General features: G+C 58.5%; 65 protein-coding genes (1 of these 65 running past the window's edge). 37 read left to right on the top strand and 28 right to left on the bottom strand.

Going from position 1 to position 53,738, the window contains the following annotated elements:
• A protein-coding gene (locus tag GOV79_RS21145) for a glycosyltransferase family 2 protein (protein ID WP_170791633.1) crosses the window boundary here: on the top strand, positions 1-230 show its final stretch. The gene continues 622 nt to the left of window position 1, outside the view; only the last 230 of its 852 coding nucleotides appear in the window; its start codon lies beyond the left edge, outside the window; its stop codon occupies positions 228-230.
• 35 nt (positions 231-265) lie between these two features.
• Here GOV79_RS21145 and GOV79_RS21140 read toward each other — a convergent pair whose 3' ends face one another.
• Entirely contained in the window at positions 266-1,030 is a 765-nt protein-coding gene (locus GOV79_RS21140; protein WP_170787321.1) for an FCD domain-containing protein, read from the bottom strand.
• Positions 1,031-1,182: 152 nt separating this feature from the next.
• On the opposite strand from GOV79_RS21140, the gene GOV79_RS21135 reads away from it, so the two are divergent.
• The 4 genes from GOV79_RS21135 to GOV79_RS21120 all read left to right on the top strand — a co-directional run bounded on the left by GOV79_RS21135 (position 1,183) and on the right by GOV79_RS21120 (position 6,835).
• Positions 1,183-2,391, top strand: a complete 1,209-nt coding sequence (locus GOV79_RS21135; protein WP_170791632.1) for an aminotransferase-like domain-containing protein — start codon at positions 1,183-1,185, stop codon at positions 2,389-2,391.
• A 35-nt stretch (positions 2,392-2,426) separates the two neighbouring features.
• The gene (locus GOV79_RS21130; protein WP_170791631.1) at positions 2,427-2,834 is read left to right on the top strand and encodes a hypothetical protein; all 408 of its coding nucleotides are present in this window, start codon (positions 2,427-2,429) and stop codon (positions 2,832-2,834) included.
• A gap of 140 nt (positions 2,835-2,974) precedes the next feature.
• Complete coding sequence (locus tag GOV79_RS21125; RefSeq protein WP_170791630.1) at positions 2,975-6,430, top strand: chromosome segregation SMC family protein; 3,456 nt, start codon at positions 2,975-2,977, stop codon at positions 6,428-6,430.
• A gap of 54 nt (positions 6,431-6,484) precedes the next feature.
• Positions 6,485-6,835, top strand: a complete 351-nt coding sequence (locus GOV79_RS21120) for a hypothetical protein (RefSeq protein ID WP_170775278.1) — start codon at positions 6,485-6,487, stop codon at positions 6,833-6,835.
• An 8-nt stretch (positions 6,836-6,843) separates the two neighbouring features.
• On the opposite strand, the gene GOV79_RS21115 is transcribed toward GOV79_RS21120, so the two are convergent.
• The 5 genes from GOV79_RS21115 to cobD all read right to left on the bottom strand — a co-directional run bounded on the left by GOV79_RS21115 (position 6,844) and on the right by cobD (position 10,805).
• The gene (locus tag GOV79_RS21115; RefSeq protein ID WP_237218084.1) at positions 6,844-7,359 is read right to left on the bottom strand and encodes a GFA family protein; all 516 of its coding nucleotides are present in this window, start codon (positions 7,357-7,359) and stop codon (positions 6,844-6,846) included.
• Between the two features lie 16 nt (positions 7,360-7,375).
• Complete coding sequence (locus tag GOV79_RS21110; RefSeq protein ID WP_170791629.1) at positions 7,376-7,636, bottom strand: hypothetical protein; 261 nt, start codon at positions 7,634-7,636, stop codon at positions 7,376-7,378.
• 110 nt (positions 7,637-7,746) lie between these two features.
• The gene (locus GOV79_RS21105; RefSeq protein ID WP_170791628.1) at positions 7,747-8,910 is read right to left on the bottom strand and encodes a lytic murein transglycosylase; all 1,164 of its coding nucleotides are present in this window, start codon (positions 8,908-8,910) and stop codon (positions 7,747-7,749) included.
• A 12-nt stretch (positions 8,911-8,922) separates the two neighbouring features.
• A complete protein-coding gene (gene cbiB, locus GOV79_RS21100) occupies positions 8,923-9,843 on the bottom strand; it encodes an adenosylcobinamide-phosphate synthase CbiB (protein WP_170791627.1) in 921 nt (306 codons plus the stop codon).
• The gene (cobD, locus tag GOV79_RS21095) at positions 9,840-10,805 is read right to left on the bottom strand and encodes a threonine-phosphate decarboxylase CobD (RefSeq protein ID WP_237218083.1); all 966 of its coding nucleotides are present in this window, start codon (positions 10,803-10,805) and stop codon (positions 9,840-9,842) included. The genes cbiB and cobD overlap by 4 nt, the downstream gene beginning before the upstream one ends.
• Positions 10,806-10,986: 181 nt before the next feature.
• Between cobD and GOV79_RS21090 the strand changes: the two genes are divergently transcribed.
• The gene (locus GOV79_RS21090; RefSeq protein ID WP_170775286.1) at positions 10,987-11,349 is read left to right on the top strand and encodes a response regulator transcription factor; all 363 of its coding nucleotides are present in this window, start codon (positions 10,987-10,989) and stop codon (positions 11,347-11,349) included.
• Here GOV79_RS21090 and GOV79_RS21085 read toward each other — a convergent pair.
• Positions 11,331-12,320: a glutathione S-transferase family protein gene (locus GOV79_RS21085; RefSeq protein ID WP_170791625.1), complete on the bottom strand. Its 990-nt coding sequence runs from the start codon at positions 12,318-12,320 to the stop codon at positions 11,331-11,333. The genes GOV79_RS21090 and GOV79_RS21085 overlap by 19 nt on opposite strands.
• Positions 12,321-12,531: 211 nt before the next feature.
• Between GOV79_RS21085 and GOV79_RS21080 the strand changes: the two genes are divergently transcribed.
• Positions 12,532-12,885, top strand: coding sequence for a hypothetical protein (locus GOV79_RS21080; protein ID WP_170775290.1), 354 nt, complete (start codon positions 12,532-12,534; stop codon positions 12,883-12,885).
• 36 nt (positions 12,886-12,921) lie between these two features.
• On the opposite strand, the gene GOV79_RS21075 is transcribed toward GOV79_RS21080, so the two are convergent.
• Entirely contained in the window at positions 12,922-14,094 is a 1,173-nt protein-coding gene (locus GOV79_RS21075) for a MalY/PatB family protein (RefSeq protein ID WP_170775292.1), read from the bottom strand.
• 94 nt (positions 14,095-14,188) lie between these two features.
• Between GOV79_RS21075 and def (GOV79_RS21070) the strand changes: the two genes are divergently transcribed.
• From def (GOV79_RS21070) to speB, 6 genes are all read left to right on the top strand, one after another.
• Positions 14,189-14,707 (top strand): peptide deformylase, encoded by a 519-nt coding sequence (gene def, locus GOV79_RS21070; protein WP_170791624.1) that lies wholly within the window; start codon positions 14,189-14,191, stop codon positions 14,705-14,707.
• Complete coding sequence (gene def / locus GOV79_RS21065; protein ID WP_170791623.1) at positions 14,704-15,198, top strand: peptide deformylase; 495 nt, start codon at positions 14,704-14,706, stop codon at positions 15,196-15,198. Before def (GOV79_RS21070) ends, def (GOV79_RS21065) begins: the two co-directional genes overlap by 4 nt.
• A 41-nt stretch (positions 15,199-15,239) precedes the next feature.
• Positions 15,240-16,154, top strand: coding sequence for a methionyl-tRNA formyltransferase (gene fmt / locus GOV79_RS21060; RefSeq protein WP_170791622.1), 915 nt, complete (start codon positions 15,240-15,242; stop codon positions 16,152-16,154).
• Positions 16,155-16,159: 5 nt separating this feature from the next.
• Positions 16,160-16,396 (top strand): hypothetical protein, encoded by a 237-nt coding sequence (locus GOV79_RS21055; protein WP_170791621.1) that lies wholly within the window; start codon positions 16,160-16,162, stop codon positions 16,394-16,396.
• A 1-nt stretch (position 16,397) separates the two neighbouring features.
• Positions 16,398-16,634 carry a GlsB/YeaQ/YmgE family stress response membrane protein gene (locus GOV79_RS21050; RefSeq protein WP_170791620.1) on the top strand — a complete coding sequence of 79 codons (237 nt, stop codon included), beginning with the start codon at positions 16,398-16,400 and terminating at the stop codon, positions 16,632-16,634.
• A gap of 62 nt (positions 16,635-16,696) precedes the next feature.
• Positions 16,697-17,518 carry an agmatinase gene (gene speB / locus GOV79_RS21045; RefSeq protein ID WP_170791619.1) on the top strand — a complete coding sequence of 274 codons (822 nt, stop codon included), beginning with the start codon at positions 16,697-16,699 and terminating at the stop codon, positions 17,516-17,518.
• Between the two features lie 2 nt (positions 17,519-17,520).
• On the opposite strand, the gene GOV79_RS21040 is transcribed toward speB, so the two are convergent.
• From GOV79_RS21040 to GOV79_RS21015, 6 genes are all read right to left on the bottom strand, one after another.
• The gene (locus GOV79_RS21040) at positions 17,521-18,120 is read right to left on the bottom strand and encodes a COG3904 family protein (protein WP_170791618.1); all 600 of its coding nucleotides are present in this window, start codon (positions 18,118-18,120) and stop codon (positions 17,521-17,523) included.
• 28 nt (positions 18,121-18,148) lie between these two features.
• A complete protein-coding gene (gene rnhA, locus GOV79_RS21035; protein WP_170791617.1) occupies positions 18,149-18,616 on the bottom strand; it encodes a ribonuclease HI in 468 nt (155 codons plus the stop codon).
• Positions 18,609-19,196: a class I SAM-dependent methyltransferase gene (locus tag GOV79_RS21030; RefSeq protein WP_331252145.1), complete on the bottom strand. Its 588-nt coding sequence runs from the start codon at positions 19,194-19,196 to the stop codon at positions 18,609-18,611. Before GOV79_RS21030 ends, rnhA begins: the two co-directional genes overlap by 8 nt.
• Positions 19,193-19,645 (bottom strand): DUF3429 domain-containing protein, encoded by a 453-nt coding sequence (locus GOV79_RS21025; protein ID WP_170787294.1) that lies wholly within the window; start codon positions 19,643-19,645, stop codon positions 19,193-19,195. The genes GOV79_RS21030 and GOV79_RS21025 overlap by 4 nt, the downstream gene beginning before the upstream one ends.
• Positions 19,642-20,592, bottom strand: coding sequence for a 4-hydroxy-3-methylbut-2-enyl diphosphate reductase (gene ispH, locus GOV79_RS21020; protein ID WP_170791616.1), 951 nt, complete (start codon positions 20,590-20,592; stop codon positions 19,642-19,644). The genes GOV79_RS21025 and ispH overlap by 4 nt, the downstream gene beginning before the upstream one ends.
• A gap of 188 nt (positions 20,593-20,780) precedes the next feature.
• The gene (locus GOV79_RS21015; RefSeq protein ID WP_170775314.1) at positions 20,781-21,353 is read right to left on the bottom strand and encodes a LabA-like NYN domain-containing protein; all 573 of its coding nucleotides are present in this window, start codon (positions 21,351-21,353) and stop codon (positions 20,781-20,783) included.
• Positions 21,354-21,493: 140 nt separating this feature from the next.
• Here GOV79_RS21015 and folK point away from each other — a divergent pair, with 140 nt between their 5' ends.
• The 13 genes from folK (at position 21,494) to recO (ending at position 31,801) form a co-directional block, all read left to right on the top strand.
• Entirely contained in the window at positions 21,494-22,063 is a 570-nt protein-coding gene (gene folK, locus GOV79_RS21010) for a 2-amino-4-hydroxy-6-hydroxymethyldihydropteridine diphosphokinase (protein WP_170791615.1), read from the top strand.
• 94 nt (positions 22,064-22,157) lie between these two features.
• Entirely contained in the window at positions 22,158-22,511 is a 354-nt protein-coding gene (rpoZ, locus tag GOV79_RS21005) for a DNA-directed RNA polymerase subunit omega (protein ID WP_170356736.1), read from the top strand.
• 26 nt (positions 22,512-22,537) lie between these two features.
• Complete coding sequence (locus GOV79_RS21000; protein WP_170775318.1) at positions 22,538-24,670, top strand: RelA/SpoT family protein; 2,133 nt, start codon at positions 22,538-22,540, stop codon at positions 24,668-24,670.
• Positions 24,671-24,686: 16 nt separating this feature from the next.
• On the top strand, positions 24,687-25,385 hold the full coding sequence (locus GOV79_RS20995; protein ID WP_170775320.1) for a DUF2062 domain-containing protein: 699 nt from the start codon (positions 24,687-24,689) through the stop codon (positions 25,383-25,385).
• Positions 25,378-26,130 carry a pyridoxine 5'-phosphate synthase gene (locus tag GOV79_RS20990; RefSeq protein ID WP_170791614.1) on the top strand — a complete coding sequence of 251 codons (753 nt, stop codon included), beginning with the start codon at positions 25,378-25,380 and terminating at the stop codon, positions 26,128-26,130. The genes GOV79_RS20995 and GOV79_RS20990 overlap by 8 nt, the downstream gene beginning before the upstream one ends.
• Before the next feature lie 73 nt (positions 26,131-26,203).
• The gene (locus tag GOV79_RS20985; RefSeq protein ID WP_170791613.1) at positions 26,204-26,608 is read left to right on the top strand and encodes a hypothetical protein; all 405 of its coding nucleotides are present in this window, start codon (positions 26,204-26,206) and stop codon (positions 26,606-26,608) included.
• The gene (gene acpS / locus GOV79_RS20980) at positions 26,605-27,027 is read left to right on the top strand and encodes a holo-ACP synthase (RefSeq protein ID WP_170356731.1); all 423 of its coding nucleotides are present in this window, start codon (positions 26,605-26,607) and stop codon (positions 27,025-27,027) included. Before GOV79_RS20985 ends, acpS begins: the two co-directional genes overlap by 4 nt.
• Before the next feature lie 53 nt (positions 27,028-27,080).
• Positions 27,081-27,920: a signal peptidase I gene (gene lepB, locus GOV79_RS20975; RefSeq protein WP_170791612.1), complete on the top strand. Its 840-nt coding sequence runs from the start codon at positions 27,081-27,083 to the stop codon at positions 27,918-27,920.
• Positions 27,917-28,597, top strand: coding sequence for a ribonuclease III (gene rnc / locus GOV79_RS20970; RefSeq protein ID WP_170775328.1), 681 nt, complete (start codon positions 27,917-27,919; stop codon positions 28,595-28,597). Before lepB ends, rnc begins: the two co-directional genes overlap by 4 nt.
• Positions 28,598-28,824: 227 nt before the next feature.
• Positions 28,825-29,733 carry a GTPase Era gene (gene era / locus GOV79_RS20965; protein WP_170775330.1) on the top strand — a complete coding sequence of 303 codons (909 nt, stop codon included), beginning with the start codon at positions 28,825-28,827 and terminating at the stop codon, positions 29,731-29,733.
• Positions 29,734-29,788: 55 nt separating this feature from the next.
• Positions 29,789-30,118, top strand: coding sequence for a DUF1491 family protein (locus GOV79_RS20960; RefSeq protein WP_170775332.1), 330 nt, complete (start codon positions 29,789-29,791; stop codon positions 30,116-30,118).
• Positions 30,119-30,305: 187 nt separating this feature from the next.
• The gene (locus tag GOV79_RS20955; RefSeq protein WP_170791611.1) at positions 30,306-30,971 is read left to right on the top strand and encodes a hypothetical protein; all 666 of its coding nucleotides are present in this window, start codon (positions 30,306-30,308) and stop codon (positions 30,969-30,971) included.
• A 104-nt stretch (positions 30,972-31,075) separates the two neighbouring features.
• Positions 31,076-31,801 (top strand): DNA repair protein RecO, encoded by a 726-nt coding sequence (gene recO / locus GOV79_RS20950; RefSeq protein WP_170791610.1) that lies wholly within the window; start codon positions 31,076-31,078, stop codon positions 31,799-31,801.
• Here recO and GOV79_RS20945 read toward each other — a convergent pair.
• From GOV79_RS20945 to GOV79_RS20935, 3 genes are all read right to left on the bottom strand, one after another.
• Entirely contained in the window at positions 31,785-32,177 is a 393-nt protein-coding gene (locus GOV79_RS20945) for an META domain-containing protein (protein WP_170791609.1), read from the bottom strand. The two genes, recO and GOV79_RS20945, sit on opposite strands and share 17 nt — an antisense overlap.
• A gap of 42 nt (positions 32,178-32,219) precedes the next feature.
• Complete coding sequence (locus GOV79_RS20940) at positions 32,220-32,774, bottom strand: hypothetical protein (RefSeq protein ID WP_170791608.1); 555 nt, start codon at positions 32,772-32,774, stop codon at positions 32,220-32,222.
• A gap of 151 nt (positions 32,775-32,925) precedes the next feature.
• Positions 32,926-34,617, bottom strand: a complete 1,692-nt coding sequence (locus tag GOV79_RS20935; protein ID WP_170791607.1) for an acyl-CoA dehydrogenase family protein — start codon at positions 34,615-34,617, stop codon at positions 32,926-32,928.
• A 144-nt stretch (positions 34,618-34,761) separates the two neighbouring features.
• Here GOV79_RS20935 and GOV79_RS20930 point away from each other — a divergent pair, with 144 nt between their 5' ends.
• Entirely contained in the window at positions 34,762-35,526 is a 765-nt protein-coding gene (locus GOV79_RS20930) for a sulfite exporter TauE/SafE family protein (protein ID WP_170791606.1), read from the top strand.
• Here the strand turns inward: GOV79_RS20930 and GOV79_RS20925 are convergent.
• The 3 genes from GOV79_RS20925 to GOV79_RS20915 form a co-directional block, all read right to left on the bottom strand.
• Positions 35,523-36,065: a hypothetical protein gene (locus tag GOV79_RS20925; protein WP_331252778.1), complete on the bottom strand. Its 543-nt coding sequence runs from the start codon at positions 36,063-36,065 to the stop codon at positions 35,523-35,525. The two genes, GOV79_RS20930 and GOV79_RS20925, sit on opposite strands and share 4 nt — an antisense overlap.
• A gap of 33 nt (positions 36,066-36,098) precedes the next feature.
• Positions 36,099-36,389 carry a hypothetical protein gene (locus GOV79_RS20920; protein ID WP_170775348.1) on the bottom strand — a complete coding sequence of 97 codons (291 nt, stop codon included), beginning with the start codon at positions 36,387-36,389 and terminating at the stop codon, positions 36,099-36,101.
• A gap of 352 nt (positions 36,390-36,741) precedes the next feature.
• Entirely contained in the window at positions 36,742-38,340 is a 1,599-nt protein-coding gene (locus GOV79_RS20915; RefSeq protein WP_170791605.1) for a phosphoenolpyruvate carboxykinase, read from the bottom strand.
• 346 nt (positions 38,341-38,686) lie between these two features.
• On the opposite strand from GOV79_RS20915, the gene GOV79_RS20910 reads away from it, so the two are divergent.
• From GOV79_RS20910 to GOV79_RS20880, 7 genes are read left to right on the top strand one after another with little or no spacing between them, the layout of a single operon-like run.
• Positions 38,687-39,391, top strand: coding sequence for a response regulator transcription factor (locus GOV79_RS20910; RefSeq protein ID WP_170775352.1), 705 nt, complete (start codon positions 38,687-38,689; stop codon positions 39,389-39,391).
• Between the two features lie 33 nt (positions 39,392-39,424).
• Positions 39,425-41,137: an ATP-binding protein gene (locus GOV79_RS20905; RefSeq protein ID WP_170775353.1), complete on the top strand. Its 1,713-nt coding sequence runs from the start codon at positions 39,425-39,427 to the stop codon at positions 41,135-41,137.
• 3 nt (positions 41,138-41,140) lie between these two features.
• On the top strand, positions 41,141-41,611 hold the full coding sequence (locus GOV79_RS20900; RefSeq protein WP_170791604.1) for an HPr kinase/phosphorylase: 471 nt from the start codon (positions 41,141-41,143) through the stop codon (positions 41,609-41,611).
• Positions 41,596-42,489: an RNase adapter RapZ gene (rapZ, locus tag GOV79_RS20895; protein ID WP_170775357.1), complete on the top strand. Its 894-nt coding sequence runs from the start codon at positions 41,596-41,598 to the stop codon at positions 42,487-42,489. The genes GOV79_RS20900 and rapZ overlap by 16 nt, the downstream gene beginning before the upstream one ends.
• Positions 42,486-42,899 (top strand): PTS sugar transporter subunit IIA, encoded by a 414-nt coding sequence (locus GOV79_RS20890; protein WP_170775360.1) that lies wholly within the window; start codon positions 42,486-42,488, stop codon positions 42,897-42,899. The genes rapZ and GOV79_RS20890 overlap by 4 nt, the downstream gene beginning before the upstream one ends.
• Positions 42,896-43,165 (top strand): HPr family phosphocarrier protein, encoded by a 270-nt coding sequence (locus GOV79_RS20885; RefSeq protein ID WP_170356715.1) that lies wholly within the window; start codon positions 42,896-42,898, stop codon positions 43,163-43,165. The genes GOV79_RS20890 and GOV79_RS20885 overlap by 4 nt, the downstream gene beginning before the upstream one ends.
• Before the next feature lie 39 nt (positions 43,166-43,204).
• The gene (locus GOV79_RS20880; RefSeq protein WP_170775368.1) at positions 43,205-44,104 is read left to right on the top strand and encodes a lysophospholipid acyltransferase family protein; all 900 of its coding nucleotides are present in this window, start codon (positions 43,205-43,207) and stop codon (positions 44,102-44,104) included.
• Between the two features lie 73 nt (positions 44,105-44,177).
• Here the strand turns inward: GOV79_RS20880 and GOV79_RS20875 are convergent, their stop codons facing one another.
• On the bottom strand, positions 44,178-45,053 hold the full coding sequence (locus GOV79_RS20875) for a 3-hydroxybutyryl-CoA dehydrogenase (protein ID WP_170775370.1): 876 nt from the start codon (positions 45,051-45,053) through the stop codon (positions 44,178-44,180).
• 162 nt (positions 45,054-45,215) lie between these two features.
• Here GOV79_RS20875 and GOV79_RS20870 point away from each other — a divergent pair, with 162 nt between their 5' ends.
• The gene (locus tag GOV79_RS20870; protein WP_237218081.1) at positions 45,216-46,037 is read left to right on the top strand and encodes a DUF6473 family protein; all 822 of its coding nucleotides are present in this window, start codon (positions 45,216-45,218) and stop codon (positions 46,035-46,037) included.
• Between the two features lie 63 nt (positions 46,038-46,100).
• On the opposite strand, the gene GOV79_RS20865 is transcribed toward GOV79_RS20870, so the two are convergent.
• From GOV79_RS20865 to GOV79_RS20840, 6 genes are all read right to left on the bottom strand, one after another.
• Positions 46,101-47,030: an electron transfer flavoprotein subunit alpha/FixB family protein gene (locus GOV79_RS20865; RefSeq protein ID WP_170775372.1), complete on the bottom strand. Its 930-nt coding sequence runs from the start codon at positions 47,028-47,030 to the stop codon at positions 46,101-46,103.
• Complete coding sequence (locus GOV79_RS20860) at positions 47,030-47,788, bottom strand: electron transfer flavoprotein subunit beta/FixA family protein (RefSeq protein WP_170775374.1); 759 nt, start codon at positions 47,786-47,788, stop codon at positions 47,030-47,032. The genes GOV79_RS20865 and GOV79_RS20860 overlap by 1 nt, the downstream gene beginning before the upstream one ends.
• Positions 47,789-47,973: 185 nt before the next feature.
• Positions 47,974-48,546, bottom strand: a complete 573-nt coding sequence (locus tag GOV79_RS20855) for a cob(I)yrinic acid a,c-diamide adenosyltransferase (RefSeq protein ID WP_170775376.1) — start codon at positions 48,544-48,546, stop codon at positions 47,974-47,976.
• Complete coding sequence (locus GOV79_RS20850; RefSeq protein ID WP_170356709.1) at positions 48,547-48,750, bottom strand: twin transmembrane helix small protein; 204 nt, start codon at positions 48,748-48,750, stop codon at positions 48,547-48,549. It abuts the gene before it with no gap.
• 77 nt (positions 48,751-48,827) lie between these two features.
• Positions 48,828-49,655, bottom strand: a complete 828-nt coding sequence (locus tag GOV79_RS20845; RefSeq protein WP_170791651.1) for an SDR family NAD(P)-dependent oxidoreductase — start codon at positions 49,653-49,655, stop codon at positions 48,828-48,830.
• A gap of 68 nt (positions 49,656-49,723) precedes the next feature.
• Positions 49,724-50,329, bottom strand: a complete 606-nt coding sequence (locus GOV79_RS20840; RefSeq protein ID WP_237217585.1) for an SH3 domain-containing protein — start codon at positions 50,327-50,329, stop codon at positions 49,724-49,726.
• A 201-nt stretch (positions 50,330-50,530) separates the two neighbouring features.
• On the opposite strand from GOV79_RS20840, the gene parC reads away from it, so the two are divergent.
• Both parC and GOV79_RS20830 read left to right on the top strand, forming a co-directional pair.
• Positions 50,531-52,879: a DNA topoisomerase IV subunit A gene (gene parC / locus GOV79_RS20835; protein WP_170791603.1), complete on the top strand. Its 2,349-nt coding sequence runs from the start codon at positions 50,531-50,533 to the stop codon at positions 52,877-52,879.
• Between the two features lie 97 nt (positions 52,880-52,976).
• Positions 52,977-53,570, top strand: a complete 594-nt coding sequence (locus GOV79_RS20830; protein WP_170775380.1) for a hypothetical protein — start codon at positions 52,977-52,979, stop codon at positions 53,568-53,570.
• Here GOV79_RS20830 and GOV79_RS22285 read toward each other — a convergent pair.
• Positions 53,548-53,738, bottom strand: a 191-nt coding sequence (locus tag GOV79_RS22285; protein ID WP_214646858.1) for a hypothetical protein, incomplete at its 5' end; no start/stop codon positions are given. The genes GOV79_RS20830 and GOV79_RS22285 overlap by 23 nt on opposite strands.

The following is a 53,738-nucleotide window of genomic DNA, read 5'->3' as shown; positions in this document are numbered from 1 at the left end:
AGGCCATGGACGCCTATCATGCAGAAATGCTAGCTGTGATAGCCGCTGAAAAGCAGAAGGCAGACAGCGCGGACGCAGTTACGAAATCCATTGTGGCCGCGCCCACCATACTGCGGAGCCGGTCGGAAGCTGACAGCACCTTTCCCGGACTGATCGACTACGATCCTAAACCGTTGAAGCACTTGAGCCTTTGGAGACACCGGTGTGAACGAGCTATTCGGAAGCTTTGAACCTCGCTGACATTCAGGCGGTCCATCATGTCAGATCAACGCGTTTCATGATCCAGTCGCTGCCGCGCGATTTCTTCGTTCCGTAAAGCCTTTTGGTGATCTTGTGTGCATTGTTGAACGAAGTTCAGGTGTTTCTGAACAGCCTCGCGGGCGCCTTCCGGGTCGCGCGCCTGTAGCGCGGTATTGATTGCACGGTGCTGATCCAAGATGGCTTCTCGGGTTGTGCGTTGATTGAACATCATTTGACGGTTGTAAAAGACGCCTTGGCGCAACAGGTCGAACATCGACCGCATCATATGCAGCATTACGACGTTATGGCTCGCCTCGATAATGGCCATGTGGAATTGCGCGTCCAGATTGGCCTCATCTTTCGGAGCGTTGCGGGCATGGGCGGCCTCCATCTTTTCAAAGATCGTTTGGACCACTTTCAGGTCGCTTTCTGATCCCATTCTCGCTGCGCGCTCAGCCGCCAAGCCCTCCATGTCCCGACGGAATGAGAGATAATCGAAAACTGCTTCTGGATGACTGCCAAAAAGGCGGATCAGGGCGGGTGAAAAGGCAGAGCCCAACACCTCGGCCACATAGATCCCGGATCCGGCCTTGGCGGCCAAAAGACCTTGCTCCTGAAGCTCCGAAATCGCCTCGCGCAAGGACGGGCGCGACACGCCCAACCGCTCGGCGAGTTCACGTTCAGCAGGCAAGCGTTCGCCGGGGCGTAGAATGCCGCGCAGGATCAGCAGCTCGATCTGCCGTACCACTGCGATTGAGAGCTTCTCGGTCTGAACTTTTTGGAAGGGCATAGGGATGTCGTCGCTGAAATTGGTCAATTCATATGACCATGGAATGCAGGCGGGTACAAGAATGTCGCGGCCTTGAGGTGAGAATAGGTCAGAATTATTGACTTTAAAAAATTCCTCGATACGCTGCCCATGTCCGAACAGGGAGGGGGCACATGTCGACACAAGCGCTGTTCGCTACGCGTGCATCGCGAATGAAAGCGTCCGAGATCCGCGAGTTGTTGAAACTTCTCGATCAGCCCGGAATCATTTCCTTCGCTGGCGGTATTCCCGACCCGGCCTTGTTCCCGAAAGAAGAATTTGCGCAGGCGTTCCAGACCGCAATGACCGCAGATCACAGTGACCGCGCGCTGCAATATTCGGTCAGTGAGGGCTATGGTCCTCTGCGTGAATGGCTAGTCGATCATATGCGGGGCAACGGCATTGATTGTGGGGCTGAGAACATCCTGATCACCTCGGGGTCACAACAGGCGTTGGACTATCTTGGCAAGCTCTACCTATCGCCCGGGGATACCGCCTTGGTCGGTTGGCCAACCTATCTGGGGGCGATCAACGCGTTTGACGCCTATGAGCCGCGCTTCGACAGGCTGCACCTGAACGGCAACCAAGGAGCGGCGGAGTACGCCGCGGCAGCGGGCGAAGGGCGGGTGAAATTTGCCTATTTGTCACCGGACTTCGCCAACCCGACAGGTGAGACCGTTGATTTGCGCGCACGAGAGGGCCTGTTGGATCTGGCTGATGCGCTGGATATCGCGGTGATCGAGGATGGGGCCTATCAGGCGTTGCGTTACGAGGGCGATGCGATCCCGCCCATTCTGGCACTGGAGCAAAAGCGTAAGGGCTCGATCGAGGCGTGCCGGACGATCTATTGCGGCAGCTTCTCGAAAACCCTTTCGCCGGGCTTGCGTGTGGGTTGGATCGTGGCCGCGCAGCCAGTGATCCAGCAGCTTGTTCTGATCAAGCAGGCGGCTGATCTGCATTCGCCAACACTCAACCAGATGGCGACCGAGCAGGTGGCGCGCACCTGTTTCGATAGCCACATCCCGATGTTGCGCCGAACCTATGGCGCGCGCCGAAACGCGATGTTGCAGGCGTTGGAGGACCATATGCCCGACGGGGTAGAATGGACCCGGCCCGAAGGCGGGATGTTCATCTGGCTGACCTTGCCCGAAGGGGCCGACGGCGCCGCGTTGTTGGCGCGGTCGCTGGAGACAGTCAAGCTGGCCTTTGTACCCGGTCGGGCGTTTTTCCCCGATGGTAGTGGGGCGAATACCGTGCGACTTAGCTTCTCGAACTCTGATGAGGCGACGATCCGCGAAGGGATCGCACGATTGGGGCAGGTCCTGAAAACCCAGATCGGGTAAGGTTTCATTAACGGTTTGCCCGCAACACTGGGCGTATGATCCGGTATCTGTCTCTCCTGGTGCTGGCCGCATGTTCGGCCGGCACGCCCCATTTTCGCGATGTGCCAGCCACGCGCGTGGCGGTGAATGGCAGTGTCTTTGACGTGCGCGTGCGTGGTGAACTGGCCGAGGCGGTGCGGATCAACATGCAATTCGCGCCGCGGCTTGGTCCAATCCGCGACCGCGCAGCATTGGCAATGGCACAGGTGTCGGGGTGTCCGATTCTGGATGTGCTGGGGGATGCCGCAGTCACCGTTGGTGTACTGGGCTGTGATCGAGAAATGGCCGAGCGCCTTTTGCTGACTGCAATTTCGCGCCCGAACTATGAATGCGTAGATACGGGCGTCTTCGACGATATCGGCGGCGATTACGGCTATCAGGTGTTTGAATGCACGCCCTACTGACCTGCGCGTAATCTTGCGTATTTGAGCAAGATGTTGTGGATAACTCGGGTCGAATTCCCATATCCTGCGCAACTGCGTTGACAGGTCCCCAATCCCTTGCGCAGACTTCAAGCATATAGGAATCACGGGACTCATTGCCTTTGCGCTTTAGCAAACTCAAACTCACCGGCTTCAAAAGCTTTGTCGATCCGACCGATTTGATCATCGCGGATGGGCTGACCGGTGTGGTGGGGCCAAATGGTTGCGGCAAGTCCAACCTGCTTGAAGCGTTGCGCTGGGTGATGGGCGAAAACCGCCCCAAATCCATGCGCGGCGGGGCGATGGAAGATGTGATATTCGCAGGGGCGGCCACGCGTCCCGCGCGCAACTTTGCCGAAGTGGTCCTGACTATGGACAATTCGGAACGGTTAGCGCCTTCGGGGTTCAACGACACGGACCAGTTGGAAATCATCCGCCGCATCACCCGCGACGTCGGCAGCGCCTACAAGACCAACGGCAAGGACGTACGCGCGCGCGATGTGCAGATGCTGTTCGCGGATGCCTCAACCGGGGCGCATTCGCCAGCGCTGGTGGGGCAGAACCGTATTGCCGAGCTGATCAACGCCAAACCCCGTGCCCGGCGGCGTATTCTGGAAGAGGCGGCTGGAATATCGGGCCTCTATCAGCGGCGGCATGAGGCCGAGCTGAAACTCAAGGGCACCGAATCCAACCTGACCCGCGTTGATGACGTGTTGGAACAGTTGGGCACGCAGCTGGCGCAACTTGCGCGTCAGGCCCGTCAGGCCGCGCGCTATCGCGAGATCGGTGAACAATTGCGGCAGGCCGAGGGAATGCTGCTCTACCGTCGTTGGAAAGAGGCCGATATGGCCCGCCAACAGGCCGAGGAGAAGCTGCGCGATCGGATCACAGAAGCCTCGCGTGCTGAGGCAGAGGCCCGTGCCGCCGCCGCAAAGCGCGCCGAGATCGAAGAAACCCTGCCGCCGCTGCGTGAGGAAGAGGCCATCGCCGCCGCCGTGTTGCAGCGCCAGCAGGTGCAGCGTGACCAGCTTTCTGATCAGGAAACCCGCGCCCGTCAGACCATCGAAACGCTCACCAACCGTATTCAGCAGTTGAGCAATGATATCGAGCGTGAAACCGGCCTGAACCGCGATGCGGGCCAGATGATCGAACGGCTGGAATGGGAAGCCCGCGAGCTGACAAAGGCCGCGGAAGGTCATGATGACAAGGTGGCCGAGGCGGCCGAAATCGCGCGCGAGGCGGCGTCGGTCTTGCAGGATCGTGAAGATCACCTGTCACAACAGACCGAGGATATGGCTCGTCTGGTCGCCCGTCACCAATCGGCGCAACGTTTGGTCGAAGACAGCCGCAAAACGCTGGCCCGGTCCGAGAGCGAAGAGGAAAAAGCGCGCGGTGCTGTGAATGAGGCGCACGAGGCACTGACTCGCGCCGCCGAAGCATTCGAAGCCGCGCAAGAAGGCGAGGAAGAAGCACGCGAGGCCGCCGAGGCCGCCGAAGAGGCACTGGCCGCCGCCGATGAGTTGCGCAGCGAAACGCAAGCGCGCGAGGCTGAAGCCCGTGCGCAACGGTCTGAGGCCGAAGGAGAGTTGGGAGCCATAAGGGCCGAGACCTCCGCGCTGGCCAAGCTTGTTGAACGCGACACCGCAGAGGGCGGACAGGTGCTGGATCTGCTGCGTGTTGCTCCGGGCTATGAAAAGGCGCTGGGTGCCGCGCTGGCGGATGATCTGCGCGCGCCTTTGGTCGACGGTGACGGGCCGTCGGGCTGGGTGCAGGTTGCGGGCTATGACGCTGATCAACCCTTGCCTGAGGGTGCTGAACCTTTGGCGTTGCATGTATCGGGGCCGGATCGCCTCAGCCGCCGGATCGCGCAGATCGGGTTGGTTGATGCAGATCAGGGCGCGCGGCTGCAGGCAGCGTTGAAACCCGGTCAGCGGCTGGTGTCGCGCTCGGGCGATCTGTGGCGCTGGGACGGGTTCCGTGCTTGGGCCGAGGACGCGCCCAGTGCAGCGGCGCTGCGGTTGGAACAGCTGAACAAGCTGGAAGCGTTGAAGCAGGAACTGGCCCGAACCGAGGCGCAAGCCGATGGCGCGCGGGCGGCGCATGAGGCGCTGTCACAGCAACTGGCCGACGTGACTGAGGCTGACCGCCGTGCGCGCGACGCCCGACGGGCCGCCGATCAACGTATGGCCGAAACTGCACGCGCGCTCAGTCGGGCCGAGGCGGATCGCAATCTGGCGCAGGGCAAGTTGGAAACCCTGACGCTGGCCGTCGACCGCCATAAGGAGGACGCCATGTCCGCCCGCGCCCAACTGCGCGAGGCCGAGGGCGCACTGACCGGGCTGGGGGACCTCGACAGCGCCCGCGCGCGGGTTGAGGACATCAAACAAACGGTCGAAGCTGCGCGGATCACCATGCTGACCCACCGCTCGACCCATGACGAATTGCGCCGCGAGGGCGAGGCGCGGACCCGCCGCAGCCAAGAAGTGACAAAAGACCTCAGTGGCTGGAAGCACCGATTGGAGACGGCGGAAAAGCGCATCTCGGAATTGGTCGAACGCAAGGAAAGCTCGGAGGAGGAGCTTGCCGATGCCATGGCCGCCCCCGGTGAAATCGCCGAGGCGCGCGAAGAACTGAACGAATTGATTGAAGCCGCCGACGCGCGTCGTGCCGAGGCTGCGGACAAGCTGGCCCAAGCCGAGGCTCAGCAGCGCGAATGGGTGATGGCCGAACGTGATGCGGAACGTCTGGCCTCGGAAGCGCGCGAAAGCCGGGCCGCCGCCGAAGCGCGCTCTGACGCCGCCAAAGAAAGCGTAACCGCCGCTGCGGAACGCATCGCCGAGGATCAGCAGCTGACGCCGAACCAGTTGCTGAACCAGCTGGACGTGAACCCAGACCAGATGCCCGCCGCCGACGCGCTGGAGGCCGAGGTCAACCGCCACAAGCGTCAGCGCGACGCGATGGGTGCGGTGAACCTGCGGGCCGAAGAGGACAGCAAAGAGGTTCAGGAAGAATTCGACACGCTGAATGGTGAAAAGGCCGATCTGGAAGAGGCGATCAAGGCCCTGCGCAGCGGTATTGCCAGCCTCAACCGCGAAGGGCGCGAGCGGTTGCTGACGGCGTTTGAGCAGGTGAATTCGAACTTCGCCATGCTGTTCAAGCATCTGTTTGGTGGTGGAGAGGCCAATCTGGTCATGGTTGAAAGCGACGATCCGTTGGACGCGGGTCTCGAGATCATGTGTCAACCGCCGGGCAAGAAACTCTCGACGCTCAGCCTGCTCTCGGGCGGCGAACAGACCCTGACTGCAACCGCGCTGATCTTTGGTGTGTTCCTTGCCAACCCCGCGCCGATTTGTGTGCTGGATGAGGTCGACGCGCCTCTGGACGACGCCAACGTGACGCGGTTCTGCGACCTGCTCGACGAGATGTGCCGCCAGACCGACACGCGGTTCCTGATCATCACCCACCATGCGGTGACGATGGCGCGGATGGACCGGCTGTTCGGCGTGACCATGCAAGAACAGGGCGTCAGCCAGTTGGTTTCAGTCGACCTGAAGAAAGCCGAACAGATGGTCGCCTAACCTTTCACTGCAACGTTATGCCTGTTGCAGAGCAGTTCGGTTTAGACTGTTCCCATGACGCGACTATTGATCCTCGCCTTGCTGACCGCTGGCCCCGCCCTTGCCGCCGAATGGCCCACGAAACCCGGAGACGTCCCCCTGTCGCCCGAAGAACTGGACGCTTTGGCCGGACGCACGCTGACATTTTTTGACGACGGTCAGGCAAAATTCTCGGCCGGAGGGGCCTATTCCTACACCTACGCCAGCGGAGACGCCGCCTTTGGCACCTATTCCATCGCCGAGGACGGCAGCGTCTGCATCGCCTATCGTAATGGGTTCAGCAGGTGCGATCTGTATGTGCGCAGTGGTGAGCGGTTGGTGCTGATTGACGAAAAAGGGGATCGTTATCCGGTGAGGCCAGAGTAACTGATCCATCAGGAAAGCGCGGTCTCCAAACGTTTTAGCGAACTCGGGGGCCACACTTCATCGAATTTGTAAAACTCCTCAAAAGCGGGAATGTCTTCGCTAAGTGGTACCCAAGCTTGTTTGCTGTTCGTGAAAATCTGCGCATCCGGAGGACACTGATCCGGGTTGTCCAATGTTCCAACACGCACGTACCTTAACTTGCCAAGACGGATCATGTAGCTGCTGAACACGGCGACGCCGCAATTCTTGCAACGCGTGATAATCTGACCTTTGCCGCTTGGGGTGGAAAGTTCATGTTCAGTGGTCGGCCCCTCAAGCTCTACGCGGTCAGCCTCAATAATGGCGTTCAAGACATAAGCCGCTCCGGTTTGTCGCTGGCATTCGCTACAGTGACAGCAATGGACGAACATAGGTGGTGTCGTCATCTGATACGTTACGGCTCCGCAGCCGCATTTCCCCTTGATCATTGCTTCCCCCAAGTTGTCGTTTGAATTCACGCCATCGTCTCTAATCGACCAGCTCATAGTGTTTGATCGAACGCTACTCGACCAATTCGGCCTCCGCGGGGTCGATGTGAGGACTCTGGTAGTCTTCGCCGACAAACGCCTTAAGTGACTCTAATTTTTCCCACACCATGACAAAGCTGAAGTCTCGGGGTGTGTCGGTGCGCGCGGCCCCAGGAAATATTTGAACGATGCCCTTGGTACCTCTCATCAAGGGGATCGCTGTTTCATGGAAGAACTTGCTGAACTCTTCCTCTTTCCCCGGCCGAGTCACGACCTGAAAAATGCGCATGATCATTCTTCCGTCCTCCGTAAAGTTCGGTTCCTGCATGCACAATCGCCTCTGCTCCTAAGAGCATATCATTTTGCAATGACTTTGTCCGCTTTGGACTCAAACCAGACGCTGCTTCACAACCGCCCCAATAACTCCACCGTCGGCCACGCATCCGCAGGCAGCCCCAGCCGCTGCTGCTCAGCCTGAACGGCAGCCCGCGTCCCGGCCCCCAGAATGCCGTCGATCTTGCCCACATCATGGCCGCGTGCCTGAAGTTTGCTCTGTAGCTGCTTCATCTGCGCGCCCGACAAGCCCTGCGCCGGGTTGCCCGCGTCATAGATCTGTGCGCCCTCAAGTCGGGTGCCGAAATAGGCGGCGGTCAGGACGTAGGTAAAGCTCTGATTCCATTCGAAATAGACGTCGAAATTCGGATATGCCAGAAAGGCGGGCCCTTTATGCCCCTGCGGCAGGATCAGCGAGGCGGGCAGGTTGGACAGCGACCCGCTGCGGGCCTGAACGCCCATCGCTTGCCACTCGGACACCGGGCGCGATTTGCCTGGGCCGGACAGGGACCAATCCATTTCGCTGGGCACAGTGACCTCTTGCAGCCAAGGCTGACCCGGTTGCCAGCCCAGACTCGACAGCATCTTGGCCCCCGACATCAGCGCATCCGGAGCCGAGGTTTTCAGCGAGACCTTACCGTCCCCATCCCCGTCCACGCCGTTCTCAAGAATATCGCGGGGCAGCATCTGGACCATGCCGATTTCTCCGGCCCAAGCCCCGGTGGTGCGGACGGGGTCGAAATTGCCCTGCTCGTACAACTCGATAGCAGCGAAGATTTGCGGACGGAACAGCTCGGGCCGACGGCAGTCATGGGCCAGCGTCACGAGCGCATTGCGGGTGTTGAAATCACCTTGAAAGGCACCGTAGTCGGTTTCGAACGCCCAGAAGGCCAGAAGTACGCCGCGTGAGATGCCGTAGTCGCGCGCGATCCGGTCAAACACGGCGTCATATTTGCGCGACATAGCCTGCCCGCGATCAATGCGGTTTTGCGAGATCAGGCGGCGCGAAAACTCGATGAAAGGCTTTTGGAACACGCCCTGCGCACGGTCGGCTTTAAGCACCGCGCCGTCTTGTTGCACGCCTTTGAAGAACGCGTTGACGGTCTCTGTATCGAACCCTTGCTGGACGGCCTCGGATTTCAGTCCTTTGACAAAGGCGTTGAACCCGCCTCCGCATTGGGCAAAGGCGGGTGACACGAAAAGAGCGGCGGCTATAAGGCCAGAGAGCAAACGCATGAAACGGGTCCGTCAGAAAATGAAGCTGACCCCAACCGACACCGACACGAGGCCAAGCGCAAGCCCCCAGACCCGCCAGAGCATGTCGCATGCGCGGAAAACCTCTGACGCGCCAATCTCGCGCGGGGCAACGCCGTTGACCCAAGCCAGATCGCGCAGCTGCCCGTCATAGCTGCGCGGTCCAGCCAGGGCGACGTTCAGGGCGCGGGCCATGGCGGCCTCAGGCCAGCCGGCATTGGGCGAGATATGGCGGCGGGCATCCGCGACCATCTGAGGCCAGCGCGCCCATTGGCCTGACAGAGCCACGATCATCACGCCGGTCAGGCGGGCGGGGATTAGGTTCAGTACATCGTCCAACCGGGCCGAGGCCCAACCGAAGTCGCGGTATTTTTCGCTGCGGTAGCCGATCATGCTGTCGGCGGTGTTTACTGCCTTGTAAATCAGCAGACCGGGCAGGCCACCGACCAGAAACCAGAAAGCGGGCGCGATGACCCCGTCGCTGAGGTTTTCAGCCGCGCTTTCGATCGCTGACCGCGCGACCTGCGCCTGCGTCATGTCGCGTGTATCGCGCGAGACGATCATCGCCACTTTCCCCCGCCCGTCTTCCAGCGAGACGGCCAAACCGGTACCAACATCGCGCACATGGCTGACCAATGACTTCTGAGCCAGCAGAATGGCGCAGGCGATTATTTCGACTACTGGTCCCAGAAGGGTCAGCGCGCGCCCAATAATCAATGCGCCGCACACCAACAAGGCGACAACCGCGACACCTTTCAGACGCCGTTGCGCACCGTGGTTGAGGCGTTTGTCAAGCCAGCCAATAAGGTTGCCGATCACGACGGCGGGGTGTTTCACCCGCGACCACAGCCAGTCGGGCTCGCCCAGGGCCGCATCCAGACAGAGGGCGCAGACCAGAAGGAAGGCGGTGCTCACAATGCCGCCTCAAGCCGGGCCCAACCGTCTGCTGGTGGTAAGCCCAGACGCAAGTAAGTTGTCGAATAGGGGAAGATACGGCTCCAGATAAGGGCGCGGGCCAGACGGTCCTGCCACTCGGCGGCGTCTTCGACGGAGTAAAGGCGAAAGAGCGGTGTTCCCCCGACCAAACTGGCACCCTGACCCGTCACGAGGTGATCCAGCCGGTCCGCGCCTTGCTGAAGATACCGTCGGGTGGCTGCGGCCCAATCGGTGTCTTGCAAAGCCCGCGCGCCAATTCGCAAAGCAGGACCCGAGACCGCCCATGGGCCAGTCAGATCGTTCAGCCGTGCTATCAGCTTTGGGTCGCCGATGGCAAAGCCAAGGCGCAGCCCGGCCAACCCCCAGAACTTGCCAAAGCTTTTCAGCACGATCACGCCGGGCCGCTCGGCCAGATGGATCAGCGAGGCTTCGGGGGCGACATCGCAGAAACTCTCGTCAATGATGGTCAGCGGCGCGTTGGCGTCGGCATCGGTCCAATAGCGACCATCGGGATTGTTGGGGTGAACGATCACACGCGCGTCGGCTGGACCTTCGGGCTGAACGCTCCAGCCTTGCGCGGAAAAGGCGGCGGCGTGCTCGTTATAGGTGGGGGTTGTGATCTGAACCCGCCCCTGCGGCGCCAAGGCCGGAATGCGGGCGATCAAAGCCGAGGCGCCGGGCGCAGGCAAAATCGCGGCGTTATCAGGCACGGACCAGAATTGGCGGGCCGCGTTGGTCAGTTGCTCGAACGCGCCGTGGTCGGGCAGGGCGGTCCAATCCTCGGCACTCAGGTCAGACACCGGGTAGGGCTGCGGGTTGATTCCGGTCGACAGGTCCAGCCAGTCTTGCCGCGATCCGCCATAAGCTTGGATAGCATCATCCAGTCCTCCGCCATGGTCGCGACGGGCGCGCGGGTTCAAGTTTTTGTCAGAGCTTGTCATTAGGTTCTCGCCGGAATCGCGCATTGCGGCCCGTTTCAAGCGGATTTTCGCCATTTGCACAAGCGAATCCGTGCCTCGGCGGCAACCGGAAAACAGCGTTAACCCTTTGTTAAGGAATTGGCGTGATCACAAACTCAGGGGTCGGCACCGTTCACCACTTCATGTGCCGAGGTTGTTACTTATGAATGTTTTGATTGTTGAGAGTAATCCCGACCTAGGTCGGGTCTGGAAGCGGCACCTTGAACGTCAAGGCGCTGAGGTCACGCTTGTCGCCGGGCAAGAGGCAGCGATCCTCGCGCTTTATGGGGTCGCGTTTGACATTATCGTGCTGGATTTGGTGCTGGAGGCAGGCAGCGCGCTGGCCGTGGCTGATTTCGCCAGCTATCGCCGCCCTGAGGCGCGGGTGATCTTCGTCACGAACACCACCTTTTTCTCGGACGGGTCCATCTTTGCCCACAGCCCCAATGCGTGCGCCTATGTGCAAAGCGGAACGCCGCCAGAGGATCTGGCGGCGATGGTCGAACACTACGCGGCGGGTCGCTGACCGCGCCCATGCGGTTCTGCGTAATCCAGCACTGGATTGGTCGGGATGATGCGGTGCGGATTGATGCTTTCATGGCTGTAGTGGTAGTGGCGCACGATGTGCTCCATGTTCACAGTAGGCGCGACGCCCGGCCATTGATACAGCTCGCGCGTATAGGCCCACAGGTTCGGATAGTCGATCAGCCGCCGCCGGTTGCATTTGAAATGCAGGTGATAAACCGGATCGAACCGGATCAGGGTCGTGAACAAGCGCCAATCGGCCTCGGTGATGCGATCCCCCATCAGGTAGCGGTTTTGGGACAGGCGATCTTCGAGCCAATCCAGCGTATCGAATAGCGGCCCAACAGCGCTGTCATAGGCGGCCTGGCTGGTGGCGAAGCCGGATTTGTAGACGCCATTGTTCACGTCGGAATAGATCCGGGCGTTGACCGCTTCGATGTCATCGCGCATCGTCTCGGGCCAGTAATCGTCGTTATTGCCCGTGATGCCATCAAAGGCCGAATTGAACATACGGATGATCTCTGAACTTTCGTTCGAGACGATCGTTTCCTGTTCCTTGTCCCAAAGGATCGGCACTGTGACACGGCCGGAATAGGACGGGTCCGCCTTGGTATAGATTTGATGGGCATAGTCCAGCCCGTACAGATCATCCCCGGTTGCGCCTTTGTCGTCTGGCTGAAAGTTCCAGCCCTTGTCCAGCATATCCGGATGCACGACCGAGACAGAGATCAGATTGCTTAGCCCCTTGAGTTCCCGGAAGATCAGGGTGCGATGTGCCCAGGGGCAGGCGTGGCTGACATAGAGGTGATAGCGTCCAGCTTCCGCCTTAAACCCGCCCTTGCCCGAGGGGCCCGCGCTGCCATCGGCGGTCAGCCAGTTGCGGAACTGCGCAGCGCTGCGTTTGAACGCGCCGCCGGTGGATTTGGTGTCATACCAAGTGTCGTGCCATTTGCCATCGACCAACAGGCCCATCTTTGTCCCTCCGAAATCCGATTTCGGCAAACATAGGGTGTCGCTCGGGTCGGTTCCATGCGAGGGCGCGCGCATCTTGCCTGCGTCATTGCACAGGTCGATCCGGGATTTCCGCGCAACAGATTGAAATCGGTTTGTTTCAGGTTCTCAGCTTCATTGGATTTTTACAAAGAGTTGCTCACAATAGTATGTACTGCGGGGGAAAATTGTTATGACGACCTATGTTTCTAAGGAAATAAGCGCCGAATTGGATGCGGCGCGAATCGCGGGGTTGAAAAAGACCAGCCGCCTTCGTGTCGAAATCGGCGACAATACATATAAAATTCTGAGATTGTGGAAGGACGGCTTCACGGTTGAGGCCGCAACGACGCCGAAATTGCGCGGGTTGGTCGATATCTATGACGGTGCGAACCATCTGTACCAATGCCTGATCATCGCTGACGAAGATGAGGCGGGTGAGATGCGGTATGAGTTCAAGCGTAGCACTGCCGCCTCGGATAAGGCTCCTTTGGATTTCTACCGTGCGCCGGATGCGCCCATCGCGCTGCTAGGCCATAAGGACTAACGGGATGCCCGACGGACAGACCGCCGGGCCTTCCGATCACTGCAAATCTGCAAAAGCACGCTTCAGCCGGGCGCATGCGTCCTCGACACGGCTGCGCTGAGTAGCAAGGTTGAAACGCTCGAAGGTTTCTCCGCCTGCTCCGAAGCCGGGGCCGGGTGAGGTGGCGATTTTGGCATCTTCTCGCAGACGTCGGGTGAACTCGGCATGGTCCATGCCTGTGCCCGAAAAATCGACCCAGGCCAGATAAGTGGATTGCAACGGCATTGACCAAAGGCCGGGGATTTCAGCAATCGTCGCGTCGAACAGTTTGCGGTTTCCGTCCAGATGCGCGACCTGCTGGTCGACCCATGCGGCGCCCTCGGGCGTGTAGGCGGCGGTGATCATCGCCACACCTAGCGCGCTGGGGTCATAGTCCAGCGCCTGAATGCGGTGGCGCATGTCCGCGCGCAGCTTAGTATCGGGAATGATCATATTCCCGGTGCGTTGACCGGCGATGTTGAAGGTCTTGGAAGCCGCCGTCAGGGTCACCGTCCAAGGGCGCGCATCAGGTGCTGCAACATCCATCGGCACAAAGGTGCTGCCGGGATAGACCAGATCATGATGGATCTCATCCGACACCAGGATCAGCCCGTTCCGTTCGGCAAACGCCGCGACCGCGCGCAGCTCGTCCGGTGTCCAGACCCGGCCCGAGGGGTTCTGCGGTGAGCACCACAGCAGCATCTTTTCCGACCCGTCCAGTCGCGATTGCGCATCCTCGAGGTCAACGGCATAGCTTTCACCATCACGCACCAATGGGCATTCGACCACGCGGCGGCCGGATTTGTTCACTTTGTGCGCGAACTCATGGTAAACAGGGGAGAAGATCACAATCCCGTCGCCCGGCTGAGACCAGACATCCAGACACAGGGCGATCGCGTTGCCCAACCCCTGCGACGTCAGGACCCAATCTGTGTCAATCTCCCACCCGTGGCGATTTACCATCCACCACTGGACCGAAGCCAGATAGTCCGGATGCATCCAGGAATAGCCGAACACACCGTGATCGACGGCCTGTTGCACGGCATCAATCACGCAAGGCGCTGTGCGATAATCAGAATCCGCAGTCCACATGGCCAGCCCGTCATCTGGCGAAATGCCATAGAGGCGCTCCATCTTGTCCCATTTTGAACTGTTGGTGCCCCGGCGGTCGGTGAGGTCGTTGAACGTCATGTCATCTCCATCTGTCGCGACGAAAGCTAGTTACAATCGCGGCAGGTGCAAGGGGGGCGTTGCGGCGGATCGCACGATGGCCTAAATCAACTTCATGAAACGCACTATTCTGATCCATCCCGACCCCCGCCTGAAAAAGGTCTGTGCCCCCGTGGCCGATCTGACGGATGAGCTGCGCAAGCTGGCCGACGACATGCTGGAGACGATGTATGACGCGCCCGGCGTCGGGTTGGCCGCGCCGCAGATCGGAGTGCTGGATCGGTTGATCGTGCTGGATTGCGTCAAGGAAGAGGGCGAGGCCCCGCGCCCCTTGATCATGTTCAACCCCGAGATCATCGCGTCGTCCGACGAAACGAATGTGTACGAGGAAGGTTGCCTGTCGATCCCCGAGCAATATGCCGAGGTCACCCGTCCCAAAGTCGTGGATGTGGCCTGGATCGACCGCGACGGCAACGCGCAGCAGGAAACCTTCGACGGCCTTTGGGCCACCTGTGTGCAACATGAGCTCGACCATCTGAACGGTAAGTTGTTCATCGACTATCTCAAACCGCTGAAACGCCAGATGATCACGCGCAAAATGCAAAAGTTGAAACGTGAAATGGCCCGCGCATGACGGTCCGCGCTTGTCTGCCGTGGCCTGACAAACGTCTGCGCACCAAGGCGGAAGACGTGGCAGAGGTCACCGATGAAATTCGCGCCATCTGGAATGACATGATCGACACGATGGAGGCGATGCCCGGCGTCGGCCTCGCCGCGCCTCAGATCGGGGTGATGTTGCGGCTGGCCGTGGTGGATGGCTCGACCGAGCGGGGCAGGGCCGTTCGTCTGGCGAACCCCGAAATCCTGCACAGTTCGATTGAGCTACGTGAACATGATGAGGCCAGCCCGAACCTGCCCGGCGTCTCGGCCAAGGTGAAACGTCCGCGTGCGGTAACGGTGAAGTTCTTGAACGAACAGGGCATGATTGATCGTCGTGACTTTGTGGGGATCGAAGCCACCAGCGTACAACATCAGATCGACCACCTGAACGGTCGGATGTATTTCGACCGGCTCAGTAAAGTCAAACGTGACATGCTGCTGCGCAAAGCCAAGAAACTCGTGTAATCGGGCTTCAGCCCAGCATCCCCAACCTCCGGAGGCCCCTCATGCGTATCATCTTCATGGGAACGCCCGACTTCTCGGTACCGGTGTTGGATGCTCTGGTTGCCGCCGGACATGAGATCGCCGCCGTCTATTGCCAGCCGCCCCGCCCAGCAGGGCGTGGCAAAAAGGACCGTCCCACCCCGGTTCACGCACGGGCCAAGGTATTGGGGTTCGACGTTCGTCATCCGGTCTCGCTGAAATCGCCCGACGAACAAGCGGCGTTTGCGGCTTTGAACGCAGACGTCGCAGTCGTTGTCGCCTATGGCCTGCTGTTGCCGCAGCCCATTTTGGACGCGCCTAAACATGGCTGTTTGAACATTCACGCCAGCCTGTTACCGCGCTGGCGCGGGGCTGCTCCGCTTCAGCGTGCGATCATGGCGGGCGACGCTCAGACGGGTATCTGCATCATGCAGATGGAGGCCGGGCTGGATACCGGCCCGGTCCTGTTGCGTCGGGCTACGGATATTGGGCCGCTGGAAACCACAGCGCAGCTTCATGATCGAATGTCAGAAATGGGCGCTGCTATGGTGGTTGAAGCGTTGGAGGAGCTGCCGAACCTGGCCCCTGAGGTTCAGCCTGAAGATGGCGTGACCTATGCTGCGAAGATCGACAAATCCGAGGCGCGCGTCGACTGGGCGCGTCCTGCCGCCGAGGTTGATCGGCAAATCCGGGGCCTGTCCCCGTTCCCCGGCGCCTGGACCGAGATCGAAGGCGAGCGGGTCAAGCTTTTGTCCTCTCGGCTGGCCGCTGGGCAGGGCGCTCCGGGAGAGGTACTGAATGACACACTCCGCGTGGCCTGTGGCGACGGCGCGGTTGACCTTTTGCGGCTGCAACGGGCAGGGAAAGGGGCGCAGGATGTTAAAACCTTTTTGCGGGGGTGGCCTGTTTCGACCGGAACGCGGCTCAGTTCGGAGTAAACCAGATGTTCATGATATTGATGGGCACCGTCGTGATTGCCGGGATCGTGGGGTATCTGGCTGAAAAAACCGGATTTTCCCACAATGGATACCTGCCCTCGATCATCATTTGCGTGGGCGGCGCGTTCCTGTTCTACTTTGTGCGCATCATGTTTGGCATCAGCTTCGGCCCGCCCGGACTGGACGCGGTCCTGTCATCCATCGGGGCGCTGATCATCGTGCCCACTCATTGGAGGAAATAACGTGCCCGTCATCGCCCTTGTCATCATCGGAGCCGCCGCCGGGTTTCTGGCGACACGACTGATGCGGATCGAGGCCGATATTCCCACAACCATGTTGATCGGCATCGTTGGCGCGCTGGTCGGCGGGTTCCTTCTACGTGCATTGATCGCCGTAGCGGGCTGGCTGTCGGGCTTTGTCGGTGCGGTTTTGGGTGCGTTGTTGGTGATCTGGATCTGGCAGACATACCTGCGCCGTTGACCTCTTGACCTTTCGGAATCAATTCGGCCAGATCGCCGCAGAATTTATCTGAAAGGTGTTCCATGCCACAGGATCTGAACCCAGGTGACGTCGCACTTATGGGGGTGCCTCTGGATCTTCATTCCTCGTTTCTGCAAGGGCCCGCCTTTGCCCCTGGTCGTATTCGCGAGGCTCTGCATTCCGGAGCCGCTAACCTGACCGCAGAGGATGGCACAGATCTCGGCGCGACCGACCGCTTCAAGGATACAGGCGACCTGGATGTGTTCGAGATGATCGGACAGGAACCTATCGACCGGATCGAAGCCGGTGCTGCTGCGCGGATTTCAAGCGGTGCGCGACTGTTATCTCTGGGAGGGGACCATTCGGTTGCCTATCCGCTGATCAAGGCGCATTCGGAACGGTATGAGGGGTTGAACATCCTTCATATCGACTCGCATCCAGACTTGTATGACAGTCAGCAGGTCGGTCCGCTGGGCCATGGCTGCCCTTTCGCGCGGGTAATGGAAACCTGCGCAATCAACCGTCTGGTGCAGGTTGGCATCCGTACCATGAACAAGCACCAGCAGGAACAGGCCGACAAGTTCGGAGTCGAAGTGATCGACATGCAAAGCTGGCGCCCCGATCTTGAAATCAGCTTTGATGGCCCTGTTTACCTCTCGCTGGATCTGGATGCGTTGGACCCTGCCTTTGCGCCTGGCGTGTCGCATCATGAACCCGGTGGGTTAAGCACCCGCGAGGTGATCAACCTGATCCACCGTTTCAAGGGGCAGTTGGTCGGCGCTGACATCGTCGAATTGAATCCTCATCGTGACCCGTATGGGATGACGGCCATGGTGGCTGCGAAATTCGTCAAAGAGATCGGAGCCAGGTTGCTGTCACGCTGAGGTCATCGCGCGTTGCAGGTTGCGGATGATCCAAGTTGCGGCACATTACGGGTCGTGAGGGTGAACCGTTCAACTTCGGTCGCGCTCATCCAGTGCATGTCCTCGGCCGAGGCCGCGTTAAGCGTGTACCAGTAGAAGGCCGGGTCAACACCGATATCGGCATAGTAGTCCAGGTACCGGTCATGCTCTGGGTCGTCTTTGGGGATTTCGGTGGCCACGATGTTCCAGCCGCCCCAACTGTGCACGCCAACGCAGGCGTCAGGTTCCAGAACGCGGCGGTTGCCTGCCAGAAACAGGTCCGTGCCGCCCGACGCCACCATGCCGTCCGACGGAACAATCGTGTCAAACCCCAGTTCCCGCACGACACGCGAGAAGACGACATTTGCGTCATCGTCCACGGAGCCTTCAATATATTGCAGGACAAGGGTTTTAGCCTGCGGATTGCTGCGGATGACCTCCTGAAAGGCATGCAAGGACGTGTGGTCGATAGTGCCCGAGGCGACAATCCGGTCGCTCTGTGCCTCAAACCGCAGGGCGTCGTAGGATGGGGTACACCCGGCCATAAGGGCGAAACTGACTGCAAAGCAGAACTGTGGTTTCATGGCAGGTGTATTCCTTTTGGCGCGCGGTCTAGGCCCTTGCTTTCTTGGGCTTGAACGGGGCCATGCCCGTCCGTGCCAACTCGTCGGCTTTTTCGTTTTCAGGATGGCCCGCGTGACCTTTGACCCATTCCCAGGTCACGTCATGGCGGGTTTGTGCCTCATCCAGCCGCTGCCACAAATCTACATTCTTAACAGGCTTCTTGTTCGAGGTCTTCCAACCGTTCCGCTTCCACCCGAAAATCCACCCCGTGACGCCGTTTTTCACGTAGGCGCTGTCAGTCACAACGGTGATCTTCGAGGCCCGCTCCAATGTTTCTAGCGCGCTGATCGCAGCCAGCAGTTCCATCCGGTTGTTTGTGGTTTCGGCCTCGCCGCCGCTGAGTTCCCTTTCTTTCAGGACATTGTCGCCATCCATCGCGCGCAGCAGAACCCCCCAGCCGCCGGGGCCCGGATTGCCGGAACATGCGCCGTCCGTATAGGCGAACAGCTTAGGCATGGGCCAGCACCAGAATGAAACCGTCATATGAACCCGCAAGGCCGGCACCCACGCCCGTCGTGATCCGGTCGATGGTGAACCCGGACTTTGTCATAGCCTCCTCGATTTCAGTTTGTGAAAAATAGGTGTAGTAGCGATCCAGATCGTCGCGATGTTCACCCGTGCCCAGTTTCAGGCCCAGAAAAAAAACACCCTCGGGTTTCAGCGCTTTGTGGATGGCGGACAGATGCCGCGCAAAATCCGCGCGCGGGGCGTGCAGCAGGGAAAAGCTGGCATAGATGCCGTCATATTCAGCCTCTTCCGTCACGTCGTCAAACGTGCCCAGACGCGCGTCAATCCCGTTCTGCTGCGCATGTTCGACAAAGGCGGGCGTGGCATCAAGGGCACGGACACGCAGCCCTTCGCGTTGTAGAAAGGCGCTGTCCGATCCGGGGCCGGAACCGAGATCCAGCACATAACCGCCTTCCGCAACCGCTTCGGCAAAGGCCATGCGGGCTTCGATCTGTTCGGGGGGCAGGGGGATGCTCAGATATTCGGCCACGCGGGCAGTGTAGGCGTCAATCGTTCTCTTGTCGGTCACAGGTACACTCCAACGGCTAAGCAGGCCAGAACAACGGCCGTCAGCATCATGCGCAGACGCATCCACCAGACCGGCGTCAATCGCCAGTATGAGAACACAGCGTCCAGCAAAAGCAACCCGGCAAAACCCCACATCAGGTTGGTGCCTGCAGCGACCGGCCCGCCGCCCGTTTTCGCAAAGGCCCAAAGTGCGGGCAGAACCGAGAGCAGATAGCAGGTCGCCGCCTTGCTACCAGATGTCTTGGTCGAAAAACCCCACAGCACGCCGGACATAAAGCTGAGGATGACAGAGCCGTAGAACAACTGCACATAAGGCCCCACAAAACGAGCCCCAAGCGCCTGAGTACCCCAAGCGTGCAGATCGTCATTCAGGTAGGTCAGTGCGCCCCAGACAAAGGGGATCAGCCCGGCCAGCCCCAGAAATAACGGGGCTCTTGGTATGCCGCTCATGCTGGTTCGCGCAGCACGCGCGGGACTTTGAATTCAACGTTCTCAACAGCGGTTTCGACCATCTCGACCGTCACGTCGTAATGGTCGCGGAATGCGTCGATCACCTCGTTGACCAGCACTTCTGGGGCCGAAGCCCCGGCGGTGATGGCAACCGAGGAAATCCCTTTCAGCGCCCGCCAGTCGATATCAGTGGACCGTTGCACCAGTTGGGCATAATCGCACCCAGCACGCGCGGCGACCTCAACCAGACGGCGTGAGTTTGACGAGTTCGGCGCGCCTACAACCAACAGGGCGTCGGATCTGGGGGCGACGGCTTTGACGGCCTCTTGTCGGTTGGTGGTGGCGTAGCAAATATCTTCTTTATGCGGGCCGACGATGGCGGGAAACCGTGCCTCAAGCGCGGCGATGATATCCTTGGTGTCATCGACTGACAGGGTGGTCTGAGTGACAAAGGCCAACTTTTTGGGGTTGCGCACCTGAACGGTGGCCACATCCTCGACCGTTTCGACCAGCAGAACTTCGCCCTCGGGCAGTTGCCCCATGGTGCCGACGGTTTCGGGATGGCCCTTGTGGCCGATCATGATCATCTGCAACCCGGCCTCAGCATGGCGCTGCGCCTCGACATGGACCTTGGATACCAGCGGGCAGGTGGCGTCGACATAGATCATTTCGCGCTGTGCGGCTGTGGCCGGGACGGATTTTGGCACGCCATGGGCCGAGAAAATCACCGGGCGATCATCGGGGCATTCGTCCAGTTCCTCGACAAACACCGCGCCTTTTTCGCGTAAACCGTCGACCACGAACTTGTTGTGCACGATCTCGTGGCGCACATAAACCGGCGCGCCCCATTTTTGCAGCGCCATCTCAACGATTTTGATCGCCCGGTCCACGCCGGCGCAAAACCCGCGCGGCGCGGCAAGGTACAAGGTCAGAGGGGGCTTGTTCATGTCACATACTCCTTACGGCCACAGGTAGGTCTTTTCCTCGCCATGGTCCAGACAGGACTGTGTCATTCAACTGACATGAATCAGTGTTAGCAATCAGATGTTTCAGCACCTGTTCCTAGTTTAAGCAACGCGGTCAGGGCATTTGCCCCGACCGCGTCGATTTTTAAGCCGAACTGACGGGGGCGGTGTTACTGCCCACTTGCCGCGACGCTGCGCGGCTCCATCGGGACGTCACGCGGAGGGCGGCCGATTACGTCGCGCAAATCCTCCAGCTCGATGAAGTTGTCGGCTTGGCGGCGGAGCTCGTCCGAGATCATCGGCGGCTGGCTGCGGATGGTCGAGACGACCGAAACGCGCACGCCCTGACGTTGCAGGCTGGCAATCAGCGGGCGGAAATCCCCATCGCCCGAAAACAGCACGATATGATCAACGCGCGGTGCCAGTTCCATGGCATCGACGGTCAGTTCGATATCCATGTTCCCTTTGACTTTCCGACGCCCCATGCTGTCGGTGTATTCCTTGGCGGGTTTCGTCACCATGGTGAAGCCGTTGTAATGCAGCCAGTCCACCAGGGGTCGGATCGGGGAATACTCGTCATTTTCCAGTAGCGCTGTGTAGTAGAAAGCACGAAGCATCTTGCCGCGACGCATGAATTCTTGGCGCAGCAATTTGTAGTCGATGTCAAACCCCAGTGCTTTTGCGGCCGCATAAAGATTCGAGCCGTCGATGAACAGCGCTAGCCGTTCGTCTTTATAAAACATAAATAGGTCCTTCCGGTATCTACCAGAACGCCGGGTGTTACGTGAGTGAGCTTAGGAAATAGGCGGCGCGCTGATACGCCCATAATTAGTGTTTTTAATGTGTATCGCAAGTATGCAATTCACCGAATATAGGGAGTAGAATGCGCAAGATTACGTCAGAATCGGTGATCGCACTGGGCGCAAATCTCAATTTGAGAGGAGATGGGCCCAAGGTGACACTTGAGAAGGCTCTTGACGCACTAAAGCGTCAGGGGGTGGTGATTCGCGCAGTCAGCCGCTTTTTTGAGACACCGTGTTTCCCAGCCGGCGCGGGGCCAGACTATGTTAATGCCGCAGCTTTGATTGAGACAGAAAAGACGCCGTCCGAATTGCTGCATCTGCTGCATGAGGTGGAGAAGGAATTCGGGCGCGAGCGGATTCAGCGCTGGGGGATGCGGACGCTGGATTTGGATCTGGTGTGTTTTGGTGACGGCGTATTGCCCGACCGGACGGAGTACGAACGCTGGAGGACACTGCCGCAAGATGACCAGATGCAACGCGCACCGGACCAGTTGATTCTGCCGCATCCGCGGCTTCAGGATCGCGCATTTGTGCTGGTTCCGATGGCCGATATCGCCCCGGATTGGGAGCATCCAGTCTTGGGTCAGAGCGTTCGGGAAATGCTGGCGCAGCTACCTGCCAATGAAATTGCCTCTGTCACCCCTTTGTGAAGGGTGCATTTGCAGCATTTCTTGCTTGTCAAGGCGGGGATTCGCCCTTAGATAAACCTCTTCCTGACATGGATTCAGAAACGGAGAGCGCCCCATGGCCCGCGTGACGGTAGAAGATTGCGTAGACAAGGTACAAAACCGGTTTGAGCTGGTGATGCTTGCCGCCCATCGTGCGCGTGAGATTTCAGCCGGTGCCGCGATCACCGTGGACCGCGACAACGACAAGAACCCGGTCGTGTCGCTGCGCGAAATCGCCGATGAAACCCAAAGCGCTGATGAGCTGCGCGAGCGCCTGATCGAGGCCAACCAGACCCAGATCGAGGTTGACGAGCCTGAAGAGGATCAGATGGCTCTGCTGATGGGTGCGGAATCCGACAAGCCCGCCGATGACGACATGTCCGAAGAGAAGCTGCTGCGCGCTCTGATGGAGGCTCAAGGCCAGGGGTAATCCCCAAAGACGAAGGTGCGGACCGGATGATTTCTGCTGAAGACCTGATTGCGCTGGTCCGCAACTACAACCCCAAGACAAATGCTGACCGCATAACCCGAGCTTATGAGTTTGGGAAACAGATGCACGAAGGTCAGTTTCGCCATTCGGGCGAGCCCTATTTCACTCATCCCGTTGCCGTTGCCGCCATCCTGACCGAACAGCGTCTGGATGATGCCACGATCATTACCGCGCTGCTGCATGACACGATCGAGGACACAAAAGCCAATTACAGCAAGGTGTCCGAGCTGTTTGGCGATGAAGTGGCCAAGCTGGTCGATGGGGTCACCAAGCTGACCAACCTGCAGCTGTCCAGCCGCGAAACCAAACAGGCCGAGAATTTCCGTAAACTGTTCATGGCCATGTCCAAGGATTTGCGGGTCATTCTGGTCAAGCTGGCCGACCGTCTGCACAATATGCGCACGATCAAGGCGATGCGCCCGGAAAAGCAGATCGTCAAGGCGCGCGAGACAATGGATATCTACGCGCCGCTTGCCGGCCGGATGGGGATGCAATGGATGCGCGAAGAGCTGGAGGACCTGGCCTTCCGCGTGCTGAATCCCGAAGGCCGCCAGTCGATCATCCGGCGGTTCATCACTCTGCAACGTGAAACCGGCGATGTGATCCACCGGATCACGGGCGACATGCGGTTCGAGCTGGAAAAAGCCGGGATCGAAGCCGAGGTCTTTGGCCGCGCAAAGAAACCCTATTCGATCTGGCGCAAGATGCAGGAAAAGGATCAGGGGTTCTCGCGCCTGTCCGACATATACGGGTTCCGCATCATCACCCAGACGGAAGAAGATTGTTACCGGACGTTGGGCGCAATCCACCAACGCTGGCGTGCGGTGCCGGGGCGGTTCAAGGACTATATCAGCCAGCCAAAATCCAACGGCTACCGCTCGATTCACACCACAGTGTCGGGGCGCGACGGTAAGCGCGTCGAGGTGCAAATCCGTACCCGTCAGATGCACGACGTGGCTGAGACGGGTGTGGCGGCGCATTGGTCTTATCGGGATGGGGTGCGGTCGGAAAACCCGTTTGCAGTCGATCCAGCCAAGTGGATCGCGAACCTGACCGAGCAGTTTGATAGTGAGGATGACCACGAGGATTTCCTCGAAGCAGTTAAGCTTGAGATGTATTCGGACCAGGTGTTCTGCTTCACACCCAAGGGCGATGTGGTGAAACTGCCGCGTGGGGCGACACCAATAGATTTCGCTTATGCGATCCACACACGGATCGGTCATGCCTGCGTTGGCGCCAAGGTAGATGGTATCAGGGTTCCGCTATGGACCCGGATCAAGAACGGCCAATCGGTTGATGTCATCACCGCGGACGGTCAGACCCCGCAGGTCACTTGGCTTGAGATTGCTGTCACCGGCAAGGCCCGCACCGCCATCCGGCGCGCTCTGCGAGAGGTGGATCGCGAGCGCTTTATCAAACTGGGCAAAGAACTGGCGCGCTCGGGCTTCGAACATGTGGGGCGCAAGGCCACAGACAAGGCGCTGGAGACGGCCGCTAAACACTTGCGCCTGAAGGATCGAGACGAACTGTTGGCCCGGCTAGGCAGTGCCGAACTGACCGCCCATGATGTGGTCAGCGCCGTTTACCCGGAACTGACGCAGGATGAAGGCGACGCCATCCCGTTGCGCCGTGCCGTAATCGGGCTTGAGCCGGGGCAGAAATTTGACCGCGCGCCGTGCTGTCAGCCTCTACCTGGTGAACGCATCGTCGGCATTACCTATCGCGGCAAAGGCGTGGTGGTTCACGCCATCGACTGTAATCGTCTGACCGAGTTCGAGGGCGAGCCCGAGCGGTGGGTTGACCTGCATTGGCATACCGGAACCCATCCGGCGGTCTACGGTGCAACGCTGGAGTTGACGATCGGGAATGATGCGGGCGTACTGGGGCGTATTTGCACATTGATTGGCGAGAAAAAGGCCAATATCTCAAACTTGGAATTCGTTGATCGCAAACCGGATTTTTACCGATTGTTGATCAGTGTCGAACTGCGTGATCTCGAACAGCTGCATTCGCTGATGCTGATGCTTGAAGCCGAAAGCGACGTAGCGGCGGTGGAACGGTTCAGGGACAGGTCCAAGACCGCCGTGGCGGCTGGCTGAGAAGGGGTGATCAGGAGTGGTATTCAAGCGCCGAGATCGTCGCTCGCCTGTCCAGATCGCATCTGAATTCGTCTACCCCCGTGGCGGATGGACCCGAGCCTTTCACTATGTCAAACACCGTGTACGCCGGTTGCCCGATTCCCCGGAACGTATCGCACGTGGGATCGGGGCAGGGGTGTTTGCTGCCTTCACGCCCTTTTATAGCCTGCACTTTGTGGTTGCTGCGCTTCTGGCGCGGTTGATCAACGGCAATATTCTGGCTGCGCTGAGTGGGACATTCTTTGGTAATCCGTTGACATATGTCCCGATCGGCGTTGTCAGCCTGCAAACCGGCCACTTCATTCTGGGTACCAAATTCGAAGAAGGCGACACCCACGGTCTGATGGGCAAATTCGCTGGTGCGCTCGGCGATCTGAAGAACAATTTTCTGGCGATCTTCACCGACCGCATGGCCGACTGGTACGGGCTAAGGATCTTTTATGATGAGGTGTTTTTTCCCTATCTGGTTGGGGGGATTCTGCCCGGTCTCGTCGCCGGGGCTGTGTGTCACTACCTGAGCCTGCCGTTGATCCGAACCTATCAGCAGCGCCGCCGGGCCAAGATCAAAGCCAAGTTCGACGAAATCCGGCGGTTGGCTGAATCCAAGCCTGCCGTTTCGGTTCCAAAACCACTAGGCTCGGGCCAGAATTCGGCAAAGGAATCAAACGATGTCTGACAATATCCTGCGTCTGGGCGTGAATATCGACCACGTAGCAACCGTGCGCAACGCGCGCGGTGGGGCGTACCCTGACCCTCTGCGCGCCGCCAAGCTGGCGGAAGAGGCCGGGGCTGATGGCATCACGGCCCATCTGCGCGAAGATCGCCGCCATATCTCGGACGCCGATATCGACGGGCTGATGGAGGTTCTGTCGGTGCCCCTGAACTTTGAAATGGCTGCGACGCCCGAGATGCAGCAGATCGCCCTGCGGCACAAACCGCATGCGGTGTGCATCGTTCCCGAAAAGCGCGAGGAACGGACGACCGAGGGCGGTTTGGAAGTCGCGCGCGAGGAAAACAAGCTGGCCCATTTCATCGCTCCCCTGCGCGACGTGGGCTGCCGTGTGTCCATTTTCATCGCCGCCGACCAGCGCCAGATCGAAGCCGCGCACCGTATCGGTGCTGAGGTGATCGAGCTGCACACCGGTGCTTATTGCGACGCCGTCTCCGAGGGCCACACAGACATAGCCACCCGCGAGCTGGACAGCCTGCGCCAAATGTCCACCTTTGCGCATTCCCTGGGCCTAGAGGTCCATGCGGGCCACGGCCTGACCTATGACACGGTGCAGCCTGTCGCGGCTTTCCCCGAGGTGCGCGAGTTGAACATCGGCCACTTCTTGATCGGCGAGGCTATCTTTCGCGGCCTGACCCCGGCGATTGCCGAGATGCGACGGCTGATGGATGAGGCGCGGGCAGTCGTCTGATCGCAAAGGTAACGCTATGGGTTCGAACAATTTGTGGCGCTACAGCGTCTTGCTTGTCCAAGTCCGGTTTTTAATGCCGATCGCTATTGTCGTTCTGTGGCATGTGACCGGGCTCAATTCAGAAAATGTGGGGATACCCTTTCTGTCCGCGATTGCCGCAGCGATGATAACGGGCTGCGGCGCAGCGCGGTCGTTGGGCCGAATGCCGCACTTGCGCGAGGTGCTGGGTTTTGCGGTTGCGGGGACCGTGATATTCATGATCGTGAACGCTGCGGCCTATCTGATTTTGGCGATCAGCAGTATCGGACCAGTCGATATGTCGCTTCTGATGTATTGGCACAGAGGTGGCTATATGGGCAGCCTTATGCTGTATCTGGCGATTTTTGCTTTCTTCGCCAACAGCGTTCTATTCTATCTGTCGACCAAAATGGAACTCAAGGCGATTGCCAGACGGCGTGGCAAAGAAAGCGCGAAATGATCCTAGGAATCGGTACAGACCTCGCGAATATCGAGCGTATTCAGGGCACGCTCGACCGGTTCGGCGACCGGTTCCGCAACCGCGTTTTCACCGACACCGAGCAGCGCAAGGCCGAACGTCGCCATGACACGGCTGGGACTTATGCCAAGCGCTGGGCGGCGAAAGAGGCATGCTCCAAGGCGCTGGGCACCGGTCTGCGCATGGGCATCGCGTGGAAGGACATGGCCGTCACCAACCTGAACACTGGCCAGCCGGTCATGCATGTCACCGGCTGGGCCGCCGAGCGCCTGCGCGAGATGACCCCCGAAGGCCATGAGGCGATCATCCATGTCACCCTGACCGACGACCATCCTTGGGCGCAGGCTTTCGTAGTGATTGAAGCGCGCGCCATCACGAACGCAGCGGCCAGCCTTGACTAACCTCTCTGCGCCCCGCATGTAGCAACCCAACAAACCAAGGACCGGAGAGCAGTATGGCCGAGGACGTCAAAACCGGAAATCCCGTATGGGAGACGATCAAAACCATCGTCTACGCTTTGCTGATCGCAGGCGTATTCCGCACACTGTTCTTTCAACCTTTCTGGATCCCATCGGGGTCGATGAAACAGACCCTGCTGATCGGGGATTTTCTGTTCGTCAACAAGATGGCGTATGGCTATTCCTACGCCTCCTGTCCCAGCCTGATCATTCCCCGCTTTGGCCTCAACATCGATGCCGAGGATATCTGCGGCTGGCTACCGGGCGATGAAGACACGCGTATCTGGGGCGGTGAACCCGAGCGCGGCGATGTGATTGTGTTCCGTCACCCGGTCAATGGTCGCGACTACATCAAACGTCTGATCGGCTTGCCGGGTGACCGAATTCAGATCCGCGGGGGTCAGATCATTCTAAACGGAACGCCGGTTCCGCAACAACCCGATGGTGTGTTCACCGAACTGGCCGAGCCTCAGGGTTCGCAAGGGTTGCGCCCGCGCTGTGAAAATGGCCCGGTCGGGTTTGGCGGTCGCTGCGAAAAATCGCGGATGATCGAAACTCTGCCCAATGGAGTCTCGTATGACGTGCTGAATATCGGCAACCAAGGGTCGGACAATACCGGAATCTACACTGTGCCTGAAGGCCACTATTTCTTCATGGGCGACAACCGTGACAACTCCAGCGACAGCCGCCTGCCGCAATCCGCGGGCGGAGTGGGATTTGTCCCTTATCAGGACTTGATCGGTCGGGCCGACCGGATCATGTTCTCGTCCGCTGGCCGGTCGATGCTCTTCTTCTGGACCTGGCGCGGGGATCGGTTCTTCAAGGCGGTGAATTGAAACTTTCGGCCGAGATAAAAGCGTTTCAGCAACGTTTGGGGTACCAATTTTCCGACCCTGAATTGCTGCTGCGCGCTTTGACCCATGGCTCGGTGTCCTCGCCGACGCGCCCCGATAACCAGAGGCTCGAATTTCTGGGCGACCGCGTGTTGGGTTTGGTTATGGCAACAGCCCTGCTGGAAGCCGACAAGAAGGCGTCAGAGGGGCAATTAGCCCCCCGTTTCAACGCGCTTGTGCGAAAAGAGGCCTGCGCCGATGTCGCTCGCCAGATCGATTTGGGTGCGGTGCTGAAACTGGGTCGGTCAGAAATGCTGTCTGGTGGCCGCCGCAAACAAGCCCTATTGGGCGACGCGATGGAGGCGGTGATCGCCGCCATATACCGCGATGCCGGGTTCGAGGCCGCCCGCGACGTGATCCTGCGCCTCTGGGGCGACCGGATCCACAAGGTCGAGGCCGACGCGCGCGACGCAAAAACATCACTTCAGGAATGGGCGCAAGCACGCGGCCAAAAGCCGCCCTCTTACGTTGAAATCAAACGCAGCGGCCCCGATCACGCCCCGATCTTCACCATCGCGGCCCGTCTGCAAGACGGCGCCGAAGCGCAGGCAACCGCAGGTTCCAAACGCCAAGCGGAACAAGCAGCGGCCAAGGCCTTGCTGGACAGCCTACCTAAATAGTCCCACTCGTTTCTGCCCGGATCCCCTTCATCTGGCCAAAAATATCCCGGGGGTGAGCCCGGATAAAATCCGGGCGAGGGGGCTGGCCCCCTCCCGGTCGAATTGGCGCAGCCAATTCGAAGCACACAGGCGCGATGATCCACACACGCTCACCCTGACAAAACCCTCTGGCCCGCCGGTGCTTTCTGCTATAGGGGTGCGCACTTGCAAACAGGATCGCAATACACATGACCACACGTGCCGGATTTATCGCCCTGATCGGAGAGCCCAACGCGGGCAAATCCACCCTTCTGAACCGCATGGTCGGGGCCAAGGTCTCGATCGTGACGCATAAGGTACAAACAACCCGCGCCCGCATCCGGGGCGTGGCGATGGAAGGCGACGCACAGTTGGTTTTTGTCGATACGCCTGGCCTGTTCAAACCCCGCCGCCGTCTTGACCGCGCCATGGTCGCCGCAGCCTGGGGCGGGGCAGCTGATGCGGATGTCGTCGTTCTGATGATCGAGGCCCATCGCGGTATCACAGAAGGCGTTGAACGTATCCTCGAAGGGCTCGAGGAAATTGGTCAAAGCCGTACTGTCGCGCTTGCGATCAACAAGATAGACAAAGTGCCTTCGGAAAAACTGCTGGCGCTGACGAGCGACCTGAACGCACGCTATTCTTTTTCCGAGACTTTTATGATTTCCGCAGAAAAAGGTCACGGTGTCGACGACCTGCGCCAATGGCTGGCACGCGAACTGCCCGAAGGCCCATGGCTCTACCCCGAAGACCAGATTGCTGATCTGCCGCTGCGCATGATCGCAGCCGAGATGACGCGTGAAAAGCTAACCCTGCGCCTGCATCAGGAACTGCCATACCAACTGACCGTCGAGACTGAGAATTGGGAAGAGCGCAAAGACGGCTCGGCCAAGATTGATCAGGTCATCTACGTCATGCGCGACGGTCACAAGGGCATAGTGCTGGGCAAGCGGGGCGAGACGATTAAAGCCGTCAGTCAGGCTGCCCGCGCTGAACTGGAAGAGTTTCTCGACCGCAAAATCCATCTGTTTCTGCAAGTGAAAGTCCGGCCTAACTGGCTGGAGGAATCCGAGCGGTATTCGGAAATGGGTCTGGATTTCAAAGACGGCAACGCATGACACGGGCTAAGAATGTTCGACGAAAATTCTCGGCGCTTGTCGATGGATGGCGCACATGGCCCGTCTGACCGCAGAGTTTTGGGTTCACGCCTATCTGGCCCGATTGCGGTTTCAGGAAATACCCGCTTTTGTCGTCGCACATGGCGATGATACCGCAGGGGCCGTCCTGATCAAGCTGAACACGCTGGACGGGCAGGCCACAGCTTTTCACCGCAGCTTCGATCTGTTGAGCGGTGAGCGGAAATGGGTCGAGCTAACCTCGGGGTCCGAAAGGGATGTCGATGCTGCCATCGCGAAACAACGTAGTTTTGATCCTGACCTTTGGGTAATCGAGGTCGAGGATCGGCAAGGGCGTCATCTGCTGGGGGAAGAGGGGTTGCTATAGGCCCACGGAGCCAAGCCGTTTTTGTGTTTGGAAAGCAACAATTTCTTGGTTGATTGGTGCTGACCCCGAATGAGTGATTTCTTCTTCACTCAGGCTCGGCATCCTATTTTCTTAGGTGTGTGCGATGCCGCTGCGATAAAAAAATCTATTGGTATTGACGCAGTTTCTCTAAAAAAAGGAGATCGATTTGAACTTCCTGAAGACCTGCTTTTTGGGTTTAGGCCTTTATTTGATTGTCGCATTGCAATTACCTTCGATAGCGATTGCTCAACAACCCTTGGGGGGCGCAAGTGACAGTAGGCCTCAGAAGCAGTTGAGCGCAAACGACGTGCATCTGATGATATTGCACTTCGGAACGGGTCAAATGCCATTTGCCGGTGGCGTGTTTTGTCCTGTTAAGAAGGGGACTACAAAAAAGTGCAGGGGGGATAACGGCGGTTACGTCATGGGCCCATTTGGCTTCAACATAAATGCAGAGTGGATATCGCGGAAAAAGAAAAGCGGTGTTCCTGGCGCTATGTTGGATAGTGTTCCTGTTCATTCTGGTGGTCAATTCGCGTTGTTTGAAGGTCAAAGAGGAGGTAACTCCAAAGTGCTGCCGAACGGGGGGACATACGCGTTTGTGGCGAAGCGGGGGGTGGTGTATGTCATTCCCGCCAGAACGCAGACAATGGAACAGGCTGTAGATTCAGCCCGAGCTATTTTAGCTTCTCGATACGGTAAGCAGTCAGACAGACTGCGAGTCGAGCCGATTGCAGCGGTGGAGTACAATTGCTCTAGCAAGCGGCGGAACCGTGTCTGTACCGTGGGAAAACAGCTTGATCCAAGATCGTTGGTGGCGCGTCGAAACTAGAATAATGGTGAGTATCTTTAACAAACGTTTTGGATAATAAATGTACGACGGGCTCAGCCTTTTTCGATTTTTCTCAATCTGCGTTGCTGCCCGGTAGCAAAACAGTGGACTGGCGCGATCACGGCATACTCTTGACCACTCGCCGACATGGTGAGACGGCGGCGATCATTGAGGTATTTACCCAAGCCCATGGTCGGCATGCGGGCGTTGTGCGAGGTGGGACCAGTCGCAAGATCGCGCCAATCCTGCAACCAGGCGCGCAATTGGATGTGTTGTGGCGGGCGCGGCTTGAAGAACATATCGGGACGTTTCAGGTCGAGCCGCTCCGATCTCGCGCGGCCGCGGCGTTTTCAGGGCGTCTGGCGCTGGCCGGGTTGAATTCGGTGGTCGCCTTGCTGTCCTTTTGCCTGCCTGAACGTGAGCCGCATCCGGCGATTTACAAACATTCGGAACAGTTGATGGATTTGCTGGGGCAGGATGAGGTCTGGCCTTTGGCTTATCTGCTCTGGGAATTGGCGTTGCTAGAAGAGCTTGGATTTGGGCTGGATTTGTCTAGTTGCGCTGTGACCGGATCGACCGAGGGGCTGGTCTATGTCTCGCCCAAAACCGGGCGCGCGGTCAGTGCCCAAGGTGCAGGCGAATGGGCGGATCGGCTATTGCCGCTTCCACCTTGTTTACGGGGCGAGGGATCCGCGCCGGATGAGGAGATCGCGCAGGGGCTGCTCACGACAGGCTATTTCCTTGAGAACCATTTGGCCCCGGCGCTAGGGCATAAGCCAGTGCCCGAAGCGCGAACCCGGTTTGTCGAGCGCTTCACTCGGCGGCTGTGAACACCATCTCATGCCCGTCTTCGTTGCGCAGGATCAGCACATTGCCGGAGACCTCAGATTGGGTCATCGCCAGCAGAGCGGCAAAATACATCCCTTCAGCTTCCAGTCCCGCGCAAGCCGCACGTGTTGCGCTCAGGTCCTGGATTTCGAACCACGGGTAGGGGGCGTTCAAGGTGCCGCTATAGCTGTTGCAGGGCGCGTGACCGCTGATATTGCCATCCCCATGGAACTGCAACTGCGCGCTCGCGACAAAGGGTTGGCTGTCGATTTCCTTTAAGGTCCAGATTTGATCCGCTGCACCATAGCTGGCGACAGTTTCATCCGTGCCGCATTGAAACAGAGCCAGCAGAGGAAATGTCAGGATCAATCGTACCATGAGAGGTTTCTACCTCGCTGTTGCCGCCGTGGGAAGCTGGGTTCAATAGGGGTTCTCGCCACTGATCAACTCGGCCCTGACCTCGCTGCGGGGGCGCCAGTTGTACCGGGTATCCTCGCGCGTGGGGGCCCAGGTTAGCGCACCGCTATTGCGCCATGGATCAAGGATCAGCCCCTCGTACATGGACGCCCCCTTGGCGCTGATCAGGGCAGAATGGTGGATGATGCGAAACGCAGTTGGAGGAGACGTCGCCCAGTGCAAGTCCAACGTTTCGAAGTTTTCCTGCCGCAGACGAGCTGTCATGGCTTCTGCCCAATCGTTACACAACCCCTTTTCTCGCAGGCCGTTTATGACTTTGGCGTTATGGATGATCGCCGAGTCAGTGACATTCCATTCGCGCGCCAGGTATTGAGAATACGTATAGGAGATGGTTGCAGCTGTTTGAGCTTCGGTTGGGTCCACGGTGGGGCTCAGGCTGCGGATCGCGCTGGCTAGCTCGTCTATTTCGTTCTGGCTGGCGGTCGGAGGCTGCGTTGCGCACGCTGCCAGTGCCACCGCCGCGAAGGTCAGGAAAAGGGCCAGAAAATGTCGGATCATAACGATGAAAACCCTGCTGAGTGTCGTCGTTGATTAACGGCATTCCGGGGGCAGGTACAGGGGGCTATTTTCGGTCGGCGGCCGAGGACCGATGGCAGAAAAAAGACCCGGCGCGTGCGCCGGGTCAAGTTGGGGAAACAGGAATGCCGTTTCAGCTCAGCAGACGTCTTGCAATAACCTGCGCCTGAATTTCGGCAGCTCCTTCAAAAATGTTTAGAATCCGCGCGTCACATAGGACGCGGCTGATCTTGTATTCCAGCGCAAAGCCGTTGCCGCCGTGGATTTGCAGCCCGTTATCCGCAGCAGCCCAAGCGACTCGCGCGCCCAGCAGCTTGGCCATGCCCGCCTCAAGATCACAGCGCTGGCCGTGGTCTTTCTCCCACGCGCTGAAATAGGTCAGCTGGCGCGCGATCATGATCTCAACCGCCATCATCGCAAGCTTGCCAGAGACGCGCGGGAAGTTGATCAGGGATTTGCCGAACTGCTTACGATCTTGTGCGTATTGCATGGCGATATCCAGCGCTGACTGAGCCACGCCAATGGCACGGGCGGCGGTCTGGATACGGGCGGATTCGAAGGTCTCCATCAGCTGTTTAAAGCCTTTGCCTTCTTCGCCACCCAGCAGGTTTTCGCCCTTGACCTTGAAGCCGTCAAAGCCCAGTTCGTATTCCTTCATGCCGCGATAGCCCAGAACCTCGATCTCGCCGCCGGTCATGCCGGGGGTTGGGAAAGGGTCTTCATCTGTTCCGGGCGTTTTCTCGGCCAGGAACATCGACAGACCACGGTGGTCGGTGCTGTCGGGGTTGGTGCGGGCCAGCAGGGTCATAACATGGGTCCGGGCCGCATGGGTGATCCAGGTTTTGTTGCCGGTGATTTCATAATCGCCATCGGCGTTCTTGACCGCGCGGGTGCGCAGGCTGCCAAGGTCGGACCCGGTGTTGGGCTCGGTGAAGACGGCGGTAGGTAGGATTTCAGCGCTGGCCAGTTTCGGCAGCCAGTTGGCTTTCTGCTCATCCGTGCCGCCAGCGATGATCAGCTCGGCCGCGATCTCGGACCGCGTGCCTAGAGAACCCACGCCGATATATCCACGAGACAGTTCCTCGGACACCACGCACATCGAGGCTTTGGACAGGCCGAACCCGCCGAATTCCTCGGGGATGGTCAGCCCAAAGACGCCCATCTCGGCCAATTCCTCGATGATTTCCATCGGGATCAGTTCGTCTTTCAAGTGCCATTCATGGGCGTGCGGCTCGACCTTTTCGACGGCGTAGCGTCGAAACTGGTCGCGGATCATTTCCAGTTCTTCATCCAGGCCTGAGGCGCCAAACATTGTGGCACCAGCCTGATCCTCCATCAATTCGACAAGGCGACTACGAGCGGCTTGCGAGTTTGCCTGCGCCATCAGGCTCTGGACTTCAGGAATTTGGAAACCAGACAGCGCGTCCCATCCCAGACCCATGTCTTGCAGGCGGATAACTTCGCCCTGATTCATGGGGATGCCGCCAGCGACCTGATGTAGGTATTCGCCAAAGGCGATCTGGTGCACCAACTGTTCGATCTCGCCGAACTTGCCGTCGGCCTCCAGCGCTTCGGCCCAGCGTTGCATCTGTTGCAGAGACTGGTTGTAGGTGGCCAGCCATGCAAGGCCATGGGCGGCGGTCTGGTTGGCTTCGATCAACGCTCCGGATACCCGGCCCTCGGCGCTTACCATTTCGCGCACTGATTTGCGCGCGCGGTCAAACACCGCCTCTACAGCCGGAACGGCGGCGCGTGTCAGTGTCAGTAGGTCGGGCAAAATCGCGGATGCTGTCATCTGGGTCATATCCTGTCCGTCATGGGCCATGAATCACGTCCTTTTCTGGGTCGATTGGTCATACCATGCTGCACATGCAGCGCAACAAAAATACGTTCAAAGGCAAAAAAAAGTTCAATAATTACTCAAGAGATTTTGCGATGCAGAAACCGACTGGAGTGATATCACGGGTGGATGACACTGTTTTCGCTTTTATCTCCACAGGATTTTCTGTTCGCGCTGCTCGTGGCTTTTGCAGCGGGATGGATCAAGGGTATGGTCGGTTTTGCCATGCCGATGGTTCTGATGTCGGGGATGAGCATTTTTTTACCACCGCAACTGGCGTTGGCCGGATTGATCCTGCCTGCATTGGTAACAAACGTCGTTCAGGCTCTTCGCGGCGGGCTTTCGGCTGCTGTCGATGCAGTGCGCCAGTTTCGCGTTTTCTTGCTAACCGGACTTCTGTTTCTCCTGGCTGGTGCGATGCTGGTCAGTCTTGTCCCCGAGACCACGTTTCTGTTTTTGATCGGCATTCCGGTGACATTTTTTGCGCTGATTCAGGTTGCTGGGCTGAAGTTGACGCTTTCGGAGCCGTCTCGATGGATTGAAGCCACGATTGGTGCCGTTGCTGGGTTTGTCGGAGGGATTTCGGGGATTTGGGGGCCGCCGACGGTGCTTTACCTGACGGCGATGAACACGCCAAAAGACATTCAAATGCGGGTGCAAGGCGTTATTTATGGGTTGGGCGCCGTGGCGCTGGTCGTGGCGCATCTGGGTTCAGGAATTCTGCGCGCCGAGACGGTGCCTTTTTCAGCGATCTTGGTTGTCCCTGCGCTTGCCGGAATGTGGATTGGGCTGCGGTTGCAAGCCCGTATTGATCAGGCGCGTTTTCGCAAGATTACATTGCTGGTGTTGCTGTTTGGGGGGCTAAATCTGTTGCGGCGTGCCGTCTTTGGCTAGGCACGCCTATCTGCAAACCGAAACGCAAAGTAGAGCCCGAGCATAAGGAAGAACAAACCCGAGATATCGCCGATCAAATAGGCGACGTATTCAACGCGGGCGCTGCCAAAAGCCATATTGGTCAGGCCTGAGACAAGGAAGGACGTGATGACTCCTACACCCATGATACAAGCCCAGCAGGGTTTGCGGTCGCTGCGTGGGAATAGGTCCCAACCGGCCCACTTCAGCAAATAGAACACTGCTGGAACCGTCGTAACGGCAATAGTTATTGCAGCAAGTCGGCTGGGTAAAAATACGTCGGCTCCGCCGATGACGGCGAATACAATGAAAACACCTGGCAGCAGCGCGAAGATGGCTCGCCATCCCAACAACCATGCAGAAAGAACCCGCACGCCATGCGGAAGAAACAGAAGACTGGCCCGGCTTGGATATTCTGGGAAGAACAGGTTTTGCAGCGGCATCAAAACCTCGAACGTGAGGAATGATGCCACGATATAAGCCAACGAGGCGAAGAAGGTTTCAGAGGCCCATTTGCGCACGATGGTCAGCCATCGCCGCGCGCATTGGGGGCATCATCTTGGGGCATGAACGATATATCGGCCCCGATTTGAGTTGCCGCTTTGCGACAGGTATCCCTTTTGTACCAGCGATTTCAGCGCCCGGAAAAACGTTGGGCGAGAGACGCTTTGTACCAGCGTGTGTTCGATCAGACCGAATGTGCGGACTTCTTGATCATTCTTCGACAGTTCTTCCGCTGCGTAGTAGATGTCGCGCTCAACCGGAGAGAGTTGCTCCAGCCCCAATGTGCGCTCCATGCTTTGCATCAGCTTGCGAAGTTCTGTCAGTTTCGAAATCTCAGTCATGTTATCTCCTGTGTCGCCCGCCGAGTTTATGAAGCGGAAGAAACATACCGGTCTCAGAATTTTCCAGCACGTCTCATATTGACACTCATCCCCTTTTTTGGTTCTTTAGTACTTGATTAGGCAGCCAAATTCGCAAATGTGAGTGTGCGATCAGGCAACCCTTAGGTTTTTTGGTTTTGCCCGGCGCGTCAAGCGCCGGGCTTTGTCATGCTAATGACATGGTGAGATACCTCAATCCGACACTTCGGGCAACGGCATTGTAAATACAACGTGCATATTACAACTTATGCGTGATCACGATGCGGTGAGACTCCTCAAACGAAAAGAGGGGCGAAAGTGCCCCTCTGTCTTCTCACCCGATTGCGACGGCTTTGATATCTTCGTCTATGAATGGAAGATATTGTTCAAAGTTCGCGGCAAACATCTGCACCAATTTCTCGGCCTGTTTGTCGAAGGCCGCCTGATCATCCCAAGTACGGCGCGGGTCCAGCAGAACCTCGGCGACGCCGGGCACCGAAACGGGTACGTCAAAGCCGAAATTGGCATCCTTGCGGAACTCGGCATCACGCAGGGACCCGTCCAGAGCGGCCGTGAGCAGTGCGCGGGTTGCGCGGATCGGCATCCGGCTGCCCACACCATAGGCCCCACCGGTCCAGCCGGTGTTGACCAGCCAGCAGGTTGCGCCATGCTGAGCAATCTTGTCCCGCAGCAGGTTGCCATATTCTTCCGGACGACGCGGCATGAAAGGCGCACCGAAGCAGGTCGAGAAGGTGGGTTGCGGTTCGGTAATACCACGCTCGGTCCCAGCCACTTTGGACGTGAAGCCCGACAAGAAGTGATACATGGCCTGCGCAGGCGTTAGCCGCGCGATCGGAGGCAGCACGCCGAACGCATCACAAGTCAGCATGATAATGTTCTTGGGGTGACCACCCAGGGCGCTGCTGGACGCGTTCGAGATGTATTCCAGCGGGTAAGCGCAGCGCATGTTAGCGGTCAGCGAGTCGTCTTCGAAATCCAATTCTTTGGTCTCGGGATCAAACACCATGTTTTCGATCACGGTGCCGAACTTGCTGGTGGTTGCATAGATTTCGGGCTCGGCCTCAGCGTTCAGGTTGATCGTCTTGGCATAGCAACCGCCTTCGAAGTTGAAAGTGCCGCGATCTGACCAGCCGTGCTCGTCATCACCGATCAGGGTGCGGGCCGGGTCAGCGGACAGGGTGGTTTTGCCCGTGCCCGACAGGCCAAAGAACACGGCCGTATCAACCGGGTTGCCAACGGCATGGTTGGCCGAGCAATGCATCGGCATCACGCCCTTTTCCGGCAGCATGTAGTTCAACAAGGTGAAGACGGATTTCTTGTTCTCACCCGCATATTCGGTGCCGCCGATCAGGATCAGCTTTCGGTCAAAGTTCATCGCGATCACGGTCTCGGACCGGCAGCCATGCTTTGCCGGGTCGGCTTGAAAGCTTGGGCAGTTGATGACGGTGAAATCTGAGGTGAACTCATCCAGGTCCTCACGATCCGGACGGCGCAGCAGGTGGCGGATGAACAGGTTGTGCCAAGCCAGTTCAGTGACCATGCGCACGTTAATCGAATAGGTCGGGTCGGCGCCCCCGACGAGATCCTGCACGAAATAGTCACGACCCTTCATATGGGCCAGCATGTCTTCGTAAAGCGCATCAAAGCCTTCGGGGCTCATCTCGGCGTTGTTTTCCCACCAGATGTGGTCAGCGACGCTGTCGGTGCGCACGACGTGTTTGTCTTTGGGCGAGCGGCCGGTGAACTTGCCGGTGGTGACCAGAAAGGCCCCGCCATTGCCCAGAGTACCCTCGCCGCGCTTCAGCGCTTCTTCGATCAGCGCCGGTTCCATGAAGTTGTAATAGACATTGCCCAGACCCTCGATGCCCTGATCTTCGAGGCGGAATTGCGGGTTAACCCGTCCAGATGTCATGTGTGTCTTCTCCGTGTGGCGGCGCAGGGCGATTGGGCCGGATGCGCCATTTGGGCAATTAGCCGGGAAAAACCGGCGGGTGGGCGCGTCTTACCATGGTCATTCAGGACATGAACAGGCGGGTTTGACGCAGTTAGCGCAACCAAGTCCAAGTTTAGCGCCATCACTTTTTTCACGACCGAAATAAGGGCGCTTTTCCGGCAACATTAACGGCTTTTTTGCCGCATCTGTGTGACAACAATCGCACGATTCGCAGATACGGATTGATTCGCGGCCTTAAAAACGCCAGAAATACCTTACTAATAACGATATATTGCATGAGTGAGCAGGAATAGGGGCTAACCCGATGTCGAAGATTGCATTGGTGGACGACGACAGAAACATTCTGACGTCCGTGTCCATGACGCTTGAGGCCGAAGGCTTTGAGGTCGAGACGTACAATGACGGACAGGCCGCGTTGGACGCATTTAACAAGAAACTGCCGGATATGGCAGTTCTGGATATCAAGATGCCGCGCATGGATGGCATGGACCTGTTGCAGCGTCTGCGGCAGAAAACCCAGATGCCGGTGATCTTTCTGACCTCGAAAGACGACGAGATCGACGAGGTTCTGGGCCTGCGGATGGGCGCGGATGACTATGTCAAAAAGCCGTTCTCGCAGCGTCTTCTGGTCGAACGTATCCGCGCGCTGCTGCGCCGGCAGGAGGCGACCTCGGGAGATGCCACCGCTGCAACCACTGGCGATGCTAAAGTCATGGAGCGGGGAGAACTGCGGATGGACCCGCTGCGCCATGCTGTTAGCTGGAAAGGATCGGATGTGTCGCTGACGGTGACCGAGTTCTTGCTGCTTCAAGCGCTTGCGCAACGTCCCGGTTTCGTCAAAAGCCGCGATCAGTTGATGGATGTGGCCTATGATGATCAGGTCTATGTGGATGACCGCACCATCGACAGCCATATCAAGCGTCTGCGCAAAAAGATGCGCGCCGCCGACCCTGAGTTTTCGGCAATCGAGACGCTGTACGGCATCGGTTATCGGTACAACGAAGAATAACTTTGACTGAATAAGCAAAGGTAGTCGGGTCTGGTGCGCGATACGGAACACGCCAATGAGCTTCGCGACGGGGATGTCGTATTGGGGGATGACTGGGTCATTCCGCAGGATGCCGACGCGGCCGAACTGAACGCGACGCGCAGCCGTCGCAACCTGTTTGCCCTGCGCGGCTCGCCGCTGGCACGCAAGATCATCACCTTCAATTTGATCGCTCTAGTTACATTGGTCACCGGATTGCTGTATCTGGATGACTCGCGGGAAGAGCAGGTGGCGCAAACCGCGCAGAACCTGATGGGGGACGCCCAGCTTGTCAGTAACGTGTTCGAAGCGCAGTTGCGACAAAGCGAATTTGGCCTGTCTGAATATGCCGGAGAGCTGGACGTCAAGGATACTCTGGCCGAGTTGAGCCTACCCGAAGGCGGTGAAGTCTTTGTTTACGATGGCTCAGGCACTCTGATCGGCTGGACACGCGGCGGTGAGACACAAATGCCGGGTCTGCTGAGCGTTGATGCGGATATTCAGACAGGCAGTACGTTGATCAGCGACGCGCTCAATGCTGTCTGGACGGGCTTGTCACGGGTTTTCACCAGTGACGATCAAGGGGTCGCTCCGACCCTGGCGCAACGGGTTCAGGCCATTATTCCCGGTGCCCTCGAGGGGCAGACGCAGGTTCAGGCGGTCAAAGATGACGCAGGTGAGACGGTGATCGTCGCGGCCTCGGCAATCCAGCTGGAAGGCGTGCCGGTCGGTGCCGTCGCCATGGCAGGACCTGCGGGCGAGATTGACGCTTTGGCCCGGCGCGAGCAGGAGCGGATCCTGCAAATGTTCGTCGTGGCGCTGTTGGTTTCCATTGGGCTCAGCCTTGTTCTGGCCTCGACCATTGCAAACCCACTTGCCGATCTTGCTGCGGCGGCAGAAACCGGAAAAGACCGCGGAACAGGGGTTAATCCCGGACGTATTCGTATCCCCGACTTGTCGGCGCGACCGGATGAAATCGGACGCCTCAGCCGCGCGCTGCGGGGGATGGTGACGGCGCTTTACAACCGGATTGATGCCAACGAACAGTTCGCAGCCGATGTCTCGCACGAAATCAAAAATCCGCTGGCCAGTCTGCAATCGGCCGTTGGCACCCTGCGTATGATCAAGCGCGAGGATCAGCGCGACAAGCTACTGGATGTGATCGAACACGATGTGCGCCGACTCGACCGATTGGTCAGCGATATCTCGAACGCGTCGCGCCTTGATGCTGAACTGGTCAAGGAAGAGGAGCAGCCCTTCGATCTGCTCAAGCTGCTTGGCAATATCGGGCAATATCTGGGTGAGGATGCGCGCTCGAAAGGGATTGACTATATCACCGATCTGCCCAGCCAACCCATTGTCATCAACGGGCTTGAGGCGCGTCTGGCGCAAGTTTTCGTCAACCTGATCACCAACGCGATTTCGTTCTGTGAAGAAAACGATGCAATCCGCGTTTGGGTGCGGCGGCGCGAAAACCGCGTGTTGATCGTGGTCGAAGATACCGGCCCTGGCATTCCCGAACAGGCGCTGACCAAGGTCTTCAAACGCTTCTATTCGCAACGCCCGGCCGAGCATTTCGGCAACAATTCAGGCCTTGGTCTGGCGATTTCGAAACAGATCATCGAGGCGCATGGCGGTGTGATTTGGGCTGAAAATATTCGCCCGACCGAAGCCGACATCACGTCGGACCCGCTGGGTGCGCGATTTGTGGTTGGGCTGCCGGTTTAACCCATGAGTGGCTCGCCCCTCTCTGATACTGAAAATCAGGACAAGGCCATCATCCACGCCAGTTGCGTTGCCGTAGATGGCCTGGGCGTTGTGATCATCGGCGCATCGGGGTCCGGCAAATCCGACCTTGCATTGCAAATGATGGCTTTGGGCGCCGGGCTGGTGGGCGACGACCGTGTAGTGTTGCGCATGGACGGCCAGAACATTGTCGCAGAGGCCGCTCCCAATATCAGCGGATTGATCGAGGCGCGAGGCGTAGGCCTGCTGTGCGCCACAAACGTTGGGCCTGTTCCCGTCGCCTGTATCGTGGATATGGATCAAACAGAACAGGCCCGACTACCCGATCCGCTAGAAATTCGAGCCCTGAGGCAAACTGTTCCCTTGCTACGGGGCGGCGGCGTGCCCAATTTGGCCGCAGCACTCTTTCAGATGTTGAAAATGGGACGGGTGAACCCGGAATGGCCCAACACATGACACCGCAACGGCGCATCGTTCTGGTGACCGGTCCTTCGGGGGCCGGGCGTTCGACCGCGATTCGTGTGCTTGAAGATCTGGGATTCGAAGCCATCGACAACCTGCCGATGGGTTTACTTCTGCGCTTGCTGGATGGCTCGCAAGACGACCGGCCGATGGCGCTGGGAATTGATGCACGCAATCGTGATTTCTCGACCATTGGCTTTATCGAACTGGCCGCGAAATTGCGCCGGATGGAGCAGGTAGATCTGACCACGCTCTATCTGGATTGTACGGATGATATCCTTTTGCGGCGCTTTTCGGAAACTCGCCGCCGCCACCCTGTCGCTGCAAACGCCAGCCCTGAAACCGGAGTTGTGCAGGAAAAGGAACTGCTTGCCCCCATCCGCGAGATTGCTGACACCCTGATCGACACCAGCCCCTTGAACGTACACCAGTTGCGTGAAGAGGTTGAACGTTGGTTTGCCCCTCAAGGCGGGAGGCATCTGGCGGTTTCAATAGAGTCCTTTTCCTATAAACGCGGCCTTCCGCGCGGGCTGGATATGGTGTTTGACTGCCGGTTTTTGGCCAACCCATATTGGCGGCCGGAATTGCGGGCAGAGGATGGTCGAAACCCGGATGTGGCGCACTATGTTCAGTCAGACGCGAACTATGCACCGTTCTTCGAACGCGTGGTCGATTTGCTCAAACTGCTGCTTCCGGCCTATCGCGCCGAAGGAAAGGCCCATCTGTCGGTTGCCTTTGGTTGTACCGGGGGCCAACACAGATCGGTCGCCACCGCCGAGGCGGTTGCAAAAGCCCTTGCGGAGGAGGGGCAGCAAGTGGCAATTAGGCACCGCGAAATGGAACGTCGCTTGTTGAATGTGAGGCCGGATTGATCGGGATCGTACTTGTTGCACATGGTGGATTGGCCCAGGAATACTTGGCGGCTATGCAGCATGTCGTTGGACAACAACCCGGCCTGGTCGCAATCTCGATCGAGGCCGATCATGACCGGAACGCAAAGCAGGCCGAAATTTGCGCCGCTGCCGACAGCGTGGATGCTGGCGACGGCGTCGTTGTCGTGACCGACCTGTTCGGCGGCAGCCCATCGAATCTCAGCCTGCGGGCCTGTGCGCCACAGGATCGGCGCATCCTGTATGGCGCAAATCTTCCTATGCTGATCAAACTGGCCAAATCTCGCCATTTGCCGATTGGCGACGCCGTGCGATTGGCGATGGAGGCTGGACGAAAATATATCAATGCGCAAAATGTGACATTGGACGAAGACCGGATTGACCATACATGACCACCCGAAGCTTGAAGATCGTTAACGAAAAGGGCCTTCACGCCCGTGCCTCGGCCAAACTGGTTGAGGTGGTGGAAGGGTTTGATGCTCAGGCAGAAGTGTCGAAAGATGGGCTTTCGGCCTCTGGTGACAGCATTATGGGCCTTTTGATGTTGGCAGCGTCGCGTGGAACGACTATTGACGTCGAGACGTCCGGACCGGATGCTGAGGCGTTGGCCGATGCGTTGGAAACTCTGGTGAACGACAAGTTCGGCGAGGGGTTCTAACGGCACCTGCCGCAGGACCAAGAACGGGAAGACCAGGAATTGGCGGAAACAACGCACGAGACCAAGACAGGCCCGGTTGTAAACGGGGTCGAGGATCAGGGGGAAATCTACGACCGTAGAACTCTGACCTATGCAAATTCCTTTGACGATGCGTGGACGTCGACAGCCATCCGCGCGATCGAATGGTGCACCGGCAAACTGACCATTTTGCGCATGGTCAACAAGTTCGAAAAGAAGAACGAGTATTATCGAGGGCAACGGTTCTGGGGCGGTGCGCTCGAGGTTATGGGAATTGATCTGACCACCCCGCCGGAGCAAATCGCAAATATTCCAAAGGAAGGGCCGGTCGTTGTGGTTGCCAACCATCCGCACGGCATGGTCGATGGGATGATCTTCGCCGAACTGATCGGGCGTGTGCGCAGCGACTACCGCATCTTGACTCGCTCGGTTCTAACCGGGCTTGACGAGGCGGCGACGTCGTTCATGATCCCGGTGCCCTTCCCGCATGACCCCGAAGCACAAGCCAAAATGCTGGAAATGCGCGGCAAAGCCATGGAGCATCTCAAAAACGGTGGCGTCGTCGCACTGTTTCCCTCTGGCGTAGTGATGTCCTCCGATGACTGGTTCGGTCCCGCGATTGAGCGGGAATGGAATGTCTTCACTGCCAAAATGATCCGCCGCTCCGGCGCTCAGGTCGTGCCAATCTTCTTCCCAGGCAGCAATTCGCGCGCCTACCAGATCGCCAACAAACTATCAGCGATCCTGCGTCAGGGTCTGTTACTGCATGAAATCGTTCGCTCCTGCAACAAACCGCAGTCCCCCGTTATCGGCGAACCGATCTCGGACGAAGATATGCAGCTGCTCGAAACCGACCCGCGCGGTTTCATGGCCTGGCTCAGAAAACACACATTGTCCCTGCGCCAGGCGCCCAAACACTGATCCGCCTCTTCATCTGGCTAGAAATATCCCGGGGGTGAGCCCGGATAATTTCCGGGCGAGGGGGCTGGCCCCCTTACCGCGTCGGTACTGGGGCATCACCCCTATAATCATAAAACCCACGTTGCGTCTTGCGACCCAACCACCCGGCCTCGACATATTTCGTCAACAGGGGGCACGGACGATACTTGGTATCGGCCAACCCGTCATGCAGTACATTCATGATCGCCAGACAGGTATCCAGGCCAATGAAATCCGCCAGTTCCAGCGGCCCCATCGGGTGGTTTGCACCTAGTTTCATCGATTGATCGATGGACTGTACATTCCCGACTCCTTCATAAAGGGTATAGACGGCCTCGTTGATCATCGGCATCAGGATGCGATTTACGATAAAGGCGGGAAAATCCTCGGCGCTGGCAGCGGTTTTGCCTAGCTTGTCGACCACCGCCTTGCAGGCACTGAAAGTGTCCTCATCCGTGGCAATCCCGCGGATCAATTCCACCAGTTGCATGACAGGGACCGGGTTCATGAAATGAAACCCCATAAACCGTTCTGGCCGGTCCGTGCGGCTGGCGAGCCGCGTGATCGAAATCGACGAAGTGTTCGACGTTAGAATCGTATGCGGCAGCAAATGGGGTTGCAGGTCTTCGAAAATGGCTTGTTTGACGGCCTCGCGCTCGGTCGCAGCCTCGATCACCAAATCGGTTTGCCCAAGCCGGGGCAATTCCAGCGTTGTTGTGATGCGCTTCAGCGCGTTCTGCATTGCCTCATCCGAGATCTTGCCGCGCGACGCCTGGCGGGCCAAATTGCCTTCGATTGTTGCCAAAGCACTATTGAGCGCATCCTGACTGACATCATTCAAAAGAACATCGTAATCCGCCAGGGCAAGGACATGAGCAATACCGTTGCCCATCTGTCCCGCGCCTATCACTCCGACTGATTTTACATCCATTTTTTGGTGCCTTTGTCTCACGGGTCAGGGCGACAGTATCGGTAGATTGGGGCGGGCGGCAAGAGCATCGGGTGCATCCAGTTTGCTTCAAATGCGCACATTAGAGAATTCTCAAGACTTACGGCTGCAAGATGGCACCCGGGTGAAAAATGGGTGAGTGTTATGAGCTATCATCAAACAGGCTCGGGGATACCCGAGGATGCCGTTTGCCAATATTCTAGTGCGCGGCTTTGGTTTCGGGGGCCCAAGCGGTCCTTGGATACACCATATATGGCTTGCGCAGGAGGGACAGAAACCTTCGGTCGTTTTGTCGATCGTCCCTTTGCAGCAGTGCTTGAGGACCGGTTGGACCGGCGTTGTCTCAATCTCGGCAGTCTGTTTTGCGGAGTCGACGCGCTTTGTCAGGAAAAAGGCCTGCAGTCCATTTTAGACGCTGCAGAGCTATGCGTCTTACAGGCTCCGGACCTTTTGGGGCAATCGAATCGCTTCTATCGTGTGCACCCAAGGCGGAACGACCGGTTTCTTGCCGCGACCGATGACCTGATCTCGCTCTATCCCGAGATTGATTTCGCTGATGTCAATTTCGTGCATCATCTGATGAAACTGCTGCAGGGTCATCAGGATGCGAGGTTCGAAGCTGTGGCGGAAGAGTTGCGCCGAAACTGGGTCCGGGAGGTCGGCGGCCTGCTGCAAAGCCTGCAATCACCGGTGATCCTTTTGTGCCTTCGCGTCATACGGCAATCGGAAGACTCTCGACCAGTTCAGGAAACAGAAGTGCCGTTGACGCGTGAGATGCTGAACGCCGTCAGACCCTATTGCGCGCGGATTGTGCGGGAAACGGTGTGTGTTTCGGGCCAGTCGGATGAGTTGGAGGATATGTTGTTCGGTACGCTGCAACAACCGATGGCCGAGTTTATGATCGGACCCGCAGGGCATCGGTCGATTGCCGATGCGTTGGTCGGACCAATCCAGAATTTGCGCTAAAGAAAAGGCCCGCCAATCCGGCGGGCCCATCAGATTTTTCGTCGAAAAATCTTGGTCTAAAGATCAGCCGAGTTTCTCAGTCAGTTCCGGTACAGCCTGGAACAGGTCGGCAACCAAACCGAAATCGGCAACCTGGAAGATCGGTGCTTCTTCGTCTTTGTTGATTGCAACGATGACCTTCGAGTCCTTCATACCAGCCAGGTGCTGGATCGCGCCCGAGATGCCTACGGCAACGTACAGGTCGGGGGCAACAACCTTACCAGTCTGACCCACCTGCCAGTCGTTCGGAGCATAGCCTGAGTCAACGGCGGCACGCGATGCGCCAACGGCAGCACCCAGTTTGTCTGCCAGACCCTCGATCAGCTTGAAGTCCTCTTCCGAGCCGACGCCACGGCCACCCGAAACAACAACGCCAGCCGAGGTCAGCTCAGGTCGGTCGCTTTCGGCAACCTTGTCTTCAACCCAGGACGAAAGACCGGGGTTGTCGCCGACCGAGATGGTCTCGACGGCAGCCGAACCGCCTTCGCCTGCTGCATCAAAGGATGCGGTACGGAAGGTGACAACTTTCTTGGCGTCGTTCGATTTCACGGTCTGGATCGCGTTGCCTGCGTAAATCGGACGCTCGAAGGTCGAACCGTCAACCACGCCGGATGCATCCGAGATCACCATCGCGTCCAGCAGGGCCGCAACGCGGGGCATCACGTTCTTAGCGTCGGTGGTCGCCGGTGCGACGATGTGCTCATAGCCATCGGCAAGGCCTACGATCAGGGCTGCCGTCGATTCCGCCAGACGGTGACCCAGCGATTCGTCTTCGGCGACCAGAACTTTGGCAACACCGTCGATTTTTGCCGCGGCCTCACCAGCAGCAGCGGCAGAACCACCTGCGGCCAGAACGGTGATGTCACCCAGCGCCTTTGCGGCGTTGACGGCTTTGGCGGTGGCGTCCAGCGCCAGTTCACCATTGTTGACTTCGGCGAGAAGAAGAACAGCCATTACACAGCCCCCGCTTCTTTGAGTTTCGCAACCAGCTCGTCAACCGAGCCCACGACGATACCAGCGGCACGTGCCGGCGGCTCTTCGGTTTTGACGATTTCCAGACGAGGAGTGACGTCGACGCCGTAATCGGCGGCGGTTTTCTCATCCAGAGGCTTTTTCTTCGCCTTCATGATGTTGGGCAGCGACGCATAGCGCGGCTCGTTCAGGCGCAGGTCAACGGTCACGATGGTCGGCATCTTGACGCTGATGGTCTGCAGACCGCCGTCAACCTCGCGCGTGATCTTGGCGCTGTCGCCTTCGATATCCACCTCAGAGGCGAAGGTGCCTTGGCTCCAGCCCAGCAGAGCCGACAGCATCTGACCGGTGGCGTTCATGTCGTTGTCGATCGCCTGTTTGCCCGCCAGAACGATGCCCGGCTGCTCTTCCTCGACCACTTTGGCCAGGATTTTGGCAACGGCCAGCGGTTCGATATCAGTGTGCACGTCGTCGGCTGCGACCACCAGGATGGCGCGGTCTGCACCCATGGCCAGCGCGGTACGCAGAGTTTCCTGCGCCTGCTTGACGCCGATGGAAACGGCAACGACTTCGTCAGCCTTACCTGCTTCTTTCAAGCGGATCGCCTCTTCGACGGCGATCTCGTCGAACGGGTTCATCGACATTTTGACATTGGCGAGATCAACACCGCTGCCATCCGCTTTGACGCGAACTTTCACGTTATAGTCAATCACGCGTTTGACAGGCACGAGTACCTTCATTTTGCGCTTGCTCCTCACAAATAACGGTAAGCCGCGACGCGACTCCACCAATGCTCTCGGACGTCTGAATAACGTCTCAAGTCACGCGACAACAGGGCAAAATCGTCATCTCGTGGGCTTGGGACGTCGCGTTTCATGTTTTTTGACGCTACGGCGCGCAACAAAGGTGCCGTAGAGTCAACGTCTCAGCGGTTTGCGCCCGGAATCCACAGCACATCGGCCGCGCCATTTTCATTGGCACAGCGTGCGGCCACGAAGAACCAGTCGCTCAGGCGGTTAAGGTATTTCACCGCCGTTTCATTCACCGGTTCCATATTGGTCAGCTCAACCGCTAGACGCTCGGCCCGGCGCGAGACGGTGCGGCACACATGAAGATGCGCGGCCAGTCGAGACCCACCGGGCAGGATGAAGCTGCGCAACGGTTGCAGCGCCTCGTTCATGGCGTCAATTTCGGCTTCCAACCGGTCGATCTGCGAGGGGACGATGCGCAGCGGCGTATATTCGGCCTCGGCATCCTTATCCATGTCGGGGCGGCAGAAGTCGGCACCCAGATCGAACAGGTCATTCTGGATGCGTGACAGTGCGGCCTCGACCTCACCATCAGCTTCAGTTCGGGCGACACCGACGAATGAGTTCAGCTCATCCACTGTGCCATAGGCGGCAACACGACCCGAATACTTGGCAACGCGCTCCCCATTGCCCAAGGCTGTTTTGCCGTCATCGCCTGTGCGCGTGTAGATTTTGTTGAGTACGACCATTTACTGACCTCCCTGTCCGCGCAGCCAGACGTAGAGCACGATCAGCACCACGGCAATGAATTGAAACAGGATGCGCAGCTGCATCATCTTGTTGCTTTTCAGCGCGGCACTTTTCCCGGCCTTGCCGAAGTTTGAAATGCCGATCACCAGCACGACGACAACCGCCGCCATGGCCAGCAACAATACGACCATCAAAAGGTCCATGGGTCCACCGTCCGCGTTTATTACATTGGCCTATCATCTAGACCCGCGAGACCAAAATGCGAACCGGTAATTTCGTCTCAGACATCCGACAGGATGCGGTCGATGACCCGAGTCGGCAAAATCCGGCGCAGCCAGCCAGCGATATATGTGGGCGTCGTGACGTAATAGCGGGAGATGGGGCGTTTGGCCTCGACCGCGTGGGCCAGCTTGTCGGTCACGGCCGAGGCCGGCAGTTCAAACCGGTCGGGTCCCGAGGATTCGTAAAGCCGTTTCAGCAGCGATCCTTCGTACCGGCTGCGAAGGGCCGAGTTTTCCCAATCGATAAACCGTTCGAAGATCGGGATGGCGTTCTCTCTCAGCCGCGAGGTGATGGGGCCGGGTTCGATCAGGATGACCTTTATCTCTGTGTCGCGCAGTTCCAGTCGCAGCGTGTCGGTCAGGCCTTCGATCGCGTATTTCGTCGCCACATATGCGCCGCGCCAAGGGTACGCGACCAGTCCCAGTACGGATGAATTCTGGACGATTCGGCCACGCCCCTGCGCGCGCATCACCGGGATGACCTGGCGGGTCAGTTCGTGCCAGCCAAAGAAATTGGTTTCGAAGATGGCGCGCAACCCGTCGGTGGGAAGGTCCTCGACTGCTCCGGGCAGGCCGTGCGCGCCATTGTTGAACAGCGCGTCGAGAGTGCCTCCGGTTGCCTCAAGTACTTCGGCGAGCCCTGTGGTGATGCTGTCGGTGTCGGTATAGTCGATGCGGGGGCTTTCGAACCCTTGGGCGCGCAGCCGGTCGCAATCACGTTGCTGACGGCACGAAGCAAAGACGCGCCAGCCCCGTGCACGCATTCCATGTGCTGCGTCCAGCCCGATACCGGACGAGCAGCCAGTGATTAGAATTGATTTCTGCATCATGTCCCCGAACCTGAGCCTGGCCCATAGCTAGGGTGATGCTGAGCTCGGGACAATTGCTGCTTTGGCTAGTTCGTCGATTTTCCGACCAGCGAGGCAGAAATCCATCCGACCTGTTGCTGTGGCAACACGCGCAGACGCAGCCAGCCGGTGCCCGAATCGCTGAGAATTTCGACCTTCTGGCCAATCGTGGCCTTGCCGATGATCGGATAGATCGTGCCCGGCCCATCGCGCATATTGACCCGCGTGCCCGAGATTTCGCGGATGTCCTTTTCCGGCTCTGCCGGTGCTATCGGGTCAGCCTGTTGGGTTTCGGCAGGGACTTGTTTCAGACCCGTCACACCGTCCTCAAGCGACGCAAGCTGGATGCCGCTGGTTTGGGTGTCAAACACCGACAAGCCATTGAACCCCTCCAGGCTTGCGGGTTCGGCTACGAATTCGACAATCTCGGGTTGCTGTTTGATCGGTGTGATGCGCACGGTCGGCGTGCGCGCGGCCACGTTGGTGACAAGCGCCTCGGCGGGTGCTGGTGCGATCTGAGTCGGACTGGGCTGGGCAGCAACGCGCACGGGTTGTTCTGACCGCAGGCCGCGCGGTTCAAACTCGGGCCCTCCGCTCATGACATAGAAGCACCAGCCGAGTGCAGCGAAACTAATAACGATAAGGCGCGTCATGGCGCATCCCCCAGGTAATCGTGAAACATGAAATAGGCAGCAGCTTAATGATCCGGAGCGTACCATATCTTAGGCCCCGAGTCGAAAGATCGGGGGAAATCCAGCAGTTGCCTCCCCCTGTTGCAAAAAGCGCCACTTGTCCCCAGCAAAATGAGTGCCGGTTGCTTTACCGCGGCGCGCTTGCGTCGTATCACATCATATATGAACGACACGATCGACGACCCCAACATGGAGGCCCCCGAAGGCGGGGGCGAGGTAGCCGAACCGCTGCGCCGCGCGATTGGCGAACGCTACCTTACCTATGCTTTGTCCACCATCATGCACCGAGCGCTGCCCGATGCCCGTGATGGTCTGAAGCCGGTTCATCGGCGAATCCTTTATGCGATGCGCGAGCTGCGACTCAGCGCGACAGGGGGATTCCGTAAGTCCGCGAAGATCTCGGGCGATGTGATGGGCAACTATCACCCACACGGTGATGCCGCGATCTACGATGCGATGGCGCGTCTGGCGCAGGACTTTAACGTCCGCTACCCGCTGGTCGACGGGCAGGGGAATTTCGGCAACATTGACGGCGACAATCCGGCGGCCTCGCGATACACCGAGGCGCGGATGACCATCGTGGCCGAAGCGCTGCTGGAAGGTCTAAACGAAGACGCTGTCGATTTCCGCGACAACTATGACGGTACGCTGACCGAGCCGGTCGTGCTGCCTGCGCAGTTCCCGAACCTTTTGGCCAATGGCGCCAGCGGGATCGCGGTGGGCATGGCGACGAATATTCCGCCGCATAATATCTCGGAGCTTTGTGACGCCTGTCTGCATCTGATCAAGACGCCGGACGCGCGGGATGACACGCTGCTGAACTATGTCCCCGGCCCGGACTTTCCGACTGGTGGCGTGATTGTCGAGCCCCCTGAGAATATCGCGCAGGCTTATCGCACCGGGCGTGGATCGTTCCGCCTGCGCTGTAAGTATGAGGTCGAGGATCTGGGGCGTGGCCAGTGGCAGATCGTTGTCACCGAGATCCCGTATCAGGTTCAGAAATCCAAGCTGATCGAAAAGATCGCGGAACTGATCCAGACCAAGAAAATCCCCATCCTCGGCGATGTCCGCGATGAATCCGCGGATGACATTCGTCTGATCCTTGAGCCGCGTTCTAAAAACGTGGACCCCGAGGTGCTGATGGGGATGCTCTACCGCAACTCGGACCTTGAGGTGCGTTTCAGCCTGAATATGAACGTGCTGATCGACGGGGTGACGCCCAAGGTCTGCTCGATGAAGGAAGTGCTGCGCGCCTTCCTTGACCACCGGCAAGAGGTTTTGTTGCGGCGTTCGCGTCACCGCATGGCTAAGATCGACCACAGGTTAGAAGTGTTGGAGGGCTTTATCGTTGCCTTCCTGAACCTCGACCGCGTGATCGACATCATACGCTACGACGACGACCCGAAAGCCGCGTTGATGCGCGAGGATTGGGGCATCGACCACGTTCGTGCAAACGATGAATCCGATTACATCTCGCCCAAACCGGGCGAGGGCGAACTGTCCGAGGTTCAGGTCGATGCCATCCTCAACATGCGCTTGCGCAGCCTGCGCCGTCTGGAAGAGATGGAGCTGGTCCGCGAGCGTGACGCGTTGATGGAAGAGCGCGCCAATCTCGAAGACCTGCTGGCTGATCCCGCCCTGCAATGGGCCAAGATCGCCGAGCAGTTGAAAGAGACCAAGAAGACTTTCGGCAAAGACTATGAAGGCGGCGCGCGCCGTACCCAGTTCGCTGAGGCTGGTCAGGTCGAGGAAGTGCCGCTTGAGGCGATGATCGACAAGGAGCCGATCACGGTCGTCTGTTCTCAAATGGGCTGGATTCGCGCCATGACCGGCCATATCGACCTTAAGCGCGAGTTGAAGTTCAAGGATGGCGACGGCCCGCGTTTCATCTTCCATGCCGAGACTACCGACCGCCTGCTGGTATTTGCCTCAAATGGTCGGTTCTACACAGTTAGCGCGGCCAACCTGCCCGGCGGGCGGGGCATGGGCGAGCCGCTGCGTCTGATGGTCGATCTGCCGAACGAGGCGCAGATCATCGACATCCTGATCCACAAGCCGGGGCGCAAGCTGCTGGTGGCCTCGGATGCGGGCAACGGGTTCATGGTGCCCGAGGATGATGTGCTCGCGCAAACCCGCAATGGCAAACAGGTCCTCAACGTCAAGGGCGACGAGACGGCAATGATCTGTAAACCGGTCGATGGGGATCACGTGGCTGTCGTTTCGCAAAACGGCAAGTTCCTGGTCTTCCCCACCGAAGACCTGCCCGAGATGACCCGCGGCAAAGGCGTGCGCCTGCAAAAATACAATATGGCACGAGGGCGGCAGGGAACGCTGGAGCTGGATGGTGGATTGTCTGATATCACGACGTTCAACTGGGAAGAAGGCCTGAAATGGTCCATGGGCGGTGACAAGACCCGGCACGAGGCGGATATGTCTCAATGGCTGGCCAAACGCGCCAGTGTGGGGAAAAAACCGCCCTACGGCTTCCCGAGGGACTATAAATTCTCGTGATCTCGCGCCCGCTTGCGGGGAATTCCGCCGATACGGCTTGGCACAGTCCGTATCGGTGCGCTAGATCAAAGAAAACAGGCATATCGAGACGAGAGACATGTTGCGCATTCTGACCTTGATCACCGGACTGGCCCTGATGGGCGCTTGTACGCAGACACAAGTGTATGAAGAGCCCGAGTCGCTGGGTGAATTTAAACTGCGCGTCAACTATGCCTTTGCCGAAAAGGCGGTGCAGGGCCCGGTTTCACGCGATGCCACACCCGATGAGTGGACCGCGGCGATTCAGAATGCGGTGGATATCCGTCTCGGCCGCTATGAGGGCGCGCAGGATTACGACATCGGCATCAGCCTGGAAGGATACATGCTTGCGCCTCCGGGCATTCCATTGATCTACAACCCGCGCAGCACTGCAATCGTGCTTGTGAATGTCTACGACGTGAACAAGAAAGAGTTTCTGGCCAAGGGTAAAAAATTTCAGGTTCTGGAAGACACCACAGGCGGCAGCGCGTTCAAAGGCTCAGGCCATGAGCGCACCAAGGAAGAGCAGATGAGCGGTCTGTCCCTGAAGGTAGCGGACCGAGTCGAAGAATGGCTGGCCGAGGAACATCAGCAGAACGGTTGGTTCAAAAGCCGCCCCGATCTGATCCAGCCGCTGGATTCCGGTGAACTCACGCAAAATCCAGCGTCGTAAACGGCTTTTCCCGCAGGATGTGCTTGATTTTCCCCTGCGAACCAAATATCTCGCGCGCGCAGATGTAACCACGGGACCACGGGTCCCCCAAATCGCAAAAGGGCGCCTGAGGAATGGCAAAGGAAAAGTTTGAGCGTACAAAACCGCACGTCAACATCGGCACGATTG

Source organism: Ruegeria lacuscaerulensis, from assembly GCF_013034745.1.
GTDB lineage: Bacteria > Pseudomonadota > Alphaproteobacteria > Rhodobacterales > Rhodobacteraceae > Ruegeria > Ruegeria lacuscaerulensis_B.
This window is presented reverse-complemented; position numbering and strand designations above follow the sequence as displayed.

Excerpts from the sequence above, each read along its gene's own strand:
- GOV79_RS20935 (WP_170791607.1), bottom strand. The coding sequence starts at position 34,617 with ATGGCCCATGACGGACAGGATATGACCCAGATGACAGCATCCGCGATT.
- GOV79_RS21135 (WP_170791632.1), top strand. The coding sequence starts at position 1,183 with ATGTCGACACAAGCGCTGTTCGCTACGCGTGCATCGCGAATGAAAGCG.
- GOV79_RS20845 (WP_170791651.1), bottom strand. The coding sequence starts at position 49,655 with ATGCAGAAATCAATTCTAATCACTGGCTGCTCGTCCGGTATCGGGCTG.
- GOV79_RS20875 (WP_170775370.1), bottom strand. The coding sequence starts at position 45,053 with ATGGATGTAAAATCAGTCGGAGTGATAGGCGCGGGACAGATGGGCAAC.
- GOV79_RS20865 (WP_170775372.1), bottom strand. The coding sequence starts at position 47,030 with ATGGCTGTTCTTCTTCTCGCCGAAGTCAACAATGGTGAACTGGCGCTG.
- GOV79_RS21025 (WP_170787294.1), bottom strand. The coding sequence starts at position 19,645 with ATGAGCGGCATACCAAGAGCCCCGTTATTTCTGGGGCTGGCCGGGCTG.
- GOV79_RS20990 (WP_170791614.1), top strand. The coding sequence starts at position 25,378 with ATGTCTGACAATATCCTGCGTCTGGGCGTGAATATCGACCACGTAGCA.
- GOV79_RS20855 (WP_170775376.1), bottom strand. The coding sequence starts at position 48,546 with ATGGTCGTACTCAACAAAATCTACACGCGCACAGGCGATGACGGCAAA.
- ispH (WP_170791616.1), bottom strand. The coding sequence starts at position 20,592 with ATGAACAAGCCCCCTCTGACCTTGTACCTTGCCGCGCCGCGCGGGTTT.
- GOV79_RS20885 (WP_170356715.1), top strand. The coding sequence starts at position 42,896 with ATGACCACCCGAAGCTTGAAGATCGTTAACGAAAAGGGCCTTCACGCC.
- GOV79_RS21130 (WP_170791631.1), top strand. The coding sequence starts at position 2,427 with ATGATCCGGTATCTGTCTCTCCTGGTGCTGGCCGCATGTTCGGCCGGC.
- folK (WP_170791615.1), top strand. The coding sequence starts at position 21,494 with ATGCGCAAGATTACGTCAGAATCGGTGATCGCACTGGGCGCAAATCTC.
- def (WP_170791624.1), top strand. The coding sequence starts at position 14,189 with ATGAAACGCACTATTCTGATCCATCCCGACCCCCGCCTGAAAAAGGTC.
- GOV79_RS21075 (WP_170775292.1), bottom strand. The coding sequence starts at position 14,094 with ATGACGTTCAACGACCTCACCGACCGCCGGGGCACCAACAGTTCAAAA.
- GOV79_RS21055 (WP_170791621.1), top strand. The coding sequence starts at position 16,160 with ATGTTCATGATATTGATGGGCACCGTCGTGATTGCCGGGATCGTGGGG.
- GOV79_RS20870 (WP_237218081.1), top strand. The coding sequence starts at position 45,216 with ATGAGCTATCATCAAACAGGCTCGGGGATACCCGAGGATGCCGTTTGC.
- speB (WP_170791619.1), top strand. The coding sequence starts at position 16,697 with ATGCCACAGGATCTGAACCCAGGTGACGTCGCACTTATGGGGGTGCCT.
- GOV79_RS21140 (WP_170787321.1), bottom strand. The coding sequence starts at position 1,030 with ATGCCCTTCCAAAAAGTTCAGACCGAGAAGCTCTCAATCGCAGTGGTA.
- rapZ (WP_170775357.1), top strand. The coding sequence starts at position 41,596 with ATGGCCCAACACATGACACCGCAACGGCGCATCGTTCTGGTGACCGGT.
- GOV79_RS20900 (WP_170791604.1), top strand. The coding sequence starts at position 41,141 with ATGAGTGGCTCGCCCCTCTCTGATACTGAAAATCAGGACAAGGCCATC.
- GOV79_RS20930 (WP_170791606.1), top strand. The coding sequence starts at position 34,762 with ATGACACTGTTTTCGCTTTTATCTCCACAGGATTTTCTGTTCGCGCTG.
- GOV79_RS20960 (WP_170775332.1), top strand. The coding sequence starts at position 29,789 with ATGGCCCGTCTGACCGCAGAGTTTTGGGTTCACGCCTATCTGGCCCGA.
- cobD (WP_237218083.1), bottom strand. The coding sequence starts at position 10,805 with ATGACAAGCTCTGACAAAAACTTGAACCCGCGCGCCCGTCGCGACCAT.
- GOV79_RS21000 (WP_170775318.1), top strand. The coding sequence starts at position 22,538 with ATGATTTCTGCTGAAGACCTGATTGCGCTGGTCCGCAACTACAACCCC.
- GOV79_RS21105 (WP_170791628.1), bottom strand. The coding sequence starts at position 8,910 with ATGCGTTTGCTCTCTGGCCTTATAGCCGCCGCTCTTTTCGTGTCACCC.
- GOV79_RS21080 (WP_170775290.1), top strand. The coding sequence starts at position 12,532 with ATGACGACCTATGTTTCTAAGGAAATAAGCGCCGAATTGGATGCGGCG.
- GOV79_RS20945 (WP_170791609.1), bottom strand. The coding sequence starts at position 32,177 with ATGGTACGATTGATCCTGACATTTCCTCTGCTGGCTCTGTTTCAATGC.
- GOV79_RS20840 (WP_237217585.1), bottom strand. The coding sequence starts at position 50,329 with ATGACGCGCCTTATCGTTATTAGTTTCGCTGCACTCGGCTGGTGCTTC.
- era (WP_170775330.1), top strand. The coding sequence starts at position 28,825 with ATGACCACACGTGCCGGATTTATCGCCCTGATCGGAGAGCCCAACGCG.
- rpoZ (WP_170356736.1), top strand. The coding sequence starts at position 22,158 with ATGGCCCGCGTGACGGTAGAAGATTGCGTAGACAAGGTACAAAACCGG.
- GOV79_RS21015 (WP_170775314.1), bottom strand. The coding sequence starts at position 21,353 with ATGTTTTATAAAGACGAACGGCTAGCGCTGTTCATCGACGGCTCGAAT.
- GOV79_RS21115 (WP_237218084.1), bottom strand. The coding sequence starts at position 7,359 with ATGAGCTGGTCGATTAGAGACGATGGCGTGAATTCAAACGACAACTTG.
- acpS (WP_170356731.1), top strand. The coding sequence starts at position 26,605 with ATGATCCTAGGAATCGGTACAGACCTCGCGAATATCGAGCGTATTCAG.
- lepB (WP_170791612.1), top strand. The coding sequence starts at position 27,081 with ATGGCCGAGGACGTCAAAACCGGAAATCCCGTATGGGAGACGATCAAA.
- GOV79_RS21040 (WP_170791618.1), bottom strand. The coding sequence starts at position 18,120 with ATGAAACCACAGTTCTGCTTTGCAGTCAGTTTCGCCCTTATGGCCGGG.
- GOV79_RS20915 (WP_170791605.1), bottom strand. The coding sequence starts at position 38,340 with ATGACATCTGGACGGGTTAACCCGCAATTCCGCCTCGAAGATCAGGGC.
- GOV79_RS20860 (WP_170775374.1), bottom strand. The coding sequence starts at position 47,788 with ATGAAGGTACTCGTGCCTGTCAAACGCGTGATTGACTATAACGTGAAA.
- GOV79_RS20910 (WP_170775352.1), top strand. The coding sequence starts at position 38,687 with ATGTCGAAGATTGCATTGGTGGACGACGACAGAAACATTCTGACGTCC.
- GOV79_RS20985 (WP_170791613.1), top strand. The coding sequence starts at position 26,204 with ATGCCGATCGCTATTGTCGTTCTGTGGCATGTGACCGGGCTCAATTCA.
- GOV79_RS20850 (WP_170356709.1), bottom strand. The coding sequence starts at position 48,750 with ATGGACCTTTTGATGGTCGTATTGTTGCTGGCCATGGCGGCGGTTGTC.
- def (WP_170791623.1), top strand. The coding sequence starts at position 14,704 with ATGACGGTCCGCGCTTGTCTGCCGTGGCCTGACAAACGTCTGCGCACC.
- GOV79_RS20940 (WP_170791608.1), bottom strand. The coding sequence starts at position 32,774 with ATGATCCGACATTTTCTGGCCCTTTTCCTGACCTTCGCGGCGGTGGCA.
- GOV79_RS20920 (WP_170775348.1), bottom strand. The coding sequence starts at position 36,389 with ATGACTGAGATTTCGAAACTGACAGAACTTCGCAAGCTGATGCAAAGC.
- GOV79_RS21090 (WP_170775286.1), top strand. The coding sequence starts at position 10,987 with ATGAATGTTTTGATTGTTGAGAGTAATCCCGACCTAGGTCGGGTCTGG.
- parC (WP_170791603.1), top strand. The coding sequence starts at position 50,531 with ATGAACGACACGATCGACGACCCCAACATGGAGGCCCCCGAAGGCGGG.
- GOV79_RS21120 (WP_170775278.1), top strand. The coding sequence starts at position 6,485 with ATGACGCGACTATTGATCCTCGCCTTGCTGACCGCTGGCCCCGCCCTT.
- fmt (WP_170791622.1), top strand. The coding sequence starts at position 15,240 with ATGCGTATCATCTTCATGGGAACGCCCGACTTCTCGGTACCGGTGTTG.
- GOV79_RS21110 (WP_170791629.1), bottom strand. The coding sequence starts at position 7,636 with ATGATCATGCGCATTTTTCAGGTCGTGACTCGGCCGGGGAAAGAGGAA.
- GOV79_RS20830 (WP_170775380.1), top strand. The coding sequence starts at position 52,977 with ATGTTGCGCATTCTGACCTTGATCACCGGACTGGCCCTGATGGGCGCT.
- rnhA (WP_170791617.1), bottom strand. The coding sequence starts at position 18,616 with ATGCCTAAGCTGTTCGCCTATACGGACGGCGCATGTTCCGGCAATCCG.
- GOV79_RS21085 (WP_170791625.1), bottom strand. The coding sequence starts at position 12,320 with ATGGGCCTGTTGGTCGATGGCAAATGGCACGACACTTGGTATGACACC.